Source organism: Colwellia asteriadis, assembly GCF_039523295.1.
Lineage (GTDB): Bacteria > Pseudomonadota > Gammaproteobacteria > Enterobacterales > Alteromonadaceae > Colwellia > Colwellia asteriadis.
Genome location: NZ_BAAAFA010000006.1, coordinates 173014 through 230684 on the forward strand (window position 1 = coordinate 173014; position 57671 = coordinate 230684).

Sequence of the window (57671 nt, forward strand, 5' to 3'; positions counted from 1 at the left end):
CTCAATACCCGCCTCACACGCGATTTTTCCTTTAGTGCGACGCTTAGGCTTATACGGTAAATATAAATCTTCTAAGGTAGTTTTATTATCTGCATTATCAATTAACTGACTCAGCGCAGGGGTAAGCTTACCTTGTTGCTTAATATTGGTTAGAATAATTTGACGTCTGTCATTAAGCTCACGTAAATAGCTCAAGCGCTTTGCCAAGTGGCGTAAGTGGTTATCGTCTAACCCTTGAGTCGCTTCTTTACGATAACGCGCGATAAAAGGCACGGTTGAGCCGTCATCAAGTAAGGTAATAGCGGCATTAATTTGTGACGCACTAACTTTAAGTTCTTGAGCGATTGTGTCAGCAATAGTTAACATTAAATTGCAATTCCAACTAAGAAAAAATAAAAGCAAATCATAACAGAAAATAACTTTAGCGAAAATCAGCAACTGCTATGGGTGGTAGATATTTTATAGTGGCTTACAAGTAATCATTAATGGCTATTAATATGTATATATAGCGTAAGTGAAGTCAGAGAAGCATTTATTAAACCAAGATCAGGTTAAATAATGTTAACTATTCGGCAGATAAGTTATTACGGTTTGGGTCTAACCGCATTTCCTCCTGAGGATTTGGCTTGATATGCAGCTTTATCAGCTAAATTAAACAATGCTTTATAATCAAATACATCTTGTTCGGTAGAAGAAACGCCGAAACTACCCGAAATATTAACTTCATTATTATTAACATTAAGTTGCTTAATAAGTGCTCTAATCATTTCAGCTTTCTGAATAGCCTCTTGCTTTGAGCAATTAGGTAGTACTAATAAAAATTCATCTCCTCCCAAGCGAACGGCAGTATCTTCTAATCGACAATTTTTTTGTAAAACACCAGCTACTTTTAGTAAAACGTCATCGCCCTGTTCATGGCCAAAATTGTCATTAATGTATTTAAACTTATCAAGATCAATCATGATTAGGCTTAGTGGGTGGGCATGACGTTTTACTTGACTTAACGATTTACGTATCGCTAAATGTAAATAATAACGATTAAATAAACCGGTTAGCTGATCGGTCATCGCAATTTTTTCAAGCTCTTTCTTTTGTAAAATCACTTGTTGATACAAGTGGCGCGTATCGATAAGATTTTTAACTCTTACCGCCAATTCGGCCTGTAAAACCGGTTTAGTAATAAAGTCATTCGCTCCTACTTTTAATGCGCGAATTCTTTCATATGAATTACTAATTGACGATATTGCCAGAATAGGAATACTTTTCTTTTCATCACTACGTGCTCTGATCGCTTGAATAACATCAATACCATCGCGATCACCGGGTAAAATAATATCTAGCAATACTAAATCGTAATTACTCTTGCCAAACGCTTCAATACTTTCATCGGCTGAGATAAAGTGCTCAACCGTTAGCCCCATCTGCGTTAATATTTCCATAGTCATGTTTGCTAATGTTAAGTGATCTTCCACATACAACACATGTCCTGAGCTTTCACAAACAACCAACTCACCTTCACTAATATGAGCGAGTGTTTTTTTCAACTCGGTAATATCCATTTTTTGACATACTGCATTAATATCAGCAGTGTGCATTTTGTCTAATTTACCCTGCTCAGTTTCACTCGATAATATAATGATAAAGGCATTACTTTGCCGTGATTTCAACTGATGGGCAAGTTCAACGCCTAGCATGTCAGATAGTTGCATTGAAACACAAACTAAGCCAAAGTCATTACTTTCACAGGCCTTAAGCGCCTCTGCACCTGAGGTAACTTCTTCGGGTATAATTGAGTAACCGTACAAAAACTCTTTTAATAGCGCTCGATAGGTTTTAGAAGAATCAACAATTAACGCTTTCATTGATACACAGCCTCAGAGTAAATAATCTTAACTCAATTATGGTAGGTATTTTTATATATGCCAATCACCTATACTTGACCCGTTGCTTAACCTAACTTAATAATGACCCCATGAAAAAATCAAACTACATTACTCGCGCTGGTTGGGATCGACTCGATCAAGAGTTAAAATTTCTCTGGAAAGACGAACGTCCTAAAATAACCCGTTCGGTAAGTGAAGCGGCAGCCCAAGGCGATCGCAGTGAGAATGCTGAATACATTTATGGTAAGAGACGACTACGCGAAATTGACCGCCGAGTGCGATTTTTAATGAAGCGTACTGAAGAGTTAACCATAGTTTACCCTGACCCACAGCAAGAGGGCCGTGCATTTTTTGGTGCTTGGGTTACCTTAATTAATGAAGCCGACAAAGAGTTTGTCTATCGTATCGTTGGACCCGATGAGTGGGACGTAAAACGTGGCGAGATCAGTATCGACTCACCTATGGCACGCGCCTTACTAGGTAAAGCGGTTGACGATGAAGTAGTGGTACAAACTCCTGAAGGTGAAAAAATATTTGATATTATTGCCATTGCTTATAAAAAATAGTGTGTCACTATCAATAATCAAATTGAAACCCTATCTGAATATGTGCGCCACGCATCCATTTTTCGCCATCAAGGGTAACAGTATCTAGCGTACTTGCCACATCAATATTGATAAATTTCATTACTGTTACTCCCGCATTGAGGTAAGAAAGCTGCGACCCTGCTAAATTACGGCTAAAACCAATTCTCGCACTAGGTAACCACCAACTATCATTTGCGTAACCGCCTGTGATTGTAAGCCATTGATATCTATCTTTCATCGGGTCAACAGTAGGGTTTGCATCAAGCTCAGCATTAAGGCTCCACTGCCTGTCATCAGTATAAATACCTGCTTCAAGCTTTACTTGACGCTGCATAGTAAAAGACTTATGGCTAGATAGTTTACGTATAATTTGTAAAGAGTTGAAGTCGTCTTCCAGCTCAGGGTATTCATAAGTATTTTCAATGAGGTTAGTAACAGATGCACCGACTTGGTAATTATCTGTCGCCCACACTAGCCCTAAGTCAATATCAAAACCGTTTTCATAGATGAGGTCGGCATCTTTAATGTCATTAAACAATGCTTCAGAATCAGTAACATCACCTAATCGCGTACTCACATTTGTTAAACCTACACGATAAAAGTTAGGCTTTACCCCCCAATATAAGTTCCCATCTTCCGAAGATAATGCTTTAGCACTGTATGCTAGTGAAGCTCGAAAAACCGTCGTGGCTTTTACCAGTAGTAAACTGTCATTATCGATGCTTAATTTCACCTTTTGATTAGCCGGATTATAAAAAAGGGTAATACCTCCTGATAAGTCAAGCGCTTGAACTGGATCGCTTTCATTGAAGTCGGGTATAGTCTTTAATTGCGTTCTCGCTTGTTCACTATCAAAGTTAATATCTTCAAAAATGCCTACAGCTTTAGCATTACCCTTAAAATCAGTGCTAAATAGCAAACTGCCACCGTAAAAATCATCGCTCAAGACAAAACTGGCATTTGCGATAGCTTCAGCTTTACCGTAACCTTCGGTAGTAATTAATGCTAAAACTCCTGCCGTGGTTAGCACTTTATCTTCTAAAACGTCGATTCGGTCCTCTAATTCAGGATACGCTTGAAACAAGTCCTCCCATGTGTAATCTCTAATAGGGTTTTCTGGGCTAGGTGGAGATCCTGGGGTACCCTCATCTTCGCTTGGTGAAAATTGCGACGATATATCATCTATTTTTGCAAATAACTCATCTAAATCGCCATATTCCAAACCCGCACCAAACTCAATAATACCTCCGGTCATCACGTAAGGATCGTTTCGCTCAATCACTAACGCCGCAGCGGCTGGATTACCCGCATTAGTTAGCGCGCGCTGCGAGTAGTTTAACCCTCCGCTTGGATGGCTATTAGCAAGCGCCTTTATTGGTATTAACAAAAGTAATAAAGAGGTAATAAAAAAGATATTAACATTTTGAAGTGGTTTGTTAATCGTATATGGCGACATCAAGAAAGAGTATGTCAAAATAGTAATCACCTTAAAAAAATAAACTACCTAAGAGCTGTTGAACTTTCAGAGGTAAAATTTATTCAATTTAAAACGGATTTAATTGCAGCCCGAGTTTTTTATTATAGTTATTCTATTAAAAAGCGAGCAACCATGGATAAATCTATTTTTTATCAAAATCACCACTAAAATTAGCATACAACTCAAAAATGGCTAATAAAGTAGTGATTAAAAAAATAGCGACATGCTTTTACTATTTAATGAGCCTACTGCGTACTGGTGTCTGACAAACATCAAGTACTGGCGGTGGCTTTTTATAAAAAAAGGCATTGTCACGAGCACGTCGCTGAGCAATACGTTTAGCAAAAGCTTTATTATCGGTATTTTCCACTTCAATAATTAACTGCTCTTGTGCTGGTACATCAGCCATTAATTGCATTTGAGTGATCACCGTATGTTGTGCTGCGCTAATTGGCTTTTCGCCTTCTATTACACTGGTACGCTGTATTGCTTGAATATGCTGCATACCATAAACCACACGACCAAAAATCGTCATAATGCGATCTAAATAACGCGGCGCTTGCCCTATTACAAAGTAAAAATGACTTGAGGCACTGTCGGGATCATTACTACGCGCCATTGCCAAGGTTCCCGGACAATGCGTTAGCCATGCCTGACCACCTTGCTCGTTTTGATGAGTGGCCAATGCGAAACCGGCTTTAAAACCTGTTTGCTCTGCAAATAAATCGGATTGTTGCACTGGCGTAAATGACCAATTTTTATCGATGCTCCATTCGCCCTCAATCGCTAACGTGGTCACTGCTTTATCTTTTACACTGCCGTCTTTAGGTCCTGCTTGTGCGACAAAACCATCAATAACACGATAAAAAGCCGTTCCATCATAAAAGCCTTGCTGCACTAATTGGCTAAACTGCTTTACATGATTTGGTGAAAATTGTGGTGCTAGTTCAATAACTACTTTACCGTGCGGCAACGTCAGTAGCACCGTATTTTTAGGGTCTAACTGCCGCCATAAACTCTCATTGGGCTCACTAGGTAAACTACTTGCTGTGCTATAAGCCGGCTTAATCGCTGCAAAAAGTGTTATTGCAGTAAGCGCTAGCCCTAAAGTAACTTTAGATAAAAACAGTTTATTCATAATCAACATCAAATATATGCCAAGAAAATTAAATGCTATCATAGCGGTTTAAAAAATTTAAGTTGGAGTTTTATTCGTGAACAAAAGTGTTATTACCAATATTATTGCCGTAACGGTAACGCTATTAGGGTACTTTACCAACCAAGCAATTATATTTACCGTGGGTATTTTTGCCTTATCAGGCGCTATTACTAACTGGTTAGCAATACACATGCTCTTTGAAAAAGTGCCTTTTTTATATGGCTCTGGCGTAATACCGGCACGTTTTGACGAATTCAAACTGGCGATAAAACAATTAATGATGGAGCAATTTTTTACTGAAGATAATATCGATCGCTTCTTGTCCAACAGTTCAGGTAAAGCCAGTCCATTAAACTTAACTCCTGTTATTGAGAAAGTTGATTTAACACCTGCATTTAACAACTTAGTCGAAGTTATTGAACAATCGTCATTTGGCCCAATGCTTGCCATGGTTGGCGGCAGTGAAGCAATACAGCCTATGAAAGCGCCTTTTATTGAAAAAATGAAAGCCTCAATACAAGAAATAAGTCAAAGCGAGCAATTTAATACACTATTACGTGAAGAGTTAGAGCAGCCCAACATGATTGCCAGTATGCGTGACAAAGTGAGCGACATTATTGATAAGCGCCTAAACGAACTAACTCCCCAGTTAGTAAAAGAAATCATTCAAGCGATGATAAAAAAGCACTTAGGTTGGTTGGTTGTTTGGGGTGGCGTGTTTGGTGGCGCTATCGGTTTAATTGCTGCATTAACTAAAAACTTTTAGTCACTAGGCAAAGACTTATAAAACAATCAATAAAAAATGTAAAAATTAGTCTTAATATTTAGCGAAAATACCACAAAAATCGCTTTAATTTCGCCCTGTGCTTAGGGTATGCTTGAATGATTAAAATTTGGGAAGTATTGCGAGTAATAGCAATGACGCTTTATTCAGTTTTTCCCGTACAACATAAGGTAAACTTCTGTCATGTTTGGTAGTTTAAAGGCTTTGCCTGCCGATCCAATTTTAGGATTATTGGCTAAATATAGAAAAGACACTAACCCAAATAAAATCGATTTGGGTGTTGGCGTATACAAAAATGAAGCTGGTCATACTGCTATTCTTAATTGTGTAAAAAAAGCTGAGCAACACCGCCTAACTACCGAAGACACCAAAGTTTACATTGGCCCTACAGGCTCTGAGCTATTTAATGTTGAAATGGCTAACTTAGTTTTTGGTCAAAATCATAAAGTATTAACTGAAAACCGTGCACGTACTGTGTCAGCTCCAGGTGGTACAGGCGCATTACGTGTTGCTGCTGAATTTATTAAATCATGTAAAGCAGGCGCTACTGTTTGGGTAAGTAACCCAACATGGGCAAATCATACGGGTTTATTTGAAGCGGCTGGCTTGCAAGTTAAAACTTACCCTTATTACGATTACGAAAACAAAGGCTTAGACTTCGACGGTATGTTAGCAGCACTGAAAGAAGTGTCTAGCAACGACGTAGTATTACTACACGCTTGTTGTCATAACCCAAGCGGTATGGATTTAAACAACGTGCAATGGCAACAAGTTGCTGAAGTAGCAAAAAGTGTTGGTTTTACACCATTAATCGATATGGCTTACCAAGGTTTTGGTACCGGTTTAGATGAAGACGCTTACGGCTTACGTTTAATGGCTGAAACTGTTAACGAAATGATTGTATGTAGCTCATGTTCTAAAAACTTTGGTTTATACCGTGAACGTATTGGTGCTTGTACTATTATTGGCGAATCAGCCCTTAGCGTAGATATTGCTAGTTCAGTATTACTTTCTGTCGTTCGTGTTATTTACTCTATGCCACCAGCACACGGTGCCGCTATTGTAGAAACCATTTTAAGCTCTGATGAGTTACGTAACGAATGGCACAGCGAGTTAAAAGAAATGCGTGACCGCATTAACGGTAACCGCCAACTATTAGTTGATAAGTTAATTGAAAATGGCGTAACGCGCGACTTTAGCTTTATTGCTCGTCAAAGCGGTATGTTCTCTTTCTTGGGTATTACCCCAGAGCAAGTACAACAACTACAAGACGAATACAGCATATACATGGTCGGCTCAAGCCGTATGAGTATTGCTGGTATTGCCAATAGTAATGTTGATTACTTAGCGCAATCTATTGCAAAAGTTTTATAACTAACACTTTGCAATAAAAACAGGCTGGGCTTTTTTTACGTGAATAGCGTAAAATAAGGTTCAGCCTTTTTTATTGGCTATTTTTAATATTCAACACACCTTATAGGAGCACCTTGTGACTGTGCCAGGCAACTTATTCATTCTTTCAGCACCAAGCGGCGCTGGTAAATCAAGCCTAATCAAGGCATTACTTTCACAAGAAAATTCGGTTGCAACACGCCCAATGCAGGTGTCGGTATCACATACTACTCGCGCACCTCGTCCTGGTGAAAATAATGGCGAACATTATCATTTTGTTAGTGTAAATGAGTTCAAAAAACAAATTAGCAAGAATGCCTTTTATGAATATGCTGAAGTGTTTGATAATTACTACGGCACTTCTGAAGTCGCTATTGATGCACAACTTGCGCAAGGCATTGATGTTTTTTTAGACATTGACTGGCAAGGTGCCCAGCAAGTTCGCATGAAAAAACCCTCAGTGACTACTATTTTTATTAGCCCCCCCTCAAAACAAGAGCTTGAAAAGCGTTTACGTAATCGCGGTCAAGACAGTGAAGAAGTAATTGCCAGCCGCATGGCACAAGCGCAAGCTGAATGTTCTCACTATCAAGAATTTGATTACATTATTGTTAATGACAATTTTGAGCAAGCCGTCAGCGAATTAAACGCCATTGTATTAAATCAGCGTTTAAAATGCCGTCAGCAAGCACAAACTCACGCACAACTATTTGCAGAGCTGTTAAGCGACGCGTAGTTTATTAGCAAGTAGTATTTGCAATGACATAACCGCAGCGTTAATTTTTCTTGCTTAATTAGCAAGCGCTAAGTAAACTATGCGGCTATTTTGTAAGTTGTTTTATTTTATTAGTTGGAGTGACCAAATGGCTCGCGTAACTGTTGAAGATGCCGTAGAAAAAGTCGGTAATCGTTTTGATTTGGTGCTAGTTGCATCACGTCGTGCTCGTCAAATTGCTACGGGCGGAAAAGATCCATTAGTTGAAGTTGAAAACGACAAGCCAACGGTAATTGCTTTGCGTGAAATAGAAGCTGGCTTAATCACTACTGATGTAATGAACACTTCTGACCGTAAAGAGCGCATTCAGCAAGATAATGCTGAATTAGACGCAGTAGCAGCAATTGTTGGTGGTCAACAACAAGACGAACCAGGTCAAATTTAAGCGCGCTCTTCTCACTGAACCGTTTATTATTTAACCATTAAAACGCGTACCTTATTCTGCTTACAATCAGAAGCAAGGTTACGCGTTTTTTATTGCTTTGCATTTAGCAAAAATGCCGCGTATTCTAGTATTTATTCTCCCGTTTTTAGTTATTTGGAGTAGTCAATGTACTTATTTGAACCCCTAAAAGAACTCTGCTCAACCTATCTATCAAAAGTACAAATTGATTTACTTAAACATGCCTACATTGTGGCTAGAGATGCCCACGATGGCCAAATGCGTTCAAGTGGTGACCCTTATATTACTCACCCTGTAGCCGTCGCGATTAATTTAGCTAAAATGCACCTTGATCACGAAACCTTAATGGCGGCTTTACTTCATGATGTTATTGAAGATACTGAAGTTACTAAAGAAGATTTAGCGGCATTATTTGGTGATACCGTTGCTGACTTAGTTGAAGGAGTTAGTAAACTCGACAAGCTTAAGTTTGATAATAAAGAAGAAATGCAAGCGGAGAACTTCCGTAAAATGGTACTTGCCATGGTGCAAGACATTCGCGTTATTTTAATTAAACTCGCTGACCGTACTCACAACATGCGCACTTTGGGTTCATTAAGACCCGACAAGCGTCGCCGTATAGCCCGTGAAACCTTAGAAATATATGCACCCATTGCCAATCGCTTAGGTATTCACGATATAAAAAATGAATTAGAGCAATTAGGCTTTCAAGCACTTTACCCTATGCGCTCTCGTGCACTGGGCTCTGCAGTAAAAAGCGCACGCGGCAACCGCAAAGCCATTGTTGATAATATTCAAAAAGAAATCTTATCACGCTTAGAAGAAAGTGGAATTGAAGCACAAGTACAAGGCCGTGAAAAACACTTGTATTCTATTTACCGTAAAATGCTCAATAAAGAGCTAATGTTCAACGAAGTAATGGATATATACGCCTTTCGCGTTATTGTTCATGAAAAAATTGATAACTGTTACCGCGCATTAGGGGCAATGCACAACTTATTTAAACCGATTGAAACTCGTTTTAAAGACTATATTGCTATTCCAAAAACCAATGGTTATCAATCGCTACATACTTCTTTAATTGGTCCGCACGGTATTCCTGTTGAGATTCAAATTCGTACCCAAGATATGGATCAAATGGCTGATAAAGGGGTTGCTGCGCATTGGCTTTACAAACAAGATGGCGACAATAGCGATACCACTGCACAAATGAAAGCCCGTCGCTGGATGCAAAGTTTACTTGAATTACAGCAAAGTGCTGGTAGCTCATTTGAATTCATTGAAAACGTTAAGTCTGATTTATTTCCCGAAGAAATTTATGTATTTACCCCAGACGGTCGCATTATTGAACTACCAATGGGCGCTACCGCAATTGATTTTGCTTACGCGGTGCACACTGATGTTGGTAACTCTTGTGTGGGCGTTAAGGTTGATCGCAAACCTTTCCCTATGAGTAAACCAATAGATTCAGGGCAAACTATTGAAATTGTTACCTCAAAAGCAGCTAGACCCAATGCAACGTGGCTAAACTTTGTGGTAACCGCTAAGGCACGTTTACAAATACGAACCTACCTGCGTAGCCGTGAAAAAGATGAATCGCATACTTTAGGTTTACGTTTGTTGAGCCATGCGCTGGGTAAGTCTAAATTAGCAGATATTAGCCAAGAAAAAATTGCAGAAGTTGTAAAACAAAGCGGTTATAGCACTTTTGATGAGCTACTAACCCATATCGGCTTAGGCAACGCATTAAGCATTGGTATTGCACGCCGCTTAACTGATGAGTTTACCGAAGATAACGACAATACCGACACTAATCGCGCCAAAATGCCAATTAAAGGTACCGAAGGCATGCTCGTTAGTTACGGCAAATGTTGTCGCCCTATTCCGGGTGACGCTATTTTAGCTTACTTAAGCCCAGGTAAAGGGTTAATGGTGCATCAACAAGGCTGTCGTAATATCAAAGGTCATGAACAAGGGAGCTTATTCCCAGTAAAATGGGACAGTGATATTAATAAAGAGTTTATTGCTAAGTTGCGTGTTGAAATTGTTAATCACCAAGGGGCACTCGCCTTACTAACCAATGTGGTCGCTAAATGTGGCTCTAACGTCCACAGCTTAAATTCTGGCGAGAAAGAAGCCGGTTTATATGTAATAGACATGGAAATAACTTGTCGCGATCGCATTCACTTAGCTGATATTATTAGAAAAATTAAAGTAATGGTTGACGTACAACGCGTCATCAGAAATAAATAATTATTGAATTAGGAAGAAGTATGAAAAGCATTATTAATACCGAGCAAGCTCCAAGCGCAATTGGTACATACAGCCAAGCTGTAAAAGTAGGCAACACTGTGTATTTATCAGGTCAAATCCCATTGATTCCTGAAACAATGGAAGTGATTGAAGGCGGCTTTAGTGAGCAGGCTGAACAAGTATTTAAAAACTTAGTCGCAGTATGTGAAGCGGCAGGTGGCAGCATTAACGATATGGTTAAAGTGAACATTTTCATGACCGATTTAGATAACTTTGCCACAGTTAATGAAATAATGAGTCGTTATTTCAAAAAGCCTTATCCAGCAAGAGCGGCAATTCAGGTATCTAAATTACCTAAAGCCGTAGATATTGAAATTGACGGTATTATGGAACTGCCTAGCGTTAACTAAAAATAGACTTCATTAATACTATTTAAGCTGCATTATCTACGCTGTGAGTTCAAGTCACTTATCGACATAAACTCCATGAACTTACAGCTTGAAAGCTTTGCTTAAATAGCATTTATATTGCCTATTGGGCTCGCTCAGACGAAGTATAAGTAGCTCATAAAGATTTTATATTAGATCATATTATTTAAAAGAATAAACCAACATGACTCCAGAAAGATTAGCACGCATAAATACCATGTTAGACAAGCGCCAACCAGATTTAACAGTCTGCATGGAAGGTCTTCATAAATCTCATAACTTAGCCGCGGTTGTACGTACTTGTGATGCCATTGGTATTAGCGATGTTCATGCAGTATGGAAAAGTGAAGAAGCTGAGGTGCGTGGTGGTAGTGCGGCCGGTAGTCAAAACTGGATTGACGTTCATAATTACCATAAAACAGCGGATGCCATTGCCGCGTTAAAAGCCCAAGGCATGCAAGTATTAGTAACTAACTTGTCAGATACTGCGGTTAATTTCACCGAAATTGATTATACCAAGCCAACAGCGATTATTTTAGGGCAAGAGAAATTTGGTACCTCAAAAGAAGCACTAGAATTAGCAGACCAAGACATTGTTATTCCTATGGTTGGCATGGTGCAATCGTTAAACGTATCGGTGGCTTGTTCGGTAGTTTTATACGAAGCACAGCGCCAACGTGTTGCTGCGGGCATGTATGATCAACCACGATTAAGTAATGAGCGCCGTCAACGCATTTTATTTGAAGGTGGGCACCCTATCTTTGCCGAGGCTTGTCAACGTAAAGGCTTACCTTACCCTGTTATTGACGAACAAGGTCAAATTGTTGCTGATGATGACTGGTGGCAAAAAATGCAAATGAACAAAAGTGCCTGGCAACATCTCGACGATTAAGCCTATCTAATCAACATTAGGAATGTAACGCCATGGCAATGGAGGCACTAAGTAAACTCTCACAAGTCCCCCTTTCAACATTAAAAGGTGTCGGACCTAGCTTAGCGACTAAACTAGAAAAGATTGGCTTACTTAGCGTACAAGATTTACTGTTCCATTTGCCATTGCGTTATGAAGATAAAACCCGAGTTACCACAATACGTGATTTAATCCCTGGGGTTTCCACCAATATTATTGGTGAAATCACCGGCAACCAAATTACGCAAGGTAAGCGTCGTATGCTGGTGGTTACCTTGCATGACGGCACTGGTAGTATTCAACTCAATTTTTTTAGTTTTTCTGCCAGTCAAAAAAACAGCTTAGCGATTGGTCGTACTATTCGCTGTTACGGTGAAATTAAGCGCGGTCCACGTGGCTTTCAAATTGTTCACCCAGAATACAAATCTCTTGATGATGACCGTGAATTAACCCCTGTTGAAGAAACGCTAACGCCTGTTTACCCCAGTACCGATGGGTTAAGACAACACTCCCTAAGAGCATTAACCGAACAGGCACTTATTCGCTTACAGCGCGGCAGCGTAGAAGAGTTACTACCGCCGAGTTTATTTTCAGAGCAATATAGCCTCAGCCAAGCCTTAGCGATTATTCACCGTCCGCCGCCAGATGTTTCAGTAGAGCAATTAGAATTAGGTAAGCACCCTGCGCAACTACGCTTAATTAAAGAAGAGTTACTCGCTCACAACTTGAGTATGCAAAAACTAAGACAAAGCAGTGATATTCATGATTCACTCGCATTGCATGGTAGTGAACAAACTAAACAAGCCTTTCTTGATTCTTTGCCTTTTGCACCAACTAACGCACAAGCACGCGTAGTTGACGAAATAAAAACCGACCTTGCTAAACATCACCCAATGATGCGTTTAGTGCAAGGTGATGTTGGCTCAGGTAAAACTTTAGTGGCAGCATTAGCCTCGTTAACCGCGATTAGCGAAGGTTATCAGGTCGCGCTGATGGCACCTACCGAAATACTAGCCGAGCAACATGCAATAAACTTTGCTAAGTGGTTCGAGCCGCTTAATATTTCAGTAGGCTGGCTTGCAGGTAAAACCAAAGCAAAAGCACGACGATTAGCGTTAGAGCATATTGCCAATGGTGATATGCAAATGGTGATAGGTACACACGCTTTATTTCAGGCTGATGTTATCTTCAAAAACTTAGTGCTGATTATTATTGATGAACAACATAAGTTTGGCGTACATCAACGATTATCACTACGTGAAAAAGGTGTCTTCGATAATAAATATCCGCACCAACTGATTATGACAGCGACTCCTATTCCACGCACCTTGGCGATGACCGCTTATGCCGATCTTGATACCTCAGTAATTGATGAATTACCACCGGGGCGCACCCCTATTAATACCATAGCCCTGCCTGACTCACGCCGTGATGATGTGATTGAGCGTATTAGACAAGGTTGTATTAATGACAATCGCCAAGCTTATTGGGTTTGTACCTTAATTGAAGAGTCCGAAGTTTTACAATGCCAAGCTGCTGAAGATACTGCGCTTTATTTAAAAGAACAGCTTCCTGAGTTAACCATAGGCTTAGTGCACGGGCGAATGAAAGCAATTGAAAAACAAGAAATAATGGACGGTTTTAAAGCCGGCTCTATTGATTTACTGATTGCCACTACCGTAATAGAAGTGGGCGTTGATGTACCTAACTCTAGCTTAATGGTAATAGAAAACCCAGAGCGCTTAGGTTTAGCACAACTGCATCAACTACGCGGTCGTGTTGGTCGAGGCTCAGTCGCATCACATTGTGTGCTAATGTACAAAGCACCATTGTCAAAAACCGCGACTAAACGATTAGCAGTATTACGTGAGAGTAATGATGGCTTTGTCATTGCAGAAAAAGATTTGGAAATACGCGGACCTGGTGAGTTATTAGGCACACGTCAAACGGGCTTAGCCGAGTTAAAAATTGCCGACCTAGTACGCGATGGCTACTTAATTAGTGAAATTCAACAAAAAGCTTACTTAATATCACGCCAACACTCTGAATATATGCAACCATTAATTCAACGTTGGTTAGGTAATAAAGAACAGTATTCTAATGCTTAATTAAAAACAATGATAATGTTGGTATTACCTAAGGAAAGTGAATGTCAGTACAAATATTATTAAAAACCTTGTTGTTTATATCACTGTTAATACTAACTAGCCTCTCGGCGATAGCAAAATCAATTGATAACACACTCACTATTGAGTACACCTTAGCGGGTAAAGCCACCATTATTATTGGTGAAAAAACAAAACAGGGTTATCGCTTTAATAAAAGCTCTACTAAAGTGGTTCATTTAGCAACCACTAGCTGGCCTCCTTATATTAGCGAAGGTAATTGCAATAAAGGTTGGGTGTTTAAGCTTGCAGCCGCACTGCTAGTTAGCAAAGGTTATCAAGTTAATATTAACTTTTACCCGTGGGCACGCTCAAAAATGCTTGCCGAACAAGGGCTGGTCGATATTGTATTTCCTCAATATGATAATAGAAAAACAAATAACGCTGAGACTGTTACTACAAACAATCCACTTGTTTTAAGTGACCCCTTTCCTGGCGGAACCCTCTCGCTAATCACTCATAAAGATAGTGCCGCTTTAAAGGCTGATGATTTAACCATTTTATATAATAAAGTGGTTGGGGTCGTTAGAGGCAATAACTACACTGTAGAAATAAATAATATGGTCAATACACATATTTTTTCGGTCGTGGAAGCGGTCGATGAGCTACAGCTGGTTAGGATGATGGTAGCAAAGCGTGTTGATTTTATTTTAGGTGATCGGAAAGTGTTTAATCATAGCGTCACTATTAGCAAACTTTCTGATACGGAAAAGCGCGACTTGCTACAACAGTTAAAATTGTTGGAGCCTAGTTTAGCTGAACATCCGTTGTTTTTTGCGTTAAGTACCAAAAGGCCACATTGGCAATCATTACAAACAGATCTTAATGATGCGTTACAACGCTTTAAAGTCTCAGGAGAAACTCAGCGCTTTATCGACAAAAACGCTACATTTCGCTGCTACCAACCTGAAATAGAGTACACTCCTCTATAGTGGTAAGTAGCAGCGAAATATTTAGCCGTTAGTGCGCTTCATCCCAGTTGTCTCCAATGCCATATTCGGCAATAAGAGGCACACTCAGTTCAACGGCATTATTCATTAACGCTACGAGCTTTTGTGTCGTTTCTTCAACGATATCTTGATGAATTTCAAAAATTAATTCATCGTGTACCTGCATAGTCATTTTCACTCGGTCATCATTTTGCTCAAGTAGCCACTGATCAACCGCTAACATTGCCTTTTTGATAATATCGGCTGCCGTACCTTGCATTGGCGCATTAATCGCAGCACGCTCTGCAGCTTTTTTACGCATACCATTTTTAGCATTAATATCAGGTAAATACAGACGACGACCAAAAATAGTTTCAACATAGCCTTGCTCTGTTGCTTGTTGACGAGTGTCTTCCATATAGGTTAATACACCAGGATAGCGCTGGAAGTACTTGTCTTGGTACTCTTGAGCTTGCTGACGGCCAATATTAAGCTGTTTAGCTAAACCAAAGGCCGACATACCATAAATTAAACCAAAGTTAATTGCTTTAGCACTACGGCGTTGATCTGTGGTTACTTCATCAAGCTCAACCGCAAAAATCTCAGCCGCGGTTGCTTTATGAATATCTTTACCTTCGCTAAACGCAGTCACTAAACCTTTATCGTTAGATAAGTGCGCCATAATGCGCAATTCTATTTGCGAGTAATCTATAGCGACAATTTTATGATCTTTGGGGGCAATAAATGCTTGGCGAATTTTACGACCTTGCTCACTACGAATTGGAATATTTTGCAGGTTCGGCTCAGTAGAAGATAAACGACCCGTTGCCGTTACCGCTTGATGGTATGATGTATGTAAACGCCCTGTTTTCGGGCTTACCATTAGCGGGAGCTTATCAGTATAGGTAGACTTTAATTTACTTAAGCCTCGGTTTTCTAATATGACTTTCGGTAATGGGTAATCGAGCGCTAATTCTTGTAACACTTCTTCTGCCGTAGAAGGTGCGCCTTTTGGTGTCTTTTTGATGACCGGAATTTTTAATTCTTCAAACAATATTTGTTGAAGTTGCTTAGGTGAGCCTAAATTGAAGCTCTTACCTGCTAAGTTATGCGCTTCAATTTCAAGCTCATCTAAACGCTGACCTAAACTATGGCTTTGTTGGTCTAAAACATCACTATCAATTAATACGCCGCCTTGCTCCATACGGGCTAATACCGGCAGTAATGGCATTTCTATGTCGTTAAATACACTTAATGGCTTTTCTGATTGCGCTAAGGCAGGGAAAATGGCTTGGTGTAAACGTAGTGTAATGTCGGCATCTTCAGCGGCATAATGACCCGCTTTTTCAATATCTATTTGGTTAAAAGTTAATTGCTTAGCGCCTTTACCGGCAATATCTTCAAAGTGTACTGTGCTATAACCTAAATATTTAAGCGCTAGCGCATCCATATTATGGCGTGTAGCAACGCTATTATAACAGTACGACTCAATCATAGTATCAAACGCAATACCTTTAACTTCAATGTTGTACTGACTAAGTACGTTGGCATCGTACTTTAAGTTTTGGCCGATTTTTTTAATCTCAGTGCTTTCAAGTAACGGCTTCAACTGGGCTAACACCCAATCTCGGTCTAACTGCTCGGGAGCATCAGCATAATCATGCATTAACGGTACGTAAGCGGCTTTTCCGGCTTCAATCGCAAACGATAAACCTACCAATTCAGCTTTCATATAATCAACGCTGGTGGTTTCGGTATCAAACGCAAAGGCGATACTGCTATTAAGTTTATCTAACCACTGCTCAAAAAGCGCTTGGTCTAAAATGATATCGTATTGGCTCTCACCGACCTCAGCAGCAATAACTTCAACTTCACTTGCGCTGTTTTTTGGCGCGGCGGCTTTTACAACCTCGGTATTGTTAGCGCTAGTTTTACCTTTAGTGAGATCGGCTAATAACCTTTTTAGTTCGAATTTTTGATATAGCGCAGTTAATGCTTCAACATCGGGTTCGCTAGCGGCTAATTGCTCTGCGCTTTGTTCAAGCTCAACATCACACTTAATGGTTGCTAATTGATAAGATAACGGTAATTGCTCAAGTGCTTCACGTAAGTTTTCACCAATTTTACCTTTCACTTTATCAGCATTAGCTATAACACCTTCCAGTGTACCGTGCTCTGCTAGCCATTTAACCGCCGTTTTAGGACCACATTTCACCACACCTGGAATATTATCAACTTTGTCGCCCATCAAGGCTAAGTAATCAATGATTTGATCTGGGCGTACTCCAAACTTTTCACTAACGCCTGCCACGTCCATTTCAACATTGGTCATGGTATTTATTAAACGCACATGCGGCGTAACCAACTGCGCCATATCTTTATCGCCCGTTGAAATAACGGTTTCCATACCTTGCTCATCAGCCTGTTTAGCTAAGGTACCAATAACATCATCAGCCTCAACATCGGGGATCACTAATAACGGTAAGCCCATCGCAGTAATGATCTCATGTAATGGTGCAATTTGGCTACGAAGCTCGTCAGGCATCGGCGGACGATTAGCTTTATATTCTGGATACATATCATTGCGAAAAGTTTTACCTTTTGCGTCAAAAATAACAATGATATTACCGTTAGGGTAATCTTTTTTTAAGCTACCTAGCATGTTCAATACGCCAGTAATTGCCCCTGTCGGTTGACCATCTGCGGTTGATAGTGCTTGTAAATAAGGTACGTGATAAGCACGGAATAAATACGACGATCCATCCACTAAAATTAAAGGGCTTTTTGTACTTTCAATCGTGTTATTTTCAGAAGTTGAACTTTGAGAAGTTGTCATAAGATGTAGGCAAATAACTATAATAAACTAGGATAACGCTAAGCATGCCACAAAGCGCCTGCAGGCTCCACTATACAAAAAAACTTTATAGGATCTTCTTGTGGATAACCTTGTGAATAGGCACAAAAAATCGTCAAAGCAAGTGAGGATCTTACTTTGATCTTATTAGATCTATTTTATTGAATTCATTGAAAAAAGCGAAAAAGATAGGCTTTAAAATACACAATGTTATTATTTTTATCATTTGTGGATAAATTATTTATCGCTGTCAATTTACCTTGTGCAAAAAACAAACAAGATTATTTGATGACGTAAGAGATTATCAGAATTGGGCTTAATTACCAGCGGATTATTAAACTTTTTTTACAGAAAAAAGTGAGCTTAAAATAACAAAATAATCTAAGTCATTATTGGTGGGTGTTAGCTGGCAGCATGCTCGAAAATATAAATTTAAAGAATCCTTATTTAATTTTGGAGCCATAAAAAATTCATACGAAAAAGATAAAATAATAACAACAATGCGGTGATTTATTAAGGTAGATAAATCACCGCTGTTGTTACCGCCGAATTCATGTACTAATGTTCAGTAATTGGTAAACCGCCATTAGAGCGCTACTTAACCTTTATTGCCTTGGCGCCACAAAGCAATACAAGACGTTGAAAACATGCGATATAACACAGGTAAAATAAATAAGGTCAATAAGGTTGCACTGGCTAAGCCACCAACAATAACCGTCGCTAACGGTTTTTGAATTTCAGCCCCGACACCTGTCGACATTAACATAGGTAACAAGCCTAATAATGAGGTAAATGCGGTCATTAGAACGGGGCGTAATCTCGCAATTGCGCCTGAGAAAATAGCTTGCTGAAGATCAGCATCGGCTAATTTTTTCAACTCACTTTTTATTTGCAAATTAATACTTTCAACCATCACCACACCGTTTAGTACGGCGACACCAAATAAGGTAATAAAGCCCACCGAGCTAGGTACTGATAAATATTGACCACTAAAATACAACGCGGCAATACCGCCAATAACCGCTAGCGGCACATTCACCAAAATTAACAACGCCTGCCCAATAGAGTTAAAAGCAAAATAAAGCAGTAAGGCAATTAAGGCTAATGATAATGGCACCACTAATAATAGTTTTTTCTGAGCGCGTTGTTGCGATTCAAATTGACCGCCAATTTGAATGCCGTAGCCACTAGGCAAGTCAACTTGCTCGGCAATAGCGGCATTAATATCAGCCACAACACTGCCCATATCTCGCCCCTGAACATTCGCTTGAATAACCACACGCCTTTGCACATCATCACGACGCACTTGTGGTGGGCCTGACTCAATAGCAATATCGGCAATATCGGCTAAACGTAACCAAGCGCCATCAGGAGATAACAACCGCAACTCACCAATAGCAGCTATATCTTGTCGGTATTGTTTAGCTAAACGTGCATAAATATCGTAACGCTCATTACCATTAATAATTTGTCCTGCTGCACTGCCACCTAAGCCGTCTTGCACGACATTCATAACATCGCTAACCGACATACCATAACGAGAAAGTTGTCGTCGTTTTGGCTTAATCACTAATTGTGCTTCACCTGCAATTTGTTCCATCGCAACATCTTTTGCGCCCGCAATGGTTTGAATTACTTTGGTTATTTCCTCACCTTTACTCGCTAATATGGCTAAATCGGCACCAAATAATTTAACCGCTAATTGCGCTTTAACGCCTGATAATAACTCATCTACCCGCGTAGCTATTGGTTGCGAGAAGTTAAACAATAGTCCTGGAAATTGCTCTAGCTCTTCAGCCATCAGTTGTTGTAATTCAATACGACTTGAGGCTCGCTGCCATTGAGCTATCGGTTTTAACCCTAAATAGACTTCAATATTATTAACTGGCTCGGGATCGCCGCCAATTTCAGGGCGACCGACACGACTTAAGGCATAGTCAACTTCAGTAAAGCCCAAGAGTATTTTTTCAATTTTAGGTGCAATACTCAACGCTGTTTCTAAACTGGCGGAAGGCGCTAAAGTTACCCGTAAATTAATGGTACCTTCTTCTAATTCAGGAACAAATTCAGTACCAATAAATGGTACTAAAGCTAACGCGCTGCACATTAAAACAAATGCACTAGCCATTAAGGTTTTACGCCAGTGAAATGCTTTGAGTAAACAGTGACGATAACCGCGCTCTAGCAAAGCAACCATCGGGTTAGTTTTTATTGAAACACCACGGCTAAATAAAATACTGGCAAGCGCAGGCACAATGACGGTGGCAACAAATAGTGCAGCAATCATAGCTAACATAATGCTTATCGCCATTGGTTGAAATAGCTTAGCCTCAACACCTTCAAAACTAAACAGTGGCATAAAAACGACAAGAATAATCACAGTAGCGAAGACGATAGGTTTAACCACAGCACAAGCGGCTTGGTTAATAGTGCTTTGTATTTGCTGCGCTGACAGTTTATTTTGCTCTTTGTTATTAGCTTGCAATAATGATTGCTGCACTGATAACTGCTTCACAATGCTTTCTACCATTACTACAGCGCCATCAACTAACATCCCAATAGCAACAGCTAAACCGCCTAACGACATTAAGTTAGCTGAAATACCTAGCCATGCCATTACCATTAGCGCTAAACCAATAGCAATAGGAATAGAAATAAGCACTAAAAAGGTTGCTGATAAATTCATTAAAAACAGCGCTAAAATAACAATGATCAAACCAAAGGCAAGTACTAACGCATCAACAACGGTATTAACAGCTTGCTCAATTAAGTCAGCCTGATCATAAAGCACTTCAAAACGCACGCCTAGTGGCAGCGCCTTATTGATCATTTCTGCGCGCGCATTAATACCGTCAATGGTTAATTTGGTATTCGCTCCCATACGCTTTAAAACAATGCCGGTAACCACCTCACCTTTCGAGTTAATATTGCCTTGTTCATCGCGGGTTGACATAGTTACCGCACCTTGACGAATTTCACTGCCTAAAGAGACGGTCGCTACATCACCAATGGTAACCACAACACCGTTAACCGTTTTAAGTGGAGTTTGAGCGATTTGCGCTAAAGTGTCCTCTCCCGCAGTAAGCCAACCCATGCCCCGAATAACTAACTGTTCGTCACCGCGATTTAAATACCAACCACCCGCATTTTGATTATTTTGCTCAATGGCCGCCATAACTTGCTGCTGGGTGACTTGATAAGCCAATAATAAACTTGGATTAATATTAACCTGATATTGCTTGACCTCACCGCCAAATGATAAGACTTCGGTAACGCCATCAATAGGCATCAACATTAACTTTACTAACCAGTCATTAAGGCTACGTAACGCCATCAAATCTAGATCTGATGATTCATCACTGGTAAGTAGGTACTGATAAACCTGACCCAAACCTGATGTATTGGGACCAATTTCTGGTGCGCCAACGCCTTGTGGAATCAACTCTTTGGCTGCCAATAAACGTTCAAAAACTAATTGTCGGGCAAAATAAATGTCGGTACCTTCTTTAAAAACAACCGTGATACCAGACAAGCCGGTTTTTGAAATAGACCGTACTTGTTCTACATCTGGTAATGCATACATTACCGCCTCAATTGGAAAGGTAATAAGCTGCTCAACCTCTTGAGCTGCCAGCCCTGGTGCTTCTGTATTAATGGCAACTTGCACATTAGTGACATCAGGAAATGCATCAAGATTAAGTTTAGGTAATATTAGGGTACTGCCAACAATTAACGCCAGCAATGTAATAACCACCAATAATTTATTGGCGATAGACCAATGGATTAAACGATTTAACATATTACTGCTCTCTTAAAAATTAATGGTTATGAGTATCAAAGCCACTTTTAGCGCTTTGCGAAGCGATAAAAAATGCTCCTGTCACCGCAATATTACTGTTTTCACTAACGCCATAAATTTCACGCCAGCTATACCATTGCTTATTTTCTTGAGAATACGTTCTATATAAAGCGCCTAACTCCACCTCTTGTGCGATAAAGGCAACACTTTCTTCATGTTGCTCTATTGTAGGTTGCTCAGCCTCATTGTGTTGATGCGCTACTTCACTTTGTTCATCGTGTTGTTCAGCCTCATTGTGTTGGTGTGCTACTTCACTTTGTTCATCGTGTTGCTCGGCTTCATTGTGTTGGTGTGCTACTTCACTTTGTTCATCGTGTTGCTCACTTTGTTGCACATACACCTGCCAATCACCATTAGCGCCACGTAATAGTGCCGTTTCTGGAACCACTAACACTGGCTTTGCGGTGGTTAGAGCAAAGTACACGTCGACAAAGAGTCCCGGGTGCAATTGATGATCGTCATTATTAACCTGTAAGCGAACAATACGCGTACGTGTTTTAGGGTCAATGGTATGAGACTGTTGAATAACCTCAGCTTGATAATTTACTGAGTCGTTATTACTACGAGTCAATACAACTTCAGCTTTAGTGCCTTTCGATAAAATAGCGGGGTTGTTTGCAGCTAAACGCGCTTCAATCCATAACTCACTTTCATTAGTAAGTACCATAATGCGTTCGCCAGCACTGACCCGTTGTCCTTGCTGAAAATCATCAGATAAAACCGCACCAGATCGCTCGGCTTTTAAGGTATATTCGCCTAACGCTGAGCTATGATCATTGGCAACAATATCAATGGCTCTATCGGTTAATCCATATGCTTTAAGGCGACTGTATGCGGCAATATAGTCGGTTTTTACGTTTAAAAGTTCACTCTCGCTAATAACACCGTTACCCACTTTTTTGGCGCGTTGCCAGTCCGCATAGGCAATACGATATAGCGCCTGTGCTTCTGCTACCGTTTCGCTAAATAGTGTTACTAGCGCTTGTCCTTGCTCAACGTGCTCCCCTAAAATGGCATGACGGCGCACAATAACCGACTCAACACGCGGTGAAACCACGTAGCTGGTATAACCGTTGGCTTGTATTTCCCCTGGGGCATATAAACGTTGATCCATATAACGTGATTTAATTGTCGCCACCTGAATATTGGCAAGCTGCATTTGTTTGTTGGTAAAGCTAAGCTGTTGCTCTTTTTGTGGTGTGCCAGCATAAGACTCAGATAAAAATACTGGCGATATAACAGCCACCAGCAAGCTGATAACATTGAAAAGTTTCATAATGTTCTCGTTTTAATTAATTAAAAATAAGGCGGATTTTCCGCGTAACTAATAACGAATTAAACGATAGGAGGACGTAAGCTTGGGCTCACTGGCGCTGAGGTAAAATTAATTTTTTTAGCGACAACTTGCTTATTTAGTAAACGATTAAATAACTGTAGTCCTGCTAAATCAAAATAGACTAAGTTGCTGTGGTGACAGTGATTATGATGGCAATCTGGGTGTTCAACATCACTATGATTGGTATGCTTAGCACTTTCACTCGAGACTATGTGATTGTGGGCACTATGACTTGGACTTTGCTGATTAACTTGGACTTGATTAGCTTGGGCTTGATTAGCTAGCGCAATATCTTGAAAGGTGTGCTGTTGTTCTGTGTTTTGATTGCTATTTTGATGTCCGATATTATCTGCGGCGATCGTCAAAGTCGATTGCAATGCAATCACTATAACCACCAAGTAGCAGAAAAATAATCTCACAATAAACACTACACAAAAGTCCTAATTGACCTCTACTCTAGCAAATTAATCACTAATGTGTAAGTTTATTATCACTTATTTACGAGTAATTCTTATTTAGATTCATTAAGATGCTCAAAATGAAAACGTAAATGCTCATCAATAAATGATGAGATGAAATAGTAACTATGATCGTAGCCCTCATGTATCGCAAGTGCTAGCGGATAATTGCTCGCCTTTGCCGCGGTCACTAAAGTTTCAGGCATTAACTGTTCTTGCAAAAAGTTATCAGCACCACCTTGGTCAACCTTAGCTGGTATTAACTGCGTTGCTTTGCTCATCAACTCACTTGCATCATGCTGCGGCCATGTTGATTTATCTGCGCCTAAGTATGTTGTAAATGCTTTAATACCCCACGGTGCATTAATTGGATTACAAATAGGGCTAAATGCTGAAACCGAGCAATAACGTTCAGGGTTCAACAGCGCAATAGTTAATGCCCCGTGTCCGCCCATTGAATGTCCACTAATAGCTCGCTTATTTGACACCGGAAACAGCGCCTCAATCAGCGCTGGCAATTCAGTAACCACGTAATCGTACATCTGATAATGTCGGTTCCAAGGCGCTTGTGTGGCATTCACATAAAAACCCGCACCTTGCCCTAAATCATAACCTTCATCATCAGCAACCTCACTTCCTCGCGGACTAGTATCAGGAGCAACAATAGCAATACCTAATTCAGCAGCCATACGTTGTGCCGCTGCTTTGTGCATAAAGTTTTCATCAGTACAGGTTAAGCCCGAAAGCCAATATAGTACCGGAACCTTTGCGCCACTAGAGACTTGTGGCGGTAAATAAATAGCAAAACGCATAGCACAATTGAGCGTGCTAGACTGATGGCTGTATTGCTTATGCCAGCCACCAAAGCTTTTATTCATACTGATATTTTCAATTACATGATTACTTGCCATGTTGTTAACCTTTATTATTTAGCAAAATGAATAACGCTACGAATACTCTCGCCTTTGTGCATTAAATCAAACGATTCATTAATATCTTCAAGCGGCATAGTATGAGTAATAAAATCACTTAATTTGAATTCACCTGCTAAATAACGCTCAACGTAATCTGGCAACTCAGTACGACCTTTTACACCGCCAAAAGCGGTACCACGCCATACACGACCCGTTACTAATTGAAATGGACGGGTCGATATTTCTTGCCCTGCGCCAGCAACACCAATAATTACCGACTCACCCCAACCTTTATGGCAACACTCTAACGCTGAGCGCATTAAGTTAACATTACCAACACATTCAAACGAGTAGTCAACACCGCCATCGGTTAACTCAACAATAACGTCTTGAATTGGCTTATCAAAATCTTTGGGATTAATACAATCGGTTGCACCTAATTGTTTCGCTAAATCAAACTTACTTTCATTAATATCAATGGCAATAATACGACTCGCTTTTGCCATGGTTGCACCAATAATAGCCGACAAACCAATACCACCAAGCCCAAAAACGGCTACCGTGGCACCTTCTTCAACTTTGGCGGTATTCATTACCGCGCCCATGCCGGTGGTAACACCACACCCAAGTAAGCAAACCTCTTCTAATGGCGCTGCTTTGTTAACTTTGGCTAATGAAATTTCAGGTAACACTGTATATTCAGAAAAAGTTGAACAACCCATGTAATGATAAATAGGCTGTCCGTCTTTATAAAAACGAGTAGTGCCGTCTGGCATTAAACCTTTACCTTGTGTTTCACGAATTTTTTGACATAAATTAGTTTTGCCCGATAAACAAAATTTACACTCACGACATTCAGGCGTATATAAAGGAATAACATGATCGCCTACTTGAACACTGGTAACACCCTCACCAACTTGCTCAACAATACCACCACCTTCATGACCTAAAATAGCAGGAAAAACACCTTCAGGATCTTCTCCTGATAAGGTAAAAGCATCAGTATGACAAACCCCTGAAGCAACAACTTTAACTAAGACTTCACCTTTGCGAGGTAACATAACATCGACTTCTTCAATCGATAATGGTTGCTTGGGTCCCCAAGCAATAGCGGCTTTTGATTTAATAAATTGGTCAGTCATGGTTTTTCTCTCTTTAAATGAATAGGCAAGCTGAACTAGAAATAATGAGCATAGCTCTATTTTACGTTCTCTTTTTAATTATATGTTTAGGCTTTGTATTTACAGGGGTTAACGTCAGTTAACATGTTATAGCGCTAGTCTACTATATTTATATATCTATGATAATGTACTCAATAAGTAATTCACTTTTACATATAGGTAACAATAATGCAGTGGGATGGTATCAGCGAGTTCGTTTATGTTGCTGAAAATGAGAGCTTTACACGCGCTTCAAAAAAAATGGCTATTTCTACCGCCCAAGTGAGCCGTCAGGTCAGTGCCTTAGAAAAGCGATTAAATATTAAGTTGTTTTACCGTACCACGCGCAAGGTTTCATTAACCGAAGAAGGACGGGTTTTTTATCAACACTGTCGCAGTGTACTTGACGGTCTAGACGCTGCTGAACATGCGATTACAAATTTACACTCTAAGCCTCAAGGGAAAATAAAGTTAACCGCGCCAGTTACTTACGGTGAGCAGCAAGTATTACCACTGGTTAATAACTTCATTTCACAATATAGCGATATCGAAGTTTCAGCTTATTTAAGTAACCGCAACATAGATTTAGTCGATGAAGGTTACGACTTGGCAATTCGCCTAGGTAAGCTAAGTGACTCAACCATGATGGCTAAAAAATTAGGCAAACGCACTAGCTATGTTTGTGCATCACCCCGTTACCTTGAAAAGCATGGTGTCCCTCATGCGCTATCTGAACTTAGCCAACACAGCTGTTTATTAGGCACCTTAGATTATTGGCATTTTAGCGAGTTAGAAAGAGAAAAAAGCATTCGTGTTTCGGGTCGGTTACGCTATAACAGCGGTTTTAGTTTAACCGATGCAGCGCTAAAAGGTTTAGGCATAGTACAGCTGCCCGACTACTATGTAGAACAACATATCAAAAATGGCGAACTAATTAGCTTATTAGATAGCTACCGCGCACCTGATGAAGGAATATGGGCGGTTTACCCACAAAATAGACACCTATCCCCAAAAATACGGCTACTGGTAGATTATTTAGCTGAGAAATTGCGTTGAGCTTAATCCCATAAAAAAAACACCGAATGAGTCGGTGTTTTTATCGTTGAGCTAGCCTAATAAAACTAGGCTAGCTAATAATATGCTAGCAAATTAAAGTTACTTAAAATCATTAAGTTAAAGTAACAAATTCTTCTGCAGAGGTTGGGTGAATGGCAATGGTATTGTCAAAATCTGCTTTGGTTGCGCCCATTTTCATGGCTACGGCAAAGCCTTGTAGTAGTTCATCACTACCAAAACCAATACTATGTAAACCAACCACTTTTTCTTCTTTGCCGGCGCAAATTAACTTCATGCGAGTTGGGTCGCGATAATCTTCAGTAATCGCTTGGTAAAGTGCGGTAAATTGAGAGTTATAAACCGTAATATTGTCTTGGCCGTATTCTTCAATTGCTTCTGCTTCAGTTAAACCAACGGTGCCAATAACTGGGTGACTAAATACTACTGTCGCAATACCTGAATAATCTAAATGCTCATTAGGTTTGTTGTTAAATAAACGCTCACACAAACGACGACCAGCAGCAACAGCAACAGGAGTTAATTGCGCACGTCCGGTGTTATCGCCAACAGCATAAATACCATCAACATTGGTGTTTTGAAATTTATCTGTTGGAATAAAACCACGCTCGTCTAGTTTAATACCTGTTGATTCAATATTAATGTTATCGGTTGCTGGCTCACGACCAATTGCCCACACTAAGCAGTCGACTGGTGCTAACGATGTGCCATTAGTAAAGTGCACCACTAAACGACCGTCACTGAGTTTTTCAATACGCTCTGGGGTGCTGTGAGTATGTAATGTTGGCCCGTGCTTGGCCATTTGCTCAACTAAAGTGTCGGTTAGCATATCGTCAAAGCCACGCAATGGTTTTTCTTTACGCACAATTAAGTGGGTTTCGCTGCCTAGTGCATAAAAAACACCTGCAAGCTCAACGGCAATATAGCCTGCGCCAACAACGGCAACACTTTTAGGCTGTTCGGTTAAAGCAAAAAATCCGTCTGAATTAATGCCGTATTCTGCGCCTTCAACTTCAGGAATGGCAGGTCTGCCACCTGTCGCAATAGTAATATGATCTGCGGTATATAATTGGCCATCAACTTCTACCGTATTTTTATCAACAAACTTAGCAAAGCCATTAATTACCGTGACTTTATTAGCGTCAAAACCACGCTGATATGCTGCGTGAATACGTTCAATATACGCTTCGCGATTTTCTACTAATTTTGCCCAATCAAACTTTTTAGCGTCTTGGCCGTCGTTGTTATTAAGGTAGTGACTAAAACCGTAATCGTTGGCGTATTTCAACGCATCTGATATTTGTCCGGCATACCACATCGCTTTTTTAGGTACACAACCAACATTGACACAAGTGCCGCCAATATATTTAGCTTCTATTACAGCGGCTTTTTTACCTAACTTTGCTGCGCGATTTGCTGAGGCAATGCCGCCACTACCACCGCCAATGGCAATATAATCAAAATGTTGTGTCATGGTTGTCTCTATTTTTTATAAAAAGATACTCAATATATATGCCCATTACCTCGCTATTTCAAGTAACGCATTGTAATCATCTTAAAAAGGCTAATGACCTCGAGTTCTGGTTAATGATTAAGGCGAGTTATTTAATATTGCAGACCTACCTTGAAATAGCGGCGAATAATCATTACATATAGGGTAACGATTCATTAGCCCAAGAGCCATTATGACCAATCCATTACTTATTCAAGGTGAGTTACCAGCCTTTTCACAAATTAAACCTGAACATGTAAAGCCAGCGGTTGAACAAGCTATCGCCAATTGTAAAAAAACAATCAGCGACGTATTAAATAATAACGCGCACTATACTTGGGACAATTTAGTATTACCTATTGATGAAATAGACGATGTGCTTTCTAAATTATGGTCGCCTGTTTCACATATGAATTCAGTAGTAAGCAGTGATGAGCTACGTGATGCTTATGAGTCATGTTTACCATTACTGTCTGAATATGGCACTTTTGTTGGCCAAAATCAGCAGTTATTTGAAGCGTATCAAAGTCTAAAAAACAGCGCCGAGTTTGATAAACTCGACACCGCACAACAAAAAGTTATTACCAATGCACTACGCGATTTTACCTTATCAGGCATAGCCTTAAATGATGAAGATAAAGCACGTTACGGTGAAATTGTTACTCGCCTTTCTGAGTTAAGCTCAAACTTTAGCAATAATGTATTAGACGCAACCCACGCTTTTAGCGTAACCATTAATGATGCGAGTGAATTAACAGGCTTACCTGACAGCGCACTTGCTGCAGCACAAGCATTATTTGCGAGCAAAAATGAAGATTCAAGCGAGCAGGGTTATACTTTTACCTTAGATATTCCAAGTTACTTGCCGGTAATGATGTATTGCGATAACGCGGCACTGCGTGAGCAACTTTATACTGCGTTTGTAACTCGCGCATCTGATCAAGGCCCTAACGCTGGTGAATTTGATAATAGCGCGATCATGAACGAGTTATTAACACTTCGTCATGAATTAGCTAACCTACTTGGCTTTGATAATTACGCCGAGCACTCGCTAGCCACTAAAATGGCAAACACCACTGATGAAGTAATGTCATTTTTAGAAAACCTAGCCGTTAAATCACAACATCAAGGTCAACAAGACTTTAAAGAATTAACTGACTTTGCCCAAAGCGAATTTAATGTGAGTGAATTACACGCTTGGGATTTAGCTTACTACGGCGAAAAACTTAAACAAAACCGTTATGCTATTTCAGACGAGCAATTACGCCCTTACTTTCCTAAAGACAAAGTGGTATCGGGCTTATTTGAAGTAGTACATCGTTTATTTGGTTTAACCATTACTAAGCGTGATGGCGTGGATGTTTGGCATGATGACGTGGCCTTCTACGATGTTTTTGATAATAAAAATCAACTGCGCGGTAGCTTCTATTTAGATTTATACGCGCGCGAGAAAAAACGCGGCGGTGCTTGGATGGATGACTGTGTTGGCAGAGCTAAACTCAGCAATGGTTCAATTCAATATCCAGTGGCGTACTTAACATGTAACTTCAATGGCCCTGTAGGCAATAATCCTGCGTTATTTACCCACGATGAAGTAGTTACCCTATTTCATGAATTTGGTCACGGTATTCATCACATGCTAAGCCAAGTTAATGCTAGCAGCGTTGCCGGTATTAATGGTGTACCATGGGATGCCGTTGAATTACCCAGTCAGTTTTTAGAAAACTGGTGTTGGCAAGACGAAGCGCTTGCGTTTATTTCTGGTCATTTTGAAACCGGTGAGCCATTACCGCAAGCCATGTTAGATAAAATGCTGGCAGCGAAAAACTTTCAATCGGCCATGCAAATGTTACGTCAGTTAGAGTTCAGTATTTTTGATTTTTCGATGCATGAAAACTTCAAACCCGATGCAGCTAATAACGAAAACCATATTCAACAAACTTTAGATAACGTTCGTGAAAAATATTCTGTTGTAAAACCACCAAGCTTTAATCGCTTTCAACATGGCTTTAGCCATATTTTTGGCGGCGGTTATTCTGCAGGTTATTACAGCTATAAATGGGCAGAGGTACTTTCTGCTGATGCTTTTGGCTTATTTGAAGAACAAGGCATTTTTAACCCCGAAACAGGTAAATCTTTCTTAGAAAATATTTTAGAGAAAGGCGGTTCACAAGAGCCAAGTGTGTTGTTTGAAAACTTCCGCGGTCGCGCCCCTGAAATAGAGGCATTACTACGTCACAGCGGTATTGAAGCGTAATAATCGCAATACTGTCACTCATCAAGGCACTTTTTAAAGTGCCTTGATTGTGATCTTACCCTCATTAATTTTCGTATTAGTTTGCGACTAACGACTCGACTTAATCCTTGAATTCAAGAATAAAAAACATGACTCACGAACCATTTAAAGCGCTTTACCAGCGCGCCGCTGACCGTAAGGGCGGCGAAATAGCCCTTGAAGTATTACTCGGTAAACGTATTCTAGGCAAAAAACTTCTTGATGATAACGCCGCACACGAAAGCGTAGCGCTGTTAACAGACGACAGAGTATTAGCGGCATTTACTAAGCAAATATTCAAATCAGGCTTTGTTTGGCGAGTAGTAGAAAATAAATGGCCAGACTTTGAGGAGGCCTTTTTTAATTTTAATATTGAAAAAGTGCTAATGATGCCCGAAGAAATGCTAGAGCGAAAAGCGGCTGACCCTAAAATTATTCGTAACTACAATAAAGTAAAAACCATTAAAGACAATGCACAGATGATTTTTGAGCATCAGCTAAATGGCAAAAGCTTTGCACAATTTATTGCCGATTGGCCAAGTAATGACATTATTGGTTTATGGGATTTTCTTAAAAAGAATGGCGCACGTTTAGGTGGTAACACCGGCCCATACGCCTTGCGATTGCTCGGTAAAGATACATTTATTTTAAGTAGTGATGTTGAAGCGTATTTACGTGCACAACAAATTATTGATGGTGGCTTACAAAGTAAAAAAAGCCTTAACGCAATTCAGGCTTTCTTTAATGATTTGCAACAGAAAAGTGGCTATACCTTAACGCAATTAAGCCGATTAATAGCCTTTGCAAGCGGTGATAATTATATGCAGGTGGACGCCACTTAAAAAGTTTACCTGCACTTACCTTTATTGATAATCAGTCTGAAGCACGGTTATGTTTTTGTAAGTAATAATTATACAACTGCGCTTCATATTGTCCCTGCCATTTATCCCAGCTGCCATAAGGTTTATTACCACCAATGCCGTATTGAACAAAATGAATGGCATGATCAGCATATTTAGGGTTTTCTGCATAAAGCGAATACCAGATTGCCGCATCAACAAAACTCAAACTGCTACCAGACGCTGTCGTGCTAACTTCATAATCAATCACACTGCGATAGTAACTATAATTAGCGTATAAATAATTCCACTCAACGTGATTATGGATTAAGTTTAACGTGACTTCTTGATCTGGAAACTCATTATATAAATCAATAAAAGCTTTAACTAAAAAACCTTGCTGAAACACAGCCGCTTTAGGGTTTGTCAACTTTATCGTACCAACTGAAATATTGTGCGGCGCAAGTACATATTTACTATGTATTGTACTGGTATAGTTTTTAAGAAGCTGACCTAACCTTTTATTATCAGTTACACGATAAGATGATAATGCAACACTCAAACTATGCCCTTCTGCTCTGTTACTTCTATCTGGCCAAGGGTCAAGCTCTTGTATATATGCTTGTTTAAATTCTGCCATGAATTCATACCAATCTTTTAGCCACTTATTGCCTGACATTAAATACGCTTGTTCAACATGATAAAACCAAGCATGTTGGTCATCTCTCGGTTTAGCAATACGTTGACTATCCTCTATATATGAACGGGTTAGTGTAGCAACACCGTGACCTAAAAATTTTCGCCATGTAGCACCCGCATAAGGGTTAGTGGTGGGCATAACATTCTCAAAGTCATCGTCATGGATATAACCTGAGAGCCACTGCGGTCTAATATTAATTTCAGCTTTCGCCATATTTTGCGCAAAATAGTAATCTTTGGGGTTACCTGAAATAAAAAACTTACGATTAGAGTATGGCCAACCACCAGTGCCACTGGTTGACGATTTCCGAGCTAAATCTAAACCAAAGTTATCTTGACCAAACCGATAAGCACCATGTAACTGTGAAAAATCTTTATCTGAATATTGAGGTAACCTAGCTAACTCAGTTTCTGGCTCAGTTAATGGAAAGTAACCACCTAATTCGAGCGTTACACTGGTTTTTTGATAATATGATTGCGGAATAACAGCTACTGGCGGATACTGAAAATGTAATGAAGTACGTGTGATATCTTCATCTGTTTTTTGCTCGGAGAAATCAAACAGTAACTCTTTATAAGTTTGTTTCATATCGTCCAACCAATAATAATCGCCGTTAACAAAATCATTATTCAAATATTGTTTCGACCAGGCAGGATATAACTCTACGTCCAAACTACCATCATCATTGACCTGCAAACCATTAGGAAATCGCTGCCAAAAATCTCTCATAAACACAGCAACTTTAGGGCTGCCAATATAGCCCGCCCCCTGCGAAGTAATACGCTCTCTCTCTACATTATCAGCTTTAAGCTCTGCAGTCGTTGTTGCACCAACACCATCTAACCTCAGTTGGTGACTTTTATAATAAAGTGGCGCTGAAAAAACCGTATTTAATGCCGAGTTTTGTAACTGAAAATCTGTTTTAACTAAATGGCTATTGGCGTGGATATAAAGCCTGAGCGCCCAACCATGTTTAATATCTGTCGGGCTCATATAATCGGTTTGAGAGGATATTTTAACAACAGTACGTTGTGCGCCTAACTCGTCTAATTCAATCTTAATATCCTTATGATTAAAAGACTTATCGACAATTCCCTTTTCTGTAGTAAATAACGATGTTAGTTGGCCAGCCGGCGTGGTAATAATTAGCGGATTTTTTTGTATATTAAGGGTAATTAAGCCATTAGAGATTGATATTTCTTCGTCAGTTTCTACCGTACAAACCGAGTTTTTGGCTACTGCATCCGCCTTTCCAGCATGCAAATAAAACCGCTTACTTCCAGTATCGGGCTTACCAGTAGTATACGCAGGTAAATCAATAGTGAAGTGTGCCTGAACGTGTCGTAGTGAGCGGTCTTTTGCCCACCAACGGTTTAAAACATTAAATTGTGCTGGGATTACTACCCCTTCATCATTTTTAATATGAAATTCGCCTGCATAAAAATGCTCACCAGGGGGAAGTGGAAACACCATAGAGACAGGGTAATTAACAGCTGCAACACCTGCTGATTCTTTAACAATAAAGCTCGTTAATAGCTGGTCTTTAACCGTGCTTGCTTGCGGATTATGGTAGGAATATTCTGTATCAAAGTGATTTTCCGCTAGGGTAGCTTGCGTCTCACAAACAGGCTCTTCTTCCTTCTCTTTTTCAGGCTCTTTCTCAGGCTCTTTTTCAGGTTCCTGCTCTTCACCTTGATCTGTGTCGGTAATTTTCTCTGTCGTTTTTTCTACAATAGGGCTAGGTTTAGCGCTATCACCGCCACCACACGCGCTTAACACTAATAATGCAGAAACAAGAAATACAATACTTAATGTGGTTATTATAAAGTGCTTTAGAGTAAACATAATCAACTTAAGAGCGTAAATGAATAAAATAGTACAGTGCAAAAAATACAGACTACCAAAAATAGACTCTTATTATTGTAGCTGACCAAACTAAGACAACCATAAACATAGCAATAAAAACACCTGCTGAGCCTAAGTCTTTAGCACGCCCAATTAATTCATGATGCTCTAGCGATATTCGGTCGGCTAATGCCTCTATTGCTGAATTTATTATTTCAGCAAATAATAAAAAAGCTAATGTAAAAATTAGCAATAGCCATTGCGTCAGCGTTGCCGCAACAATAAAGCTAAAAGGCAAGAGTATTACGCATAACAATAGCTCTTGTCGAAAAGCAGCCTCATGCTTAAAAGCCGCCTTAAAACCCAGGAAGGAACAATAAGTTGCTTTAACTATACGCGCTCCACCTGAGCCATTAGGCTTGTTAGTTTTCAATTGCATACTCTATTATTTGCCATCAACTCGACCGTATCGATCTTCAAAGCGCACAATATCATCTTCGCCTAAATAACTACCAGATTGCACCTCAACCATTTCTAACGGTAACTTGCCTGGGTTTTCTAAGGCATGTACAGCGCCAACCGGAATATAAGCTGATTGGTTTTCGGTTAACAGTACGGTTTTTTCATCTATGGTGACTTTCGCCGTACCTGAAACAACAATCCAATGTTCTGCTCTATGGTGATGCATTTGTACCGACAATTTAGCACCTGGCTTAACGGTAATACGTTTTACTTGGAAACGCTCGCCATTATCAACACTGTCGTATTTTCCCCAAGGTCGATACACTTCGCGATGTAATACCGCTTCAGAGCGTTGCGATTTTTTCAGTTGCTCAACAATATTTTTAACATCTTGCACTTTATCTTTATTCGCAACCAACACTGCATCTGGCGTATCAATAATCACTAAGTTATCAACGCCAACGGTGGCAATAAGCTTATTTTGACTATGGATATAGCTGTTAGTCGTTTGCTGCGCAATAACGTCGCCTTTTACAACATTTTTGTCTTCATTTTGCTGACACACTTCCCATAATGCAGAATAAGAGCCAACATCACTCCAACCTGCATCAAGAGGAATAACGACCGCATCATCGGTTTTTTCCATTACCGCGTAATCAATAGATTCGCTAGCACAGGCTAAAAAATCGGTTTTATTAGGTCTTAAAAAATCTAAATCGTGTTCAACATCAGTCATTGCTGCTTGGCATTGCGCTAGAATATCACCACGATACTTAGCTAGTTCCTCAAGGTAACGTGATGCTTTAAATAAAAACATTCCGCTATTCCATAAAAAATCACCTGACGCAAGATAACCAATAGCCGTTTCTTCATTAGGCTTTTCAACAAACTGAGCTACCTTAAAGGTATTATCTTTTTGCTGTTCGCCTTTTTTAATATAGCCGTAGCCTGTTTCAGCATGTGTCGGCACGATACCGAAAGTGACTAGTTTTCCTTGCTCTGCAGCAATGCTAGCTTGAGCAACCACCTGATGAAAAGTTTCAGTGTCTTTAATTACATGATCAGCAGCCAATACTAACAGCATTGCTTCTTTATCTTGTTTAAGTGCATTTAATGCAGCTAACGCGATAGCTGGCGCGGTATTTCGCCCCTCTGGCTCGAGCAAAATAGTACCTTGCGAAACAGACAATTGTCTTACCTGCTCTGCGACTAAAAAACGATGCTCTTCATTACAAATAAATACGGGATCACTACAATGATTAGGCAAACGCAATAAGGTATCTTGCAACATGCTAGTGTCATTAACTAACGGCAAAAATTGTTTAGGAAAAAGTGCGCGAGAAAGCGGCCAAAGACGTGTGCCGCTGCCGCCGCACATAATTGCTGGGAAAATAGTAGCAGAACTCATGTTTATTCCATTGATGAGGTTATAATGGCGTAATGATAAGCTATAGGCTGATTATTTCATATATCTTACGCCGAAAAATCTCTACTTATGACGATTAAAGTTATTTAATCGGACAATAATGCCATTGTTCACAAAAACTGTTAGGTAAGGATGGAAAAGCAGGTAGCCCAAGCTCACTCCGATCATTAAAATAAGTATTACTATCACTGACGTAAGATGAGCTATCTTTACCAATAACAATGTTCTTATTTTGAGTCAATTCAATAGCCTGTGACTCTTTAGGTAAAGCTAAAAGATAATTTACGCCCAAGCGTTCCAAGTAAACGACATTATCGGTCATAAGAATGCTATTACGTAGATGTGAAATACCTTCAAGCCCATAACCAATAACCTGACCATTGACTGAATTAGGACCTTGCGCAAGCAAAGAGTTTTTCACCATTAGCTCTCCGCCATTAGGCATATCAATTAAGCGACTATCATCAGCTGATAATGAGGCAATAACACTTGCATTAACCACCAAACTTTCACCTCTAACTTTAATGGCATGCCCTTGGCTTTTCGTTGCAACGAAAACAGACTCTTCGATATAAACAGACGCCTTATTGCTGTAAATACCATGAGCTTGTCCATTATACCCTAGGCGCTCAAAACGACTTTGATATATTTTGATAAACCCCGCTTGTTTGGCAGTTTCTAACACTCCTTCTTGACTACCATGAAAAAAGATATGTTTTAGCGTTAAATTAACGCCTTCTTGACGAATACAAGCACCATTACCGTCTCTATTACTAATACTATGACATTCAATATTATTGACGGTTAGGTTATTACCTTTACTTAAAATAAAACCTTTACCTTGCGCAATGCCTTTTTGAAAAATAACATGCCCCAAGCCAGTGATAGTAATATCGTGTTTAGTAATAACTAGCGGCGTATGATAGGTTCCTGGGGCAATCAGTAGTTCATCGCCATGCTGTAAAGCCGAAACAGCACTTGTTAGATCGCTATATTCTGTACCATTAACTGAAAACGGTTGAGTAAGATGTTGATCCGCAGGCTGAGGTTTCCAAGCATGAAGCACGCTATCAATTTCATCAGCAACACTTTGCATACGCCCATTGGTTAGCGCTTTATAGTCTTTACTTTTTTGCCATGAGTAATACTCCTGGCTAATTTTTTTAGTCACTTTAGCGATTAGATACGGCTGGGTAAGCAACACACCGAACACGACTAAATGCGCCAATAACCCAGAAAAAAATAGGTAGTTCGTTATTATTTTTCTAAAGATGCTTTTCATCGTACTAACCTATCTCTATCATTACTGTTTGTCTGACTCGTTAGGTTTAATTGATACGTACAAAAAGAGTCCGAGGAATACGCCCCAACATAAGGTTTACTCGGTAAATTCTGACAAAAGTCAATAGAGTACTCTGCCGATGACTTATCTAGAGGTAAAATTTCAAGCGGCTTTTTCCAAGAAAAATTCCCTATATCGGGAGCCACAAAGTAATTTGAAAGCGTATCTTTACCGGTTAAAAAATTACGGTTTTCAATTAAATTATTTACTTGGTTAACCGTGGCGTTATCGCGGTTTTTTATACGACCCGACAGTATATTATTTTCAATATTAGCAGTACTCTCAGGATACCTAACATCAATACCTAGGGTGTTATATAAGGTATTGTGCTCAATGGTGCTATCACGTGAACGGTTAACATAAATCCCAACATCGTTTGAGCAATGCATAATAATATTATGGCGAATAACACCACCAACATGCTCCGCACTATTTTGATTACGTCTGTGCTGCTGTAATGAGCCACCGCCACCTAAAGAAAGCCCTAGCGCGGTATAGTTATCAGGTAAATTGGCGGCACAAATCACTAAATTGCGTTCAAAAATTCCTTGTTCGGAGCCACCTTTAAAAAAGGCCGCATAACTGACTTTATCGCCCGCTGATTTTTGAATATCAAAAATAAAGTTATCACTCACTTGCCAATGACTAGCGTGCATTAAATCAAAAGGGGTAACAGGGTTAGGGGTATTTCTTGCGGAGGTATTAAAAAAGGTATTTTGAAGTACCTTGCCATGATCGGGATATGAATAGCCGATACCGTTGACCTTAATCATGGCATTGAAGTCTTGCATAATATTATTTTTGATGACTGTATGTTGTGCTTTGCCAACCACATGAAACGCGTGCTCACATTGCGTATGACTTTTACAATGACCAATGACGTGTAAATTACTAAACTGCCAGTAAGGTTTATTAACCACAAAGCCTTCACCTTTAATAAATAACTTTACGGTACCTAATAAGGCAGCTGTAACCTTAATGGGCAAATGGCTAGTACCGCTGTTGCCTATTTGAATACTCGCTTGATTAATTTTATATTCACCTGGCAATAGCAAAACAGTTTGCCCAGGCTTAGCTTTTTTTAATGCGGTAAGAAGTTCTGAAGCATTAGAGACATAAATATCTTCTAACCTGCTTTGATAGGTGCTTTGTTTATTCGCCCCAGTGCCTGACCAATTAGCTAGATCAATTTGTCTAAAATAGTAATTTTTAACTTCAAAATAGCTCATCGCATTCAAAATTGGCGATACGATACGATACAAATTTGGCTGATTAACTTGTAAGTTATTTTTAACTTTTTCACTAAAAAGCGGAAGTGATAAACCCGTTGAATATACTTTTAGTAATAGCACTACTACAGTAACTACCATAAAAACATTGGCAAGTGCACCAATGATAATCAAGTACTTTTTTAAGATTGTTACCACGCAAAAACTCCATCTATAATAGCGATAATTTTTTAGGTAAAGTTAAACAGTTATTGCTTATCCGTTTGTCGTAACATTCTTTGATAAAGATCTTATAAACCTCTATAAAAAATCTACTATTTATCTAACTGTTTTATATGATTTAATATTGTCTTTACCCTACATTCCCATGTGTTATTTCTAGCAACATGCTTTCTTTCAGCTAAAGCGGTTGATTGCCCATTTTCATTTAATAGCTGTTTAACCTTTTCAATCCACTCATCAGCGCCTTCAGCAATAGCAACAACATTAGAGAACTCTCTAACGGCCTCTATATCAGCAGAAATAACGGGCTTGCCCACAGCCAAATATTCATGAAGTTTTAATGGGTAACCCGAAGATGCCCAACCACTTTTATCTGATTTATAAATCATGGTATTAATATCAAAGTGATGCATGTAGGACGCTATTTCTTCTTTCTTTTTACTACCTAAATAAAAACTATTTTTTAATTTTTTTAATTCATTAAAGGCATTCAAATCTTCTTTTGTAAGGTTATTAACAGGTCCAATCAAAACAAACGAAATATTTTGAAAATAATTAGCCAACGCTAGCCATAGTGACAAATCTGCTTTTTGGTTAATGGCTCCAACATAACCGATTCTCGGCTGAGGAATATCATCCAACTCTATAGGTTGTTCGCTCGCATTAGAAAAGGCGTTATAATCAACCCCATTAGGTACAAACTTTACTTTATTCTCTGGTTGCGCTTTCAAGTAACGCTCTTGAATAAGTAGCGACGAAGTAATAATGAGATCTGCTTGAGTAGATAACCGATCATCATTTTCTTTCTCATGGCTACCGTAGCCGCTTTGCTTTGAATAGTCATCGTAAGCATGAAAAACTAAATAATCATGCTTAATATGTTTCACGTACTCAAAAAATACTGGATGAAATATATATAAAACTACCGGTTGCTCTTTAGAAATATGCTTAGTTAGTTTGGCTACATAATGCTCTATAGATATTTTATCAAGCAACGCCACTCTAGGCGTTCTCAAAAAAAAGTAGCTCGGATTAACTACGGTAACATTATCTTGTGTTGTGTGTGCCGTGCTAAAAAGTGAATTAACAAGTTTTCTAAACGTAAAGTGCCATGTAAATAATGCCCCGTTTCCGTAAGTAACATTATGTTGCTGACCAATAAGGCTAAACAGCTGTTGTCTATTCATCCAGCGACTTTGCCATTCGTTTGGAGCTAACACGATAAATTGCATCACTTTTCCTTTACTATTGATAGATACTTTCTATTTTCGCGGTATATGAATTCAATAAATAACGACTCACTATTATTCACCGTCTGAATGTCGCACTCATAATGAACAAAAATTTGTGCTGTTATTCATTTTTATTTAGTTCGCTTTAATATTTTGTATAGCGTTGGGTAATCTTCTTCTAACTTATCAACAAATAATTGTTTTTTACTTTTAGCATGCTTTTTCAGCATTTTATCATCATATTTTAGTGCTGACTTTTTCGCTTCATTAACCTCCTCCGCAGTAAGTACCCTAACATTAGACAAAGTATCAGCGATTTTTTTGGTATTATTTTCCCATGAGAAGTGACACACAGCATACTCTCTCGCTTGTGCTTTTAAGTTTTGAATATTATTTTGATTATCAACATAAAACTTTAACGATTCATGCAAAGAATCAAGCGAAACTTCACATTGCGGCCAATAATAGCCATCCCATCGAGACCATAACTTTTCAATATTGACAGTTTTACCATTTTCGCCATGCTCACCAACAAACTCATTCATAGGTCCATTATCTGGTACGATAATAGGTAATCCAGCCGATGCAGCTTCTAATATTGTAAGACCTATACCGTCTAACCTAGATGGATAAACGTAAACATCTCCTAAATGATATAGACCTGGGGCAGAAACAGTATATTCATGTAACTCTAATGAACCTGAACTTAATAGTTTATCTATACCTGCTGCTAACTGTGGAAAAGCCGCTTTGAGGTCTACTTGACTATGCACTATTAATTTAGCTTCACCTTCTAGCCTAAGGAATGCTTTTATTAATAAATCGGTTCCTTTTCTGTAAGGACTCATGCCCGCAGAATGGAAAAATTTAACTCCTCCTTCACCTTCGTTGTGCTCTTGCGGTTGATAAAGGTTGGTATCTGTTCCCCATGGAAAGAAAAGACACTGAGGGTGGTGCTCAAACACGCTACGGTGTCGCTCAGTATTACAAATTAGAAAGTCATAAACCCCAAAACACGGTACAATTTCTTCAGTATAGTAATCAATATATGCCCCTGTTTTGATATTCAAGTCGCGACAAAGAAGAACCGGCGCCCATATTTTTTGCTCATTAAAAAGTACGAGCTCAATTTCGTTGTCTAGTAACCAAGCTCTGAAATTTTCTAAGTTGATATCTGTAAAAGCAAATGTTAGTGGCTTTTTTGCCCAAGTAACATAATCACCATCCCAATTAGGATCACCTATTGCAAATTCTTCGCCACCTCGAGCATAAATAAAGACATCATGCTCGTGTTCAAGCACTTCTTTAAACTGCTTTGACACATACGCAGCACCTCGCTCAAACCATGTTGTTACAATGCCGATTTTCATAACTTTCCTTATTAATCAATTACCAGTTAAATTTTAATTTTGAACGGATATACTCTTTAAATTTTGAAGGAAATAACTTACTGGTATACCTTCCAATGAACAGGGCAAACTTTTGTAATCGCACTATGATAAATGCGTCATAGAACAAGTTGATACAATGGCCTAAAGTCTTTCCTCTTCTTTTAAATTCAAACTGACTATGGTCTGCTGACATAAACTCAGAAATATTTAACTCGTTTAATTTAAATGCATTATTTAGCTTATCTGAGGCTATTGTAGAAGGAGAAAATCCTTTCAGCTTAACGAGTACATCTTCAGCACTATTATCTAAAGTTAGAATGGCATCTTGATACCCCAGTCTACCAATTACATTATTTATCTTTGGATCATAAGACAATGCAACAAATGGTATATTAGACATAATGGCAAATAAATTGGCATGTAGTCTCATTGATATCAACCCTTCTAAGCCCTTAATAGACTCTAATGTTTTTGAAAAACAACGCTCGTCACTAAGTTCTATTTTATCGGGAAATAACTCTAATAACTGTCGATACAAAATTAAATCATCAGATTCATAAGCAAAAAATACAGGTGTAACTCCATCATTCAACAGCTTTTCAATCATTTCTGCTAGAAAATCAATATGTAAACCCTTCCATTGTCTAAAGGCTAATCCTACCCGGCCTGTCTTCTTGGCTTCATGTTTGGTTAATTGACTATTGATCAAATATATTGAATCACTTCCTAGATCGCATTTGTAACTATATTCACCATAAGCATTATTTGACGCATTCAACGACTCAATATCTCTATAATTAATTCGTTGTACGCTATCTAAGAATCGATGACCCAAAGTATGACCATAGTCTGAGCGAATAGGACCAAAACCTATTCCTGTAGCCAATGACGGTATTTTGTAATATTTTGCTATGGCAGCAATAAGAGTACAGTGCTCCATTAGTTTTGCACTGTGAACGTCTTGCAGAATACCGCCACCTACAAAAATAATACGATCCATTTTTCGAATCGTAGCAACTAATATAAAAAAGTCTTTGGTTGTAATAGGCCTCCCTGGATATGTACATTTTAAGTAGTGGTAAGATTTACCTAAATATTGTTCACTTACATCCGGCTGTCCTGTGGCAATATATATTTCTGTACTATCACTTTGAATTTGCTGAGCAACCGCTGCACCTATAGCTTCGTCACCGACGTTCAACCCACCTATATAGCCTACTAACAATACTTTTTTCATACTTTCATCTTTTATAATCATCATCCTTAAACCACAGTAGGCACATACACCCACCAAACCTTTTAACTAACTTTCAATAACTTAGCCTTTATTTTATTTCGAACACTAATCAAATTTAATCTCACAAATTGAGATAAATCTGACTCGGGAAAAAGTCTTAGATATATCAAGGTGAAGAAACCATAAATTACTATACCTATTATGGCTTTCAGTAGCAGCATTAATAAATTACTCCCTAAACTCACAACTTGTAAATAAGGAAGAAGTAACTCAATACTTATGTACATTAGTAAACTAGTAAAAACAGGGAATACAAATACCTTGGCACATTTGATGAGGGAGATAGATAAATATCTACTAACAATTAAAAAACTTAATGGCATGGTAATAAGTGATACAAATAAAATAACAAGTGATGCTCCAAGCGCCCCTGAACGCTCAACGAAGTACAATAAAAGAGGAATAATAAAGATAATGCGCACTAGAGATATTAATGACGGTATATTTGGCTTACCAATAACAACAAAAACAGTACCAATATTTTGCACTGCACACCGACTAAACCCATAGAGAGACAATATAGCAATAATAGGAATTATCGGTTGCCACTGCTCACCTAGTCCTAACTGAACAATTTCTGGGGAACATATTGAAATCCCCACTGAGACTGGCGCACTGACGAAAATAATAATTTCCGTGATTTTTAAAAACGTCGCTCTAAGCTTTTCAATATCATTTTTTAATTTCGCATAACCTGGAAAAATAGAACGACTCAAAGGGAATAATAACTCTGTTGTTGGCAAATTTGAAATTTCATAACCTACGGTATAATAACCTAGTTGTTCAGCACTTGATTGTTTACCAACGATAATGTCAGTAACCTTATGGTTAAAGAAAATAAGTAAGTTATTAAGTAGTAGCCATTTAGAAAACTTGAATAACTCCTTCGCTTCACTCAATTCTAACTTAGGCCTGTATGGATGCATTAAAAACGACATGAAAGTCTTAGCAATTGCATTAGCATACATACCTATCACTAATGCCCAATAGTTTTCTAGATAAAATGTAAAACCTATGGTTATAACAAAAGAGAATAATTTTGAATACACCTCAAGCGGGAACTCTTTTGCTAAATCCAACTCTTTTCTATACAGAACAAATCCAATATTTTGTATTGCAGTGATAAATGGCAAAAAAGCTACAGCAAGCACCAACTCCTCTACTCTTTGATCGTTATAATACGTAGCGACTAAACCACTGACAGAAACTAATACTGTAGAGAGTATTAATCCCATAATTAACTTTAGAGTCCATGCAGAATCTAAGGTTTTATTCGTGACATTGTCTTTTTGAATGATATTTAAATCAAAACCAAAGCTGGTAAAAACCTCAAGAAAAGCCACAACAATCATACACATAGCAATAACACCAAAGTCCTCTGGTGCTAATAGTCTTGCTAAAATGACGGTGCTTATTAATCCTAAAGATTTAACTAAAAACTTAGTGAATACAGCCCAACCCGCTCCTATTGCAATTTTTTTATTTAGCGCATCCATTAATCAAGCGCTCTTAGTAATAAATCTAGCTGCTGTGTTTTGGCATAACGAGAATAATGCGCACTTTGTCTTTCGCCGCCCGGTTGTTGTTCCAGCATACGTAAAATGGCTTGCTTAATATTTTCACGCGTTTCAGCAACTTCTGTTGCTGAAACAGTACTTAGTAATGTTCCTGTAGCGCCTTCTTCTGGCGTGAGCGCGAGTATAGGTTTATTACAACGAATATACTCATAAGCTTTACCTGGAATTTGATTATTAAAAAGCTTCCCTTGAATTAACAGCAAAGCATTGGCTGACATCATTTCAGCTAACGACTCTTTATAAGCAATGTTAGCTCTAAACTCTACGATATCTTCAATAGCTAGTTCGTTAACCTGCGACTTAACCGCTGAACTATTCACTGCACCACGGAACACAAGCACAAAGTTACTACGGTCAATAGAGCCTGCTTTTTTAAGCATTGATAAGGCGCTAAATAGCGCTTGCGGATCTCGTCCTTGGGGGTAAACTGCACCACTGTGCAATAACGTAAAACGTGAAGTATCAATTGTATCTACCGTAGGTAAGTCATTAAAATTAGCTTCGTCAAAGCCGTTTTCAATCACACAAAATTTAGCTAGTTTTTCATTGGGGTATAATCGACGATAAAGCTGCGCTGATTTTTCAGTGGTAAAAACGGCTTTAGTACAATGTGTTATTGTCTTCTTTTCAATCCATTTTGCCACAAAGCTGTATTGTTGAGCATTACTATCATAGCGACACTGTAAAGGATCACGATAGTCTGCTACCCAGCTAATTTGACTCTGTTTATGCAATTTATAAGCAATATAATGCGCCGTAGATACTGGATAAGTTGACCAAATAATATCAGGCTTATATTTGGCAATTAATTTTTTACCTAAAGGTACGGCACTAATAGCCCAACTCCACCAACGGTCTGGCACTTTACTCCATGAAAAATACTTACCTTTAATTGACAAATCTCTTGCTGAATCAAGTGATTTACAGCGATAAACCTTTATTGACTCAGGTATTTTGATATGGCTATCTACTGAGCCATACACACTTTCATTTACAGTCAATACAATAGGCTGCCAGCCTAGCGCTGCTAGATACTCAGCAAACTTTAATGTTCTTTGTACTCCTGCACTTTGACAAGGTGGAAAATCTAACGCGACCATAAGAATGGTTTTATTTTTAGGCACACTCATTTACCAATTAACCTTGTATACTTTTCATTAAAATTTAATGCTAAACGTAAATTAAACTTGAACTCGGTAATATCCCAAGGAGTAAAACGACATAAAGAAAATAAATTACTATTTTTAGATGAAATACAGCCCCAATCAGTACTGAATGCTGCCGTAAAGCCACACTCCTTGGCTATTCGTTGATGGTTATCATTAAAATCAACCTGAGATTTACCGTTGGGGTAAGCGAGAAAATTGACCGGTTTATTGGTTATTTTCTCTAAGTGCTGCTTTGAAAGCATCATCTCAGATTGTACTGTTTGGTCTTGTTCACAGGTTAATATTGGGTGGTTAACAGTATGCGCGCCAATTTCCATCCCAGCATCAGACAAAGCAGATATTTGTTGCTCACTTAAAAATTGATGCTTGAGTTGAGGCTTACCAGTTTTATTTAATAGCTGTTCAATTAAAATATTACGATCATCATTGCTTTGATATTTAATTATTTTAGCTATTTTCTTAACGCACTCTATTCGTTGACTATAGGTAGCAACAGGATAAGTTACCTCTAAGAAAACTAATGCTTCGTCACTAGCAGGTAGCTGCATTATTGCTGATGAAACCAGTTCATCCCACAAATAGCCCTGCTGAATGCCTGAGGTACTAATAAAGAATGTCGCAACTAGCCCATGCTTTTGTAATAAAGGAAATATTTTAGTGTAACTGTCTGAGTAGCCATCATCTATGCTAATCGCTATTGAGCGTTTAGGTAGCTTACCTTGCGCCTGCAATGCTAACCCCTCAGTTAAGCTAACAGGGTTAAAATAGCGTTTAAGCCAAACAAGCTGTTGTTCAAAGCGTTTTTCGTCCATACATAGCTGGTTATACGACTCACCAACACGATGGTATGTCAGTACTGTTAGGCTATTTCGGTTAACCAACGCTGAAATAATACCAACAAACAACTTAATCGATATTTTATGCATACCGATGTCCTTCCCTTTTAATAGTTACTTTATTTTTTTGTCGGTGAATCAGTTCACATAAAATATGTGCTAGAGCAAAAATAGCAAAAGATAAATCAAAATAAGGCAAGCTCAATGCCGCGCCACCCGCACAATAAGCAATTAAAGAAACCTTTAACATGCGTGCTAAGCCAATAAGCCATTCATCGTCAGTATTACGCGTGACCCAGCTTAATTTTCTATAAGTAATTAAGAGAATACTTAAAAACATAAGTAAGCCCACAAAGCCTAAATCGCCCAGTACTTGAAAATAAATACTGTGTGCCGCTTTGGCTTTAGGAAAATGAATACCAGTAGTATCAACAATAAAGTTGAGTTTATAAAAATCAGGCTCGTATAACATCCATAAGGCTTGGTTTTGTCCCGCTTTAAAGCCAGCCCCAAAAATAGGATTATCTAACGCCATCAATGTTGCTTGTTTCCATGCCATCACTCGCCCTAAAAACGACGTATCTTGATCCATGGTTTCTATGGTATTCATGCGTCCGGTCCACTCGTCAGAAACAAAGGCGCTACTAACACCTACTGCAACAACAAGAAAAAGCGAAACCAGTATTTTACGTTTACTTTGTAAAAAAAAGTAACCGCCAACCACAATAAGTGCAAGTGTTCCGCCTCGAGAATAAGAGCCGAGAATAGCAACAATATTAAAAGCCACAGCCCCCATTAAAGCCAACCTAAGCCATTTAGATTTAGTTTGACTTAACAAGAATACAATCAAAGGAATTGTCATATTTAAGGCTAACGCTAATTCGTTTCGGTCTTCCAATCGACTTCCTGGAATGCCGGCAACAGTATGTCCACCAGCAGTAACTATATATTTAAGCCCTTCAGCTGCGCCAAAATAAGCTGCTGATAGGCAAATTGCCCAAAGAAAAACATTGATGTGATGCTTAGTTTTAATGACAAAAATACAAAGAAAGTAAAAAATGATTATTTTTAAGAAAATATTCCATTCAAACCAAACAACACTAGGATTAGATAGCGTTAAAACACTTGAAATAGTCGACCAAATAAAAAAGATTAAAATTAAAACCGTTAGCCCTGAAACGTCAGTTTTAATTTTATTTCTTTGAAAGAAATAAGAAAGAATTGTCGCAAGCGCAATAAGCATATTATAACGCAGCGACGAGGCAAATCCCCACACCCAACCGTTAGGAAAAAACATTGCACTCCAGATCCATAACGACACACCGATGTAAGGACGCTTAAAAATGAAATACAGTAGAAAAGGAAAAACTAAAACGAGAAATATATCGCGCAACTACTTATCCTCGTTATCATTTTTAACAGCCCAGTAGCATAAAAATGCGATAGATATTAAGTTAACTAAAAACAATAAACTATCCATGACGACTGATGTCCTCTTGATGAGTTTTAATAACTTGCTTAAGCAATTGGTATTGTTTTTCACTAACCTGTTGCCAACCAAAATGCTCGGCCTGCTCTCTTACCTTAGCCGATGAAATATTCTTAGCGAGTACTGAATGAATACTCGCTGCTATAGCACCGCTATCTCGCTGCATAATTAACTCGCCAGCGTTGGGATGAGTGATTATTTCAGCACTACCGCCAACATTAGTCGCCACAACCGGAGTGCCAGATGCTAACCCTTCTAATAAAACGTTTGGCATGCCTTCTCTACTTGAGGCTAACACTAATAAATCAGCACTAGCATAATAGCCAGGTAATTCGGCTTGCTGAATGTTACCTGTAAAAAATACTCTGTCTTGTAAGCCTAACGCTGTCACTAATTGCGTTAACTCGGCTCTCATTTGACCTTCACCAATCACAATAAGCTTAACCTTAGGTAATTGAGTTAGCGCCTCAATGATTAAGTGATGCCCTTTCAACTCAATTAAATTACCGACACTTAGGATTAGTTTTTCATCTTTTTCAAATGAAAAAGGTAACGTTGGATGAGTTGCATCAGGGGTAAAAAAATCTAAATCGACGCCATTACGCAATACGATAGGTTGTTTTGCTTGAGGTGCGAGCTTGACCATTTCATTCGCTAAAGCTTGAGAGACCGCTGCACTTGCATTAACTGTCATTAATGCCTGTTTAATGCGTTTACCTGCAATAACATTATCAGGAATAACATTAATATCGCTACCACGCGCTGTTACCATAACCGGAATATTCAGCTTTTTACCTAACCAAGCAGCGACGATACCATCTGGGTAAAAGTAATGACTATCTATCATATCAACTTGGTAACCGCTTAACGTTAAAGACTTCAGTGCCTTTAGGCAGCTACGGTATAAAAAATACGGTGTTATATTCATTCCTACTTTGGGAATGACAAAGTATTTAGGGTGAAAAACGTCAATGCCACTACGTTTTTCCTGTGTTACTACTTGGCTATATTTTTTATATTCGGCAACAGGCAACCAGCTCGGAAAATACGGCACAGGCGCAATCACTTTAACCTGAGCATCAGGATAACGCTTAACTAATTCTCTCACTCTATTTTCAATAAAAACACCATGACGGTGCTGAATATTATTAGGGTAAAGTGTAGTTAATACGACAATATTCATTATTTTATCAGTGAGTTATATAATGGAAGGTAATTACTTACGCTGTTTTTCCAATTACGGATATTTTCAACGTAGTTTCTACCGTTAACTAAGACACTTTGTAATTTTTCTTTGTCGTCAAGTAACTCAACGATGCGCTCACTTAGCTGTTCATCATCGCCCGCCTGAAATAAAAAACCGGTTTCGTTATCAATAATCAGTTCTCTATGTCCACCAACATCAGATGCAATAACGGGTTTACCTTGCGCCATAGCTTCTAATGGTTTTAACGGTGTTACCAATTCAGTTAAGCGCATAGGTTTACGCGGATAAACTAATAAGTCGACCAAGCTATAGTACTTACCTACTTCACTATGGGCGACACGACCCGTAAAAATAACTTTGCCTTCAATACCTAATAGCGTTACTAACTGCTTTAAGTTTTGCTCTTGCGGGCCACCACCTACTAATAATAATCGTGCCTTAGGATTGTGAGCCAGTATTGCTGGCATTGCCTTAATCGCTAAGTCTAGCCCTTCATAGGCATAAAAAGAGCCTAAAAACCCCAGCACATCGCAACCTGTTAGCTCTAATGTTTCAGCAAGATCAGCGTTATTGGTTTTGTCTTGCGCTGTTATTACATCAAATTGCTCAATATTAACGGCATTACCAATAACGGTAAATTTACTTTCTGGGAAGCCACGATTAATCAAGTCGCCTTTAAGGCCTTCACAAATAGTGGTAACGGCGCTGGCATGACGAACAACATGGGTTTCCATTTTACGAGTTAAGCGATAACGTAAGTCGTTTTCTTTACAGCTACCATGGTCAACCGCTGCATCTTCCCAAAAGGCACGAATTTCATAAACCACCGGTAAACCAGACTTGCGCCCTGCCTTTAATGCGGCTAATCCGTTCAATGCTGGAGAGTGAGCATGAATAATGTCAGGCTTTTCGATTTCAATAACTTCTAAAATACGCGCAACCATAGGCGCAACATACGCCAGCTGATTTAAAACGGGTAGTTTTGACATAACCCCTGAAATAGGTGCGCTACGATAAAATTTAAGCCCGTCTACTTCTTCAACCTCAATTTGGTCATTACCATGTTTAGGGCTAGTAACATGGCACGTTTCTATACCCAATGCTTGTTGTTGCTTTAAAATAGAGCGACTACGAAAGGTATAACCGCTGTGTAGTGGAATTGAATGATCAAATACATGTAAAACTTTCATTATTTTCTAGTACCTTCTATGCTGCTTCAGCTTGTTTATAAAAAGAAGCAAACATTAATAATGTCCATAATGGTGCGCTATATTCACGTCGACCTGATTGATGGTCATCTAACCATTGAGTAATGGTGTTCATATTAAATAAACCACTGTTATGCATTTGTTCACTCAACAAAGTATCACGTAGTTTTTGCTTTAACGGTCCTCTAAACCAGTCAGCTAATGGCACTCTAAAGCCCATTTTTTTACGATAAAGCACATCGTGTGGTAAGTGTGGCTCCATCGCTTTTTTCAAAATATATTTACCACAACCGTTTTTAAGCTTTAATGCTGTTGGAATTTTAGCGGACCATTCTACAAATTTATGATCAAGAAACGGTACTCTCACTTCTAAGCTGTGCGCCATACTTGCACGGTCAACTTTTGTTAAAATATCGCCAACTAAATAGGTTTTAATATCTAAATATTGAATCAATGATAATGGGTCATTACCATCAAAGTTGGCTTGGTGTTCTCTAAACACTTCAAGTGCGGTATAGCCTTTTAGTTCTTGATATAATTCATCAGAAAACAATGCCTTGCGCTGAGCATCATTTAATAATGACACGCCATGAAAGTAGCCTTCGGCGGTGTCCATTGCTAATGATTGAAAAGTAGTTTTTGCGCGTAAAAACTGTGGTGCCCAATCCATTTTAGGGTAGATTTTACCTAAGGTACCAAAAATAGGCTTACGTACCGAATAAGGTAAAATAGAACGTACTTTTTCTTCGTTCATCATCAAACCATAGCGACGATAACCCGCTAATAACTCATCTGCGCCATCGCCCGATAAACAAACAGTAACTTTTTCGCGTGCCATTTGGCAGACACGGTAAGTAGGCATAGCAGAACTATCAGCATAAGGTTCATCATATAAGCCCGCAAGAATATCAACTAACTCAAAATCATCGCTGGCAACAATTTGCTCGTGATGGTCAGTTTGGTACATTGCAGCAACTTCGCGCGCGAAATCGGTTTCATTATAATCTTTAACATCAAACCCTATTGAGCAAGTAGTAACTGCTTTTTTCGTGTCACTGTCTTGATTAGCATCTAAGGTTTCAGGATTAGACAATTGTGACATCATGGCGACAACAGCACTTGAGTCTACGCCTCCTGATAAAAAAGAGCCTAGTGGCACATCAGCCATCATGTGACTTGCAACTGCGCCTTTAAATTGTTTTTCCATATCGGCAATATAATCGTCTTCGGACATATTAATTTGCTGTGCGTAACTCACGTCCCAGTACTGTTCAATAACAGGTGTCAAGTTACCGGATTGTAGCGTGATAGTATGTCCAGGAGGTAATTTAGCCACTTGTTGATAGATAGTATGCGGCTCTGCGGCATAGCCTAAAGCAAAATATTGTTCGATAGCCTTTGCATCAATTTTTTTATTTAACCCGGGTACTAACGTGATACTTTTCAGTTCTGACGCAAAATATAAAGTGCCCTCGATAATAGAATAGAATAATGGTTTTATCCCTAAGCGATCGCGAGCAATAAATAGCGTTTTCGCTTGTTTATCCCATATGGCAAAAGTAAACATACCTTGTAATTTATCAACACAAGCACTGCCCCATTGCATGTATGCATGTAGAATGACTTCAGTGTCACTATGACTATGAAATACATGTCCAAGCTGCTCTAACTCAATACGGGTATCTTTGAAGTTATAGATTTCGCCATTGAAAATAAGCACATAGTTGCCATCATCACTGGCCATTGGCTGTTGACCTGTTGATAAGTCAATAATGGATAAACGACGATGCCCTAGTGCAACATGTTCATCTAAATACTCGCCGCCCTCGTCTGGTCCACGATGAAATTGCGCCTGATTCATTTGCGCTAATAATTGTTGATTAACTGACGCTTCAGTTAGTGATTTTTCAGCTGCAAGGTGGAGAAAACCGGTAATACCGCACATTCGTTTATTGTCCTTTAACTAGCGTTTTGTATTGCTGCAAATACGCATTAACCATGTTTGTTTCATTAAAATTAGTAAGCACTTTATTTCGGGCATTTTCGCCATGCTCAATAATGAGTTCGGGTTGTTTTATGTAACGCTTTAAAGCTTGAGCTAGTGCTTCAGGATTACTTTTTTCCACTAAATAACCTTCAACACCATCGGTAATCACTTCTGGAATACCACCAACGTTGGTGGATACCACCGGAGTTTTTGCTGACATGGCTTCAAGAATAGTCATAGGAATACCTTCGGCCACTGACGATAAAACAAATACGTCGGTATTGGCGAGTATTTGTGCAACATCATCTCGAGCCCCTAAAAAGTCAACGTTGCTTAATTCATGTTCTTGGCAGAACGTTTCAAGTATTACTCTTTGTTCACCATCACCAACAATGGCCAACTGTGGCAATGCATCAATGCCAATGTCGTTTTTGAGTAATAAAAAAGCCTTTAATAAGGTTGCATGATCTTTTACTGCGGTGATACGCGCGACAATGGCAAAACGAAGCTGCTTGCTTGGTGTTTTAGTAATATTAAAAACTTCGGTATTAATGCCGTTTTGAATTAATAGCGTTTTTTTCTGAGTAATGCCAACATGATTAACCAACCAAGAATGTAAGTCTTCACTTACACAGACATAACACTGAATAAAAGCCGACATTATTTTTCTTAAAAAGTTATGCTTTTTATTCAGTCCTTGTGGATCTCCAATATCGCGGCCATGCTCTGCATGAATATGCCCCTTCACGCCAGCTAACCAAGCAATAGGATGATACTCAATTGTTGGTAAATTATAAGTGTGCAATATCTGCGGTTTAAGCTGCCTTAATAGTTTAAACAACTTAAAATGAATACCTAAGTCACTCCCTTGTTTTTTACCCAAGCAATGTACAGTGACAGGGTTATCTACGGCTTGCGCAAAGTTATTGGCATCGGTAAGCGAGATAATAATATGTTGGTAATTCTCATCTTGCATTTGGTTAATACAATTGAGCATTACCCGCTCTAAACCACCAATATCTAAACGATAAATAAGGTGAGCAATAATCGGCTTACTATTACTCACCACTTTCGTCCTTAAATAATTCACTTTGCTTATTGAATGCCGCAATAAGTGTTTTTTCTGCTGTTTCAAGATCAGTAATACCACTAACAGAAACTGCGCGAATTTCACTAAAGTCCGATTGTTGAGTCAAGCTATTCCATGCTTGCATTAATTTGGCTTTATTAGCATTAACCGTAAAGTAATCACCTATTTTATATTGGTAAAGATAACTTCTTGGAAAGCCTCTGCTATTGCGTAAGTTTACGAGCATTGCAGGTTCATTATTAATGATGACTTCTTTGCGAGAGGCTATGGTCCACAAATCGTGATTATGAGTAACATTTTGCCAAACAATTAATTCGCCTTGGGTTTGTTTATTGCCGTATAACGCTTTAAAAGCTTCAACACTTACGTTATTAGCACCACGAATAACGCCATAACGAGTTTCTATCGCATCAACAAAGCTTATACCCCAACTTGAATTACTAGTTTCCTGCTGCTTTTGCTCTACCGCTAAATCTACCGTAGGTATTGAGCGTAATGTAAATAGAGTGCCACATAAAATAACTAAGGTAGTTGAATAAAGTAAATAATTAGAGCGACTAATTGTTGCCGATTTATTGGCTTTATCACCCTCTTCGTTTACAGCTTCAGCATTGTTATCTGAGGTTTTTTCTGGGGCTTTATCGGCAAAAAAGCCACCAATCCAAAACATTAACATGATAACAAAACCAAAAAACAGCCAACCATAAATTAAATGATCAGCTCCTGTGGCATATTTCATATCAGAATAATAAGCAATAGCAACAATGCCATACGCTCGTATTCCGTTAGCTAAAATAGGTAGTATCATCGCAAAAAGCACAAACAATATTTGCTTATAGGTTTTGTTATAGGTTAAATAACCAAACAAGGTACCTACGGCAACAGAAGCGATTAAGTAACGAATTCCCGAGCAAGCAACGGCAACTTCAAACATACCTGTAGGTATTTCAATATAAAGGCCATTTTGATAAAAAGGAATACCATTAAGGTCAAGGAAAAATACAGTGAACCAAGCGGTAACGTCTTGTAACCAAGGGATTAAATTTTCCCCCATCGGTACAGCAAATAATAAATAAGCTAATGGAAATTTATAATGCCACGCAACGTTATTACCCACCATAAACCAAGTTAAGCAAATTAATGAAACAACCGCCGAAAGCTGCCCTAAAACATTAATATCTGCTGCATAAGCAAATAACCAAACAAAAAGTGAACCGAATAAAAATGGTAGTGCCAACCAACTTGGTTTAACTTGGCTACTAAGTAAGTTTTCTTTATCACGCCAAAGTAACCATAAACTAATAGGAAGAATAAAATAGCCATGTGCAAACGTATCTGAGCGCGCCCATATAGCTTCCATACTTAATAACGCATCTTGATAGAGCACCGCCCACACAACAATAATCAATGCAAACATAGCAATAAAGCGATTATCACGTATTGTCATACCGGTTAAATTACTCATCAATTATGTCCTTTGCAGAAAAGTACTGCTGTAATGGCTGTAATGTATTTTCCCAAGTAAAGTTGTCTATTATCCACTGTCGATTGCTTAAATTGACTGCGCTGTCATTTAAATATTTTAGGCAAGCTTGGGCATATACACTTGCCTCATCACTAATCACAACGCCGCTAGATTCTTTGGCGTTAATACCTTCCATCGCCATTGTGGTTACCACAATAGCTTTATTTAATGACATAGCTTCTAGCACTTTATTTTGTATACCTCGCGCTATTTGCAAAGGCGCAACAACACAAGTTGCCTTAGCAATAAATGGTCTAATGTCGTGTACTCGGCCAGTAACAACAATACCAGGCTGCTCCGCCAATGCTAACACTTCACTGCTTGGGTTACCGCCAACAATACAAAAGATAGCTTGTGGGTTTTTAGCAATAATAAACGGCCAAACGTACTTAACAAACCACAATACTGCATCGACATTCGCCCAGTAATCCATAGCGCCCGTGAAACTAATAAATGGTACGGTAGGTACTAGGCTTTCTGCTGAGAAGTCTGCTTGTGGATCGAAAAAGTCAATATCGACACCATTTAGCACCCCATGTACTGACTTTTGCAGTGCTATCGGTTGTCGTGCGCTAAATAATGCTGCTTCATCGGGAGAAACAAACAAACTGTGAGAAAATTCAGCGCATATTTCATCTTCAACTTGTGCTAATAAACGATATTCACGGTTAAAAAACCACTTAGCGACACCTTGTTTTTTCTGTGCATATTGACGCCACTTATCTGAATCAACATCAACAAAGTCAATCACACGCTCTAACGCACTATAACGACTTTCTTGGCAATATTGCGCCATAGAGGAAGAGTATACAAAAACCTTTGCTATTTTATGCTCAGCGACTATTGCAGAGGTCCACTGCGCCATACGTTTATCATAATAGTAAGGGAGTGTTATGGGCTTGCCAGTAAAAAAGCCTGATAAGCCTTTTATTTTCGAAAAGGTTTTATTTTGATCAAGGTGAAAGACAGAAGCACAATATTTATTGAGTCCATCAACATATTGCTTATCGAAAGGATCATCAATAAAACAACCTAAGTGAACGGCATAAGTTTCACTCAGCTTCTTTAAAATATTAAACGAGCGAATTTTATCGCCCTTGTTTGGCGGAAACGGAATACGGTGGCAAAGAAACAATAATGGCTCTTTGACTGAAACCTTATTATTAGCGAAATGAGGTTGCGATTCTTTACTCATCACTATTAACCCAAATACTTAGATAAAAATGGGCCAATAAACTGACTAACTTTTAAAGGTAGCTTTTGCCACAACTGAATAAACAATTTATATTTTGGGTTGTTAGGACTTAAATTAGGTAGCTCTTGTGCGTTAACTAAGTGGTAATAGTAGTACACTGACTTAGGCTCCATCCCCCAGTTTTTCTTATACTTAAAAGGGCCGCTATCATTTTTACTTCGACCAAAATCATACCAACGATAACCTTTCTCACTGGCATTACACATTACTTGGTAATACATGAAGTCAGCGCTTTTTAAACCACGAGCACTGTCATTACCACCACCGTAATAAGGTAATACTTGCTCATTAAAGTAAAAATTCATTACCGCACTCGATAATTGATTATTTTTATCTTTAATCACAGCAATATCGATAGCCTCACCAAAAACATCAATAATATGAGTGAAAAAACTCTTACTAAATATTGGTGTACCTAAATTACGATAGCTAGTAGATAATAACTCATAGAAATCTGCTAAATTTTCATGGCCTGATGATAGCGAAAAGTTAAGCTCATTTTTTAATGAGTGACGAATAACTGCACGTTGTTTCTTTTTAATATTCGCTAATATTTGCTCATTATCTTCAGCAAGTTCACAACCAAAAGTGCTATGCGCTTGTTTCAATAACAGATCGGAGTCTTGTTTTTCTTGGTATCTAAGTTCAAGATAATCAACCGATAGCTTATCGGCTAACTGGCAAGCTTCTTTTTCTAACGCTCGCACAATTTCAGGAGAGTCAGCAATTGCACCACCATAAACACAAAAAGGTGTTGAAATAAGTGCATGACCAAATAATTTACTTTTAACTTCAACTAAAGGTAAAACGCCACAAATAACGCCTTCTGTTTCAACATACAAAAAATAGCACGGATGATTAAAACTTTGTTCTATGACTTTTTTCCAGCCACTTAAATGAAAAAAACTTCCTTGCGGATTATTTTTAACGTAAGCATCCCAAGCGCAAGCTTGATCAGAAGTAAGGGTTTTTATTTGGCTGTTAATATTCAAGTTTCCATTCTCTATTTTTAACTGATAGTTATTCGATTAAACGATCATTACGACATATAAGTACGTTTGCTCAGCTACTTGCCCAAGTAAACACTTTTCATAGTGTCCCATTGGTAATCTTCTAATAAACGCGCCACTTTGCCTTCCATACGAGACAGGTTGATATAGTGACGTAGTTTAGACTTCATTGAGGCACTCGTAATACGTGGCTGGTCTGGATCAATTTCCCACGGGTGAAAATAAAAGCTATAAGGCTGTTGCTCATTTGCTAAATAGTTATTTATACGTTTTTTCGATAACCAATAAGGATACAAACGAAAATAACCACCGCCACCAATACCAGTATTTTGTTCATTTTTTCGTACTGTTGGAACGGGGATCTCTGAAATACCCTCTGGACGATTATATATAAACCTTGGCCATTCAGGCACACCATATAGATCATGCTCAATCGGGTAAGTACTTGAGCTATACTCAAAGCCTAAATCAGCCAGTATTTGATAGACCCAAGTGTTGGTATCATTAAATGAAAAGCTTGGTGCGCGATAACCAATGATGGCTTGCCCTGCAGCGTCTTCTAAAAGCTGCTTACTTTTCGCCACATCATCTTTAAATTGTTGTGGGTTCATTTCAGTCGCACGCTGATGAGCATAGCCGTGGCTTGCTAATTCATGACCTTCATTAACGATTGCTTTAATTAGTTCAGGGCAACGTTCAGCCACCCAACCTAAGGTGAAAAAGGTACACTTGGCATTTTTTTCAGCAAACAACTCTAATAACCGAA

At 38.9% G+C, this 57671-nt stretch carries 44 protein-coding genes (2 of these 44 only partly in view); 13 read left to right on the forward strand and 31 right to left on the reverse strand.

What is annotated here, in order from left to right:
• Nucleotides 1-366: the start of a Tex family protein gene (locus ABD005_RS10175; RefSeq protein ID WP_343817320.1), read on the reverse strand. Its footprint begins 2022 nt before the window's first position; 366 of the gene's 2388 nt are visible here — the first part of the coding sequence; the start codon lies at nucleotides 364-366; its stop codon lies off the left edge, out of view.
• Nucleotides 367-584: 218 nt separating this feature from the next.
• The gene (locus ABD005_RS10180) at nucleotides 585-1862 is read right to left on the reverse strand and encodes a GGDEF domain-containing response regulator (RefSeq protein ID WP_343817321.1); all 1278 of its coding nucleotides are present in this window, start codon (nucleotides 1860-1862) and stop codon (nucleotides 585-587) included.
• A 110-nt stretch (nucleotides 1863-1972) separates the two neighbouring features.
• Here ABD005_RS10180 and greB point away from each other — a divergent pair, with 110 nt between their 5' ends.
• A complete protein-coding gene (gene greB, locus ABD005_RS10185; RefSeq protein ID WP_215981258.1) occupies nucleotides 1973-2449 on the forward strand; it encodes a transcription elongation factor GreB in 477 nt (158 codons plus the stop codon).
• Between the two features lie 10 nt (nucleotides 2450-2459).
• Here the strand turns inward: greB and traF are convergent, their stop codons facing one another.
• Together traF and ABD005_RS10195 are read right to left on the reverse strand one after the other, a co-directional pair.
• On the reverse strand, nucleotides 2460-3944 hold the full coding sequence (gene traF, locus ABD005_RS10190) for a conjugal transfer protein TraF (protein WP_343817322.1): 1485 nt from the start codon (nucleotides 3942-3944) through the stop codon (nucleotides 2460-2462).
• 235 nt (nucleotides 3945-4179) lie between these two features.
• A complete protein-coding gene (locus ABD005_RS10195; protein ID WP_343817323.1) occupies nucleotides 4180-5085 on the reverse strand; it encodes a peptidylprolyl isomerase in 906 nt (301 codons plus the stop codon).
• 76 nt (nucleotides 5086-5161) lie between these two features.
• Here ABD005_RS10195 and ABD005_RS10200 point away from each other — a divergent pair, with 76 nt between their 5' ends.
• The 9 genes from ABD005_RS10200 (at nucleotide 5162) to ABD005_RS10240 (ending at nucleotide 15148) form a co-directional block, all read left to right on the forward strand.
• Nucleotides 5162-5872 (forward strand): DUF445 domain-containing protein, encoded by a 711-nt coding sequence (locus tag ABD005_RS10200; protein WP_343817324.1) that lies wholly within the window; start codon nucleotides 5162-5164, stop codon nucleotides 5870-5872.
• 201 nt (nucleotides 5873-6073) lie between these two features.
• Nucleotides 6074-7264 (forward strand): amino acid aminotransferase, encoded by a 1191-nt coding sequence (locus tag ABD005_RS10205; protein WP_343817325.1) that lies wholly within the window; start codon nucleotides 6074-6076, stop codon nucleotides 7262-7264.
• A gap of 115 nt (nucleotides 7265-7379) precedes the next feature.
• Nucleotides 7380-8018, forward strand: a complete 639-nt coding sequence (gene gmk / locus ABD005_RS10210; protein WP_215981262.1) for a guanylate kinase — start codon at nucleotides 7380-7382, stop codon at nucleotides 8016-8018.
• A 127-nt stretch (nucleotides 8019-8145) separates the two neighbouring features.
• Nucleotides 8146-8442, forward strand: a complete 297-nt coding sequence (rpoZ, locus tag ABD005_RS10215; RefSeq protein WP_343817326.1) for a DNA-directed RNA polymerase subunit omega — start codon at nucleotides 8146-8148, stop codon at nucleotides 8440-8442.
• A 165-nt stretch (nucleotides 8443-8607) separates the two neighbouring features.
• Nucleotides 8608-10713: a bifunctional GTP diphosphokinase/guanosine-3',5'-bis pyrophosphate 3'-pyrophosphohydrolase gene (gene spoT, locus ABD005_RS10220; protein ID WP_215981264.1), complete on the forward strand. Its 2106-nt coding sequence runs from the start codon at nucleotides 8608-8610 to the stop codon at nucleotides 10711-10713.
• A gap of 20 nt (nucleotides 10714-10733) precedes the next feature.
• Nucleotides 10734-11123 (forward strand): RidA family protein, encoded by a 390-nt coding sequence (locus ABD005_RS10225; RefSeq protein WP_215981265.1) that lies wholly within the window; start codon nucleotides 10734-10736, stop codon nucleotides 11121-11123.
• Between the two features lie 202 nt (nucleotides 11124-11325).
• Complete coding sequence (gene trmH, locus ABD005_RS10230) at nucleotides 11326-12033, forward strand: tRNA (guanosine(18)-2'-O)-methyltransferase TrmH (RefSeq protein ID WP_343817327.1); 708 nt, start codon at nucleotides 11326-11328, stop codon at nucleotides 12031-12033.
• 32 nt (nucleotides 12034-12065) lie between these two features.
• Nucleotides 12066-14159 (forward strand): ATP-dependent DNA helicase RecG, encoded by a 2094-nt coding sequence (recG, locus tag ABD005_RS10235; protein ID WP_215981267.1) that lies wholly within the window; start codon nucleotides 12066-12068, stop codon nucleotides 14157-14159.
• A 41-nt stretch (nucleotides 14160-14200) separates the two neighbouring features.
• Nucleotides 14201-15148 (forward strand): substrate-binding periplasmic protein, encoded by a 948-nt coding sequence (locus ABD005_RS10240; RefSeq protein ID WP_343817328.1) that lies wholly within the window; start codon nucleotides 14201-14203, stop codon nucleotides 15146-15148.
• A gap of 28 nt (nucleotides 15149-15176) precedes the next feature.
• Here the strand turns inward: ABD005_RS10240 and polA are convergent, their stop codons facing one another.
• The 6 genes from polA to ABD005_RS10270 form a co-directional block, all read right to left on the reverse strand.
• Complete coding sequence (gene polA / locus ABD005_RS10245) at nucleotides 15177-17981, reverse strand: DNA polymerase I (RefSeq protein ID WP_343817329.1); 2805 nt, start codon at nucleotides 17979-17981, stop codon at nucleotides 15177-15179.
• 616 nt (nucleotides 17982-18597) lie between these two features.
• Entirely contained in the window at nucleotides 18598-21798 is a 3201-nt protein-coding gene (locus ABD005_RS10250; RefSeq protein ID WP_343817330.1) for an efflux RND transporter permease subunit, read from the reverse strand.
• Between the two features lie 19 nt (nucleotides 21799-21817).
• Nucleotides 21818-23134, reverse strand: coding sequence for an efflux RND transporter periplasmic adaptor subunit (locus ABD005_RS10255; protein WP_343817331.1), 1317 nt, complete (start codon nucleotides 23132-23134; stop codon nucleotides 21818-21820).
• 59 nt (nucleotides 23135-23193) lie between these two features.
• Nucleotides 23194-23580 (reverse strand): hypothetical protein, encoded by a 387-nt coding sequence (locus ABD005_RS10260; RefSeq protein ID WP_343817332.1) that lies wholly within the window; start codon nucleotides 23578-23580, stop codon nucleotides 23194-23196.
• Between the two features lie 125 nt (nucleotides 23581-23705).
• The gene (gene fghA / locus ABD005_RS10265; RefSeq protein ID WP_343817333.1) at nucleotides 23706-24563 is read right to left on the reverse strand and encodes an S-formylglutathione hydrolase; all 858 of its coding nucleotides are present in this window, start codon (nucleotides 24561-24563) and stop codon (nucleotides 23706-23708) included.
• A gap of 14 nt (nucleotides 24564-24577) precedes the next feature.
• Nucleotides 24578-25708: an S-(hydroxymethyl)glutathione dehydrogenase/class III alcohol dehydrogenase gene (locus tag ABD005_RS10270; RefSeq protein ID WP_252739005.1), complete on the reverse strand. Its 1131-nt coding sequence runs from the start codon at nucleotides 25706-25708 to the stop codon at nucleotides 24578-24580.
• A 207-nt stretch (nucleotides 25709-25915) separates the two neighbouring features.
• Here ABD005_RS10270 and ABD005_RS10275 point away from each other — a divergent pair, with 207 nt between their 5' ends.
• Complete coding sequence (locus ABD005_RS10275) at nucleotides 25916-26782, forward strand: LysR family transcriptional regulator (protein WP_343817334.1); 867 nt, start codon at nucleotides 25916-25918, stop codon at nucleotides 26780-26782.
• Nucleotides 26783-26894: 112 nt separating this feature from the next.
• On the opposite strand, the gene gorA is transcribed toward ABD005_RS10275, so the two are convergent.
• Nucleotides 26895-28274, reverse strand: coding sequence for a glutathione-disulfide reductase (gene gorA / locus ABD005_RS10280; RefSeq protein ID WP_215981274.1), 1380 nt, complete (start codon nucleotides 28272-28274; stop codon nucleotides 26895-26897).
• A gap of 211 nt (nucleotides 28275-28485) precedes the next feature.
• On the opposite strand from gorA, the gene prlC reads away from it, so the two are divergent.
• The gene (gene prlC / locus ABD005_RS10285) at nucleotides 28486-30549 is read left to right on the forward strand and encodes an oligopeptidase A (protein ID WP_343817335.1); all 2064 of its coding nucleotides are present in this window, start codon (nucleotides 28486-28488) and stop codon (nucleotides 30547-30549) included.
• Nucleotides 30550-30677: 128 nt separating this feature from the next.
• On the forward strand, nucleotides 30678-31409 hold the full coding sequence (locus ABD005_RS10290; RefSeq protein WP_343817336.1) for a DNA-3-methyladenine glycosylase I: 732 nt from the start codon (nucleotides 30678-30680) through the stop codon (nucleotides 31407-31409).
• A 31-nt stretch (nucleotides 31410-31440) separates the two neighbouring features.
• On the opposite strand, the gene ABD005_RS10295 is transcribed toward ABD005_RS10290, so the two are convergent.
• The 20 genes from ABD005_RS10295 to ABD005_RS10390 all read right to left on the reverse strand — a co-directional run.
• A complete protein-coding gene (locus ABD005_RS10295; RefSeq protein ID WP_343817337.1) occupies nucleotides 31441-33951 on the reverse strand; it encodes a hypothetical protein in 2511 nt (836 codons plus the stop codon).
• Between the two features lie 52 nt (nucleotides 33952-34003).
• The gene (locus ABD005_RS10300; protein WP_343817338.1) at nucleotides 34004-34390 is read right to left on the reverse strand and encodes a diacylglycerol kinase; all 387 of its coding nucleotides are present in this window, start codon (nucleotides 34388-34390) and stop codon (nucleotides 34004-34006) included.
• Between the two features lie 6 nt (nucleotides 34391-34396).
• The gene (locus ABD005_RS10305) at nucleotides 34397-35821 is read right to left on the reverse strand and encodes a mannose-1-phosphate guanylyltransferase/mannose-6-phosphate isomerase (RefSeq protein ID WP_343817339.1); all 1425 of its coding nucleotides are present in this window, start codon (nucleotides 35819-35821) and stop codon (nucleotides 34397-34399) included.
• Between the two features lie 100 nt (nucleotides 35822-35921).
• Nucleotides 35922-37121 carry a right-handed parallel beta-helix repeat-containing protein gene (locus tag ABD005_RS10310; RefSeq protein ID WP_343817340.1) on the reverse strand — a complete coding sequence of 400 codons (1200 nt, stop codon included), beginning with the start codon at nucleotides 37119-37121 and terminating at the stop codon, nucleotides 35922-35924.
• Nucleotides 37118-38608: a chondroitinase-B domain-containing protein gene (locus tag ABD005_RS10315; RefSeq protein ID WP_343817341.1), complete on the reverse strand. Its 1491-nt coding sequence runs from the start codon at nucleotides 38606-38608 to the stop codon at nucleotides 37118-37120. Before ABD005_RS10315 ends, ABD005_RS10310 begins: the two co-directional genes overlap by 4 nt.
• 116 nt (nucleotides 38609-38724) lie before the next feature.
• Nucleotides 38725-39864, reverse strand: a complete 1140-nt coding sequence (locus ABD005_RS10320; RefSeq protein ID WP_343817342.1) for a glycosyltransferase — start codon at nucleotides 39862-39864, stop codon at nucleotides 38725-38727.
• A 131-nt stretch (nucleotides 39865-39995) separates the two neighbouring features.
• The gene (locus ABD005_RS10325; RefSeq protein WP_343817343.1) at nucleotides 39996-41234 is read right to left on the reverse strand and encodes a glycosyltransferase family 4 protein; all 1239 of its coding nucleotides are present in this window, start codon (nucleotides 41232-41234) and stop codon (nucleotides 39996-39998) included.
• A gap of 19 nt (nucleotides 41235-41253) precedes the next feature.
• A complete protein-coding gene (locus ABD005_RS10330; RefSeq protein WP_343817344.1) occupies nucleotides 41254-42492 on the reverse strand; it encodes a polysaccharide pyruvyl transferase family protein in 1239 nt (412 codons plus the stop codon).
• A gap of 62 nt (nucleotides 42493-42554) precedes the next feature.
• Nucleotides 42555-44048 carry a lipopolysaccharide biosynthesis protein gene (locus ABD005_RS10335; protein ID WP_343817345.1) on the reverse strand — a complete coding sequence of 498 codons (1494 nt, stop codon included), beginning with the start codon at nucleotides 44046-44048 and terminating at the stop codon, nucleotides 42555-42557.
• Nucleotides 44048-45259 (reverse strand): glycosyltransferase, encoded by a 1212-nt coding sequence (locus ABD005_RS10340; RefSeq protein WP_343817346.1) that lies wholly within the window; start codon nucleotides 45257-45259, stop codon nucleotides 44048-44050. The genes ABD005_RS10335 and ABD005_RS10340 overlap by 1 nt, the downstream gene beginning before the upstream one ends.
• Nucleotides 45256-46224, reverse strand: coding sequence for a polysaccharide deacetylase family protein (locus tag ABD005_RS10345; RefSeq protein WP_343817347.1), 969 nt, complete (start codon nucleotides 46222-46224; stop codon nucleotides 45256-45258). The genes ABD005_RS10340 and ABD005_RS10345 overlap by 4 nt, the downstream gene beginning before the upstream one ends.
• Nucleotides 46217-47527, reverse strand: coding sequence for a putative O-glycosylation ligase, exosortase A system-associated (locus tag ABD005_RS10350; protein ID WP_343817348.1), 1311 nt, complete (start codon nucleotides 47525-47527; stop codon nucleotides 46217-46219). Before ABD005_RS10350 ends, ABD005_RS10345 begins: the two co-directional genes overlap by 8 nt.
• Nucleotides 47528-47606: 79 nt before the next feature.
• Nucleotides 47607-48806, reverse strand: a complete 1200-nt coding sequence (locus ABD005_RS10355; RefSeq protein ID WP_343817349.1) for a glycosyltransferase family 4 protein — start codon at nucleotides 48804-48806, stop codon at nucleotides 47607-47609.
• Entirely contained in the window at nucleotides 48806-50020 is a 1215-nt protein-coding gene (locus ABD005_RS10360) for a TIGR04063 family PEP-CTERM/XrtA system glycosyltransferase (RefSeq protein WP_343817350.1), read from the reverse strand. The genes ABD005_RS10355 and ABD005_RS10360 overlap by 1 nt, the downstream gene beginning before the upstream one ends.
• A gap of 16 nt (nucleotides 50021-50036) precedes the next feature.
• On the reverse strand, nucleotides 50037-51983 hold the full coding sequence (locus ABD005_RS10365; RefSeq protein ID WP_343817351.1) for an XrtA/PEP-CTERM system amidotransferase: 1947 nt from the start codon (nucleotides 51981-51983) through the stop codon (nucleotides 50037-50039).
• A 4-nt stretch (nucleotides 51984-51987) separates the two neighbouring features.
• Nucleotides 51988-53091: a TIGR03088 family PEP-CTERM/XrtA system glycosyltransferase gene (locus ABD005_RS10370; RefSeq protein ID WP_343817352.1), complete on the reverse strand. Its 1104-nt coding sequence runs from the start codon at nucleotides 53089-53091 to the stop codon at nucleotides 51988-51990.
• Entirely contained in the window at nucleotides 53084-54580 is a 1497-nt protein-coding gene (gene xrtA / locus ABD005_RS10375) for an exosortase A (RefSeq protein WP_343817353.1), read from the reverse strand. Before xrtA ends, ABD005_RS10370 begins: the two co-directional genes overlap by 8 nt.
• Nucleotides 54573-55835, reverse strand: coding sequence for a TIGR03087 family PEP-CTERM/XrtA system glycosyltransferase (locus tag ABD005_RS10380; protein ID WP_343817354.1), 1263 nt, complete (start codon nucleotides 55833-55835; stop codon nucleotides 54573-54575). Before ABD005_RS10380 ends, xrtA begins: the two co-directional genes overlap by 8 nt.
• Before the next feature lie 5 nt (nucleotides 55836-55840).
• Entirely contained in the window at nucleotides 55841-56887 is a 1047-nt protein-coding gene (locus ABD005_RS10385; RefSeq protein WP_343817355.1) for a FemAB family XrtA/PEP-CTERM system-associated protein, read from the reverse strand.
• A gap of 74 nt (nucleotides 56888-56961) precedes the next feature.
• A protein-coding gene (locus tag ABD005_RS10390) for an XrtA system polysaccharide deacetylase (RefSeq protein WP_343817356.1) crosses the window boundary here: on the reverse strand, nucleotides 56962-57671 show its 3' portion. 157 nt of this gene lie beyond the right edge of the window; 710 of the gene's 867 nt are visible here — the last part of the coding sequence; its start codon lies beyond the right edge, outside the window; its stop codon occupies nucleotides 56962-56964.

Coding starts and splice junctions, on each gene's coding strand:
- spoT (WP_215981264.1), top strand. CDS start 8,608: ATGTACTTATTTGAACCCCTAAAAGAACTCTGCTCAACCTATCTATCA.
- ABD005_RS10300 (WP_343817338.1), bottom strand. CDS start 34,390: ATGCAATTGAAAACTAACAAGCCTAATGGCTCAGGTGGAGCGCGTATA.
- ABD005_RS10195 (WP_343817323.1), bottom strand. CDS start 5,085: ATGAATAAACTGTTTTTATCTAAAGTTACTTTAGGGCTAGCGCTTACT.
- ABD005_RS10325 (WP_343817343.1), bottom strand. CDS start 41,234: ATGAAAATCGGCATTGTAACAACATGGTTTGAGCGAGGTGCTGCGTAT.
- prlC (WP_343817335.1), top strand. CDS start 28,486: ATGACCAATCCATTACTTATTCAAGGTGAGTTACCAGCCTTTTCACAA.
- ABD005_RS10250 (WP_343817330.1), bottom strand. CDS start 21,798: ATGTTAAATCGTTTAATCCATTGGTCTATCGCCAATAAATTATTGGTG.
- ABD005_RS10205 (WP_343817325.1), top strand. CDS start 6,074: ATGTTTGGTAGTTTAAAGGCTTTGCCTGCCGATCCAATTTTAGGATTA.
- fghA (WP_343817333.1), bottom strand. CDS start 24,563: ATGGCAAGTAATCATGTAATTGAAAATATCAGTATGAATAAAAGCTTT.
- ABD005_RS10270 (WP_252739005.1), bottom strand. CDS start 25,708: ATGACTGACCAATTTATTAAATCAAAAGCCGCTATTGCTTGGGGACCC.
- greB (WP_215981258.1), top strand. CDS start 1,973: ATGAAAAAATCAAACTACATTACTCGCGCTGGTTGGGATCGACTCGAT.
- xrtA (WP_343817353.1), bottom strand. CDS start 54,580: ATGAGTAATTTAACCGGTATGACAATACGTGATAATCGCTTTATTGCT.
- ABD005_RS10310 (WP_343817340.1), bottom strand. CDS start 37,121: ATGAAAAGCATCTTTAGAAAAATAATAACGAACTACCTATTTTTTTCT.
- ABD005_RS10240 (WP_343817328.1), top strand. CDS start 14,201: ATGTCAGTACAAATATTATTAAAAACCTTGTTGTTTATATCACTGTTA.
- ABD005_RS10290 (WP_343817336.1), top strand. CDS start 30,678: ATGACTCACGAACCATTTAAAGCGCTTTACCAGCGCGCCGCTGACCGT.
- gorA (WP_215981274.1), bottom strand. CDS start 28,274: ATGACACAACATTTTGATTATATTGCCATTGGCGGTGGTAGTGGCGGC.
- ABD005_RS10275 (WP_343817334.1), top strand. CDS start 25,916: ATGCAGTGGGATGGTATCAGCGAGTTCGTTTATGTTGCTGAAAATGAG.
- ABD005_RS10320 (WP_343817342.1), bottom strand. CDS start 39,864: ATGCAATTTATCGTGTTAGCTCCAAACGAATGGCAAAGTCGCTGGATG.
- ABD005_RS10340 (WP_343817346.1), bottom strand. CDS start 45,259: ATGAGTGTGCCTAAAAATAAAACCATTCTTATGGTCGCGTTAGATTTT.
- ABD005_RS10295 (WP_343817337.1), bottom strand. CDS start 33,951: ATGTTTACTCTAAAGCACTTTATAATAACCACATTAAGTATTGTATTT.
- ABD005_RS10255 (WP_343817331.1), bottom strand. CDS start 23,134: ATGAAACTTTTCAATGTTATCAGCTTGCTGGTGGCTGTTATATCGCCA.
- ABD005_RS10360 (WP_343817350.1), bottom strand. CDS start 50,020: ATGAAAGTTTTACATGTATTTGATCATTCAATTCCACTACACAGCGGT.
- ABD005_RS10330 (WP_343817344.1), bottom strand. CDS start 42,492: ATGAAAAAAGTATTGTTAGTAGGCTATATAGGTGGGTTGAACGTCGGT.
- polA (WP_343817329.1), bottom strand. CDS start 17,981: ATGACAACTTCTCAAAGTTCAACTTCTGAAAATAACACGATTGAAAGT.
- ABD005_RS10335 (WP_343817345.1), bottom strand. CDS start 44,048: ATGGATGCGCTAAATAAAAAAATTGCAATAGGAGCGGGTTGGGCTGTA.
- ABD005_RS10355 (WP_343817349.1), bottom strand. CDS start 48,806: ATGAATATTGTCGTATTAACTACACTTTACCCTAATAATATTCAGCAC.
- ABD005_RS10305 (WP_343817339.1), bottom strand. CDS start 35,821: ATGAGTTCTGCTACTATTTTCCCAGCAATTATGTGCGGCGGCAGCGGC.
- recG (WP_215981267.1), top strand. CDS start 12,066: ATGGCAATGGAGGCACTAAGTAAACTCTCACAAGTCCCCCTTTCAACA.
- ABD005_RS10345 (WP_343817347.1), bottom strand. CDS start 46,224: ATGCATAAAATATCGATTAAGTTGTTTGTTGGTATTATTTCAGCGTTG.
- rpoZ (WP_343817326.1), top strand. CDS start 8,146: ATGGCTCGCGTAACTGTTGAAGATGCCGTAGAAAAAGTCGGTAATCGT.
- ABD005_RS10365 (WP_343817351.1), bottom strand. CDS start 51,983: ATGTGCGGTATTACCGGTTTTCTCCACCTTGCAGCTGAAAAATCACTA.
- ABD005_RS10180 (WP_343817321.1), bottom strand. CDS start 1,862: ATGAAAGCGTTAATTGTTGATTCTTCTAAAACCTATCGAGCGCTATTA.
- trmH (WP_343817327.1), top strand. CDS start 11,326: ATGACTCCAGAAAGATTAGCACGCATAAATACCATGTTAGACAAGCGC.
- ABD005_RS10380 (WP_343817354.1), bottom strand. CDS start 55,835: ATGAGTAAAGAATCGCAACCTCATTTCGCTAATAATAAGGTTTCAGTC.
- ABD005_RS10225 (WP_215981265.1), top strand. CDS start 10,734: ATGAAAAGCATTATTAATACCGAGCAAGCTCCAAGCGCAATTGGTACA.